Source organism: Thermus sp., from assembly GCF_056332225.1.
Map to the genome: position 1 here is coordinate 1 of NZ_JBWGQW010000005.1, position 54,716 is coordinate 54,716.

General features: G+C 68.9%; 53 protein-coding genes (1 of these 53 running past the window's edge). 36 read left to right on the top strand and 17 right to left on the bottom strand.

The genetic code is table 11. The features are described from left to right. Both AC01Y6_RS01895 and AC01Y6_RS01900 read right to left on the bottom strand, forming a co-directional pair. The coding region (locus tag AC01Y6_RS01895; protein WP_476669979.1) for an NADH-quinone oxidoreductase subunit 15 at positions 1–265 on the bottom strand (265 nt) is incomplete at its 3' end. A gap of 34 nt (positions 266–299) precedes the next feature. Then, positions 300–1,373, bottom strand: a complete 1,074-nt coding sequence (locus AC01Y6_RS01900; protein ID WP_428716668.1) for a radical SAM protein — start codon at positions 1,371–1,373, stop codon at positions 300–302. An 18-nt stretch (positions 1,374–1,391) separates the two neighbouring features. On the opposite strand from AC01Y6_RS01900, the gene AC01Y6_RS01905 reads away from it, so the two are divergent. The 4 genes from AC01Y6_RS01905 to wecB are packed head-to-tail and all read left to right on the top strand — an operon-like array spanning position 1,392 to position 5,065. Continuing rightward, positions 1,392–2,231: a phosphotransferase family protein gene (locus tag AC01Y6_RS01905; protein ID WP_347241952.1), complete on the top strand. Its 840-nt coding sequence runs from the start codon at positions 1,392–1,394 to the stop codon at positions 2,229–2,231. A gap of 10 nt (positions 2,232–2,241) precedes the next feature. After that, positions 2,242–2,868: a uracil phosphoribosyltransferase gene (gene upp / locus AC01Y6_RS01910; RefSeq protein WP_347241951.1), complete on the top strand. Its 627-nt coding sequence runs from the start codon at positions 2,242–2,244 to the stop codon at positions 2,866–2,868. After that, the gene (locus tag AC01Y6_RS01915; RefSeq protein WP_476669980.1) at positions 2,865–3,950 is read left to right on the top strand and encodes an MraY family glycosyltransferase; all 1,086 of its coding nucleotides are present in this window, start codon (positions 2,865–2,867) and stop codon (positions 3,948–3,950) included. Before upp ends, AC01Y6_RS01915 begins: the two co-directional genes overlap by 4 nt. Beyond that, positions 3,947–5,065, top strand: coding sequence for a non-hydrolyzing UDP-N-acetylglucosamine 2-epimerase (gene wecB / locus AC01Y6_RS01920; protein WP_476669981.1), 1,119 nt, complete (start codon positions 3,947–3,949; stop codon positions 5,063–5,065). The genes AC01Y6_RS01915 and wecB overlap by 4 nt, the downstream gene beginning before the upstream one ends. Here wecB and AC01Y6_RS01925 read toward each other — a convergent pair. Next, complete coding sequence (locus AC01Y6_RS01925) at positions 5,040–6,236, bottom strand: MFS transporter (RefSeq protein ID WP_476669982.1); 1,197 nt, start codon at positions 6,234–6,236, stop codon at positions 5,040–5,042. The two genes, wecB and AC01Y6_RS01925, sit on opposite strands and share 26 nt — an antisense overlap. 112 nt (positions 6,237–6,348) lie before the next feature. On the opposite strand from AC01Y6_RS01925, the gene AC01Y6_RS01930 reads away from it, so the two are divergent. The 4 genes from AC01Y6_RS01930 to AC01Y6_RS01945 are packed head-to-tail and all read left to right on the top strand — an operon-like array spanning position 6,349 to position 10,969. Further along, on the top strand, positions 6,349–7,338 hold the full coding sequence (locus tag AC01Y6_RS01930) for a TAXI family TRAP transporter solute-binding subunit (protein ID WP_476670033.1): 990 nt from the start codon (positions 6,349–6,351) through the stop codon (positions 7,336–7,338). A 60-nt stretch (positions 7,339–7,398) separates the two neighbouring features. Then, entirely contained in the window at positions 7,399–9,528 is a 2,130-nt protein-coding gene (locus AC01Y6_RS01935; protein ID WP_476669984.1) for a TRAP transporter permease, read from the top strand. A gap of 24 nt (positions 9,529–9,552) precedes the next feature. Then, complete coding sequence (locus tag AC01Y6_RS01940; RefSeq protein WP_476669985.1) at positions 9,553–10,530, top strand: TAXI family TRAP transporter solute-binding subunit; 978 nt, start codon at positions 9,553–9,555, stop codon at positions 10,528–10,530. Between the two features lie 34 nt (positions 10,531–10,564). Further along, complete coding sequence (locus tag AC01Y6_RS01945) at positions 10,565–10,969, top strand: hypothetical protein (protein WP_428721667.1); 405 nt, start codon at positions 10,565–10,567, stop codon at positions 10,967–10,969. On the opposite strand, the gene AC01Y6_RS01950 is transcribed toward AC01Y6_RS01945, so the two are convergent. Together AC01Y6_RS01950 and purU are read right to left on the bottom strand one after the other, a co-directional pair. Then, positions 10,966–12,183, bottom strand: a complete 1,218-nt coding sequence (locus AC01Y6_RS01950; protein WP_476669987.1) for a S1C family serine protease — start codon at positions 12,181–12,183, stop codon at positions 10,966–10,968. The genes AC01Y6_RS01945 and AC01Y6_RS01950 overlap by 4 nt on opposite strands. A gap of 46 nt (positions 12,184–12,229) precedes the next feature. Further along, positions 12,230–13,087, bottom strand: coding sequence for a formyltetrahydrofolate deformylase (gene purU / locus AC01Y6_RS01955; protein WP_476669989.1), 858 nt, complete (start codon positions 13,085–13,087; stop codon positions 12,230–12,232). An 18-nt stretch (positions 13,088–13,105) separates the two neighbouring features. Here purU and rraA point away from each other — a divergent pair, with 18 nt between their 5' ends. Continuing rightward, a complete protein-coding gene (gene rraA / locus AC01Y6_RS01960; RefSeq protein WP_476669991.1) occupies positions 13,106–13,600 on the top strand; it encodes a ribonuclease E activity regulator RraA in 495 nt (164 codons plus the stop codon). Here rraA and mutL read toward each other — a convergent pair. Both mutL and mutS read right to left on the bottom strand, forming a co-directional pair. Then, positions 13,494–15,128: a DNA mismatch repair endonuclease MutL gene (gene mutL / locus AC01Y6_RS01965; protein ID WP_476669992.1), complete on the bottom strand. Its 1,635-nt coding sequence runs from the start codon at positions 15,126–15,128 to the stop codon at positions 13,494–13,496. The two genes, rraA and mutL, sit on opposite strands and share 107 nt — an antisense overlap. Continuing rightward, entirely contained in the window at positions 15,125–17,560 is a 2,436-nt protein-coding gene (mutS, locus tag AC01Y6_RS01970) for a DNA mismatch repair protein MutS (protein ID WP_476669994.1), read from the bottom strand. Before mutS ends, mutL begins: the two co-directional genes overlap by 4 nt. A gap of 166 nt (positions 17,561–17,726) precedes the next feature. Between mutS and AC01Y6_RS01975 the strand changes: the two genes are divergently transcribed. From AC01Y6_RS01975 to AC01Y6_RS01985, 3 genes are read left to right on the top strand one after another with little or no spacing between them, the layout of a single operon-like run. Continuing rightward, on the top strand, positions 17,727–18,950 hold the full coding sequence (locus AC01Y6_RS01975) for a sulfite oxidase (protein ID WP_476669995.1): 1,224 nt from the start codon (positions 17,727–17,729) through the stop codon (positions 18,948–18,950). A gap of 40 nt (positions 18,951–18,990) precedes the next feature. Beyond that, entirely contained in the window at positions 18,991–19,695 is a 705-nt protein-coding gene (locus tag AC01Y6_RS01980; RefSeq protein WP_476669996.1) for a c-type cytochrome, read from the top strand. Next, complete coding sequence (locus tag AC01Y6_RS01985; RefSeq protein WP_476669998.1) at positions 19,692–20,135, top strand: MOSC domain-containing protein; 444 nt, start codon at positions 19,692–19,694, stop codon at positions 20,133–20,135. The genes AC01Y6_RS01980 and AC01Y6_RS01985 overlap by 4 nt, the downstream gene beginning before the upstream one ends. A 53-nt stretch (positions 20,136–20,188) precedes the next feature. Here the strand turns inward: AC01Y6_RS01985 and AC01Y6_RS01990 are convergent, their stop codons facing one another. Continuing rightward, on the bottom strand, positions 20,189–21,847 hold the full coding sequence (locus tag AC01Y6_RS01990; protein WP_476670000.1) for a bifunctional metallophosphatase/5'-nucleotidase: 1,659 nt from the start codon (positions 21,845–21,847) through the stop codon (positions 20,189–20,191). Between the two features lie 198 nt (positions 21,848–22,045). On the opposite strand from AC01Y6_RS01990, the gene glnA reads away from it, so the two are divergent. The 10 genes from glnA (at position 22,046) to AC01Y6_RS02040 (ending at position 33,263) form a co-directional block, all read left to right on the top strand. Beyond that, entirely contained in the window at positions 22,046–23,386 is a 1,341-nt protein-coding gene (gene glnA, locus AC01Y6_RS01995; protein ID WP_428720392.1) for a type I glutamate--ammonia ligase, read from the top strand. 144 nt (positions 23,387–23,530) lie between these two features. After that, positions 23,531–24,697 carry a branched-chain amino acid ABC transporter substrate-binding protein gene (locus AC01Y6_RS02000; protein ID WP_476670002.1) on the top strand — a complete coding sequence of 389 codons (1,167 nt, stop codon included), beginning with the start codon at positions 23,531–23,533 and terminating at the stop codon, positions 24,695–24,697. Positions 24,698–24,763: 66 nt separating this feature from the next. Continuing rightward, positions 24,764–25,732, top strand: a complete 969-nt coding sequence (locus AC01Y6_RS02005; RefSeq protein ID WP_476670004.1) for a branched-chain amino acid ABC transporter permease — start codon at positions 24,764–24,766, stop codon at positions 25,730–25,732. Beyond that, positions 25,729–27,057 (top strand): branched-chain amino acid ABC transporter permease, encoded by a 1,329-nt coding sequence (locus AC01Y6_RS02010; protein WP_476670006.1) that lies wholly within the window; start codon positions 25,729–25,731, stop codon positions 27,055–27,057. The genes AC01Y6_RS02005 and AC01Y6_RS02010 overlap by 4 nt, the downstream gene beginning before the upstream one ends. Beyond that, positions 27,054–27,833, top strand: a complete 780-nt coding sequence (locus tag AC01Y6_RS02015; protein WP_428715873.1) for an ABC transporter ATP-binding protein — start codon at positions 27,054–27,056, stop codon at positions 27,831–27,833. The genes AC01Y6_RS02010 and AC01Y6_RS02015 overlap by 4 nt, the downstream gene beginning before the upstream one ends. Next, the gene (locus AC01Y6_RS02020) at positions 27,830–28,543 is read left to right on the top strand and encodes an ABC transporter ATP-binding protein (protein ID WP_347241930.1); all 714 of its coding nucleotides are present in this window, start codon (positions 27,830–27,832) and stop codon (positions 28,541–28,543) included. Before AC01Y6_RS02015 ends, AC01Y6_RS02020 begins: the two co-directional genes overlap by 4 nt. Before the next feature lie 84 nt (positions 28,544–28,627). Beyond that, a complete protein-coding gene (locus AC01Y6_RS02025; RefSeq protein WP_428720389.1) occupies positions 28,628–30,208 on the top strand; it encodes an ABC transporter substrate-binding protein in 1,581 nt (526 codons plus the stop codon). A gap of 51 nt (positions 30,209–30,259) precedes the next feature. Next, positions 30,260–31,270: an ABC transporter permease gene (locus AC01Y6_RS02030; protein WP_476670007.1), complete on the top strand. Its 1,011-nt coding sequence runs from the start codon at positions 30,260–30,262 to the stop codon at positions 31,268–31,270. Between the two features lie 3 nt (positions 31,271–31,273). Beyond that, positions 31,274–32,122: an ABC transporter permease gene (locus tag AC01Y6_RS02035; protein ID WP_428715869.1), complete on the top strand. Its 849-nt coding sequence runs from the start codon at positions 31,274–31,276 to the stop codon at positions 32,120–32,122. Between the two features lie 94 nt (positions 32,123–32,216). Next, complete coding sequence (locus AC01Y6_RS02040) at positions 32,217–33,263, top strand: protease complex subunit PrcB family protein (RefSeq protein ID WP_476670009.1); 1,047 nt, start codon at positions 32,217–32,219, stop codon at positions 33,261–33,263. On the opposite strand, the gene AC01Y6_RS02045 is transcribed toward AC01Y6_RS02040, so the two are convergent. From AC01Y6_RS02045 to AC01Y6_RS02070, 6 genes are all read right to left on the bottom strand, one after another. After that, positions 33,195–34,391: a bifunctional folylpolyglutamate synthase/dihydrofolate synthase gene (locus AC01Y6_RS02045; RefSeq protein ID WP_476670010.1), complete on the bottom strand. Its 1,197-nt coding sequence runs from the start codon at positions 34,389–34,391 to the stop codon at positions 33,195–33,197. The genes AC01Y6_RS02040 and AC01Y6_RS02045 overlap by 69 nt on opposite strands. A 3-nt stretch (positions 34,392–34,394) precedes the next feature. Further along, the gene (locus tag AC01Y6_RS02050; protein WP_476670011.1) at positions 34,395–36,197 is read right to left on the bottom strand and encodes an ABC transporter ATP-binding protein; all 1,803 of its coding nucleotides are present in this window, start codon (positions 36,195–36,197) and stop codon (positions 34,395–34,397) included. Next, on the bottom strand, positions 36,194–37,930 hold the full coding sequence (locus AC01Y6_RS02055) for an ABC transporter ATP-binding protein (RefSeq protein ID WP_347241923.1): 1,737 nt from the start codon (positions 37,928–37,930) through the stop codon (positions 36,194–36,196). The genes AC01Y6_RS02050 and AC01Y6_RS02055 overlap by 4 nt, the downstream gene beginning before the upstream one ends. A gap of 133 nt (positions 37,931–38,063) precedes the next feature. Continuing rightward, a complete protein-coding gene (locus AC01Y6_RS02060) occupies positions 38,064–38,894 on the bottom strand; it encodes a hypothetical protein (RefSeq protein WP_428716840.1) in 831 nt (276 codons plus the stop codon). 5 nt (positions 38,895–38,899) lie between these two features. Beyond that, positions 38,900–39,889 (bottom strand): M20/M25/M40 family metallo-hydrolase, encoded by a 990-nt coding sequence (locus AC01Y6_RS02065; protein WP_476670012.1) that lies wholly within the window; start codon positions 39,887–39,889, stop codon positions 38,900–38,902. Then, positions 39,889–40,542 carry a response regulator transcription factor gene (locus tag AC01Y6_RS02070; RefSeq protein WP_347241920.1) on the bottom strand — a complete coding sequence of 218 codons (654 nt, stop codon included), beginning with the start codon at positions 40,540–40,542 and terminating at the stop codon, positions 39,889–39,891. The genes AC01Y6_RS02065 and AC01Y6_RS02070 overlap by 1 nt, the downstream gene beginning before the upstream one ends. A gap of 47 nt (positions 40,543–40,589) precedes the next feature. Between AC01Y6_RS02070 and AC01Y6_RS02075 the strand changes: the two genes are divergently transcribed. After that, positions 40,590–41,819, top strand: a complete 1,230-nt coding sequence (locus tag AC01Y6_RS02075) for a class I SAM-dependent RNA methyltransferase (RefSeq protein ID WP_476670014.1) — start codon at positions 40,590–40,592, stop codon at positions 41,817–41,819. Here the strand turns inward: AC01Y6_RS02075 and AC01Y6_RS02080 are convergent. Further along, positions 41,805–42,773, bottom strand: a complete 969-nt coding sequence (locus tag AC01Y6_RS02080; protein WP_476670016.1) for a LysM peptidoglycan-binding domain-containing M23 family metallopeptidase — start codon at positions 42,771–42,773, stop codon at positions 41,805–41,807. The two genes, AC01Y6_RS02075 and AC01Y6_RS02080, sit on opposite strands and share 15 nt — an antisense overlap. Positions 42,774–42,801: 28 nt before the next feature. Between AC01Y6_RS02080 and aroQ the strand changes: the two genes are divergently transcribed. The 13 genes from aroQ to AC01Y6_RS02145 all read left to right on the top strand — a co-directional run bounded on the left by aroQ (position 42,802) and on the right by AC01Y6_RS02145 (position 53,222). Next, positions 42,802–43,242, top strand: a complete 441-nt coding sequence (aroQ, locus tag AC01Y6_RS02085) for a type II 3-dehydroquinate dehydratase (RefSeq protein WP_428716508.1) — start codon at positions 42,802–42,804, stop codon at positions 43,240–43,242. Between the two features lie 99 nt (positions 43,243–43,341). Continuing rightward, on the top strand, positions 43,342–45,759 hold the full coding sequence (gene gyrA / locus AC01Y6_RS02090; RefSeq protein WP_476670017.1) for a DNA gyrase subunit A: 2,418 nt from the start codon (positions 43,342–43,344) through the stop codon (positions 45,757–45,759). Next, positions 45,760–46,071 carry a divalent-cation tolerance protein CutA gene (cutA, locus tag AC01Y6_RS02095; RefSeq protein ID WP_476670019.1) on the top strand — a complete coding sequence of 104 codons (312 nt, stop codon included), beginning with the start codon at positions 45,760–45,762 and terminating at the stop codon, positions 46,069–46,071. Next, entirely contained in the window at positions 46,068–46,493 is a 426-nt protein-coding gene (locus AC01Y6_RS02100) for a nucleotidyl transferase AbiEii/AbiGii toxin family protein (RefSeq protein WP_347241914.1), read from the top strand. The genes cutA and AC01Y6_RS02100 overlap by 4 nt, the downstream gene beginning before the upstream one ends. After that, positions 46,490–46,720, top strand: coding sequence for a hypothetical protein (locus tag AC01Y6_RS02105; RefSeq protein WP_347241913.1), 231 nt, complete (start codon positions 46,490–46,492; stop codon positions 46,718–46,720). Before AC01Y6_RS02100 ends, AC01Y6_RS02105 begins: the two co-directional genes overlap by 4 nt. Positions 46,721–46,796: 76 nt before the next feature. Further along, entirely contained in the window at positions 46,797–47,405 is a 609-nt protein-coding gene (locus tag AC01Y6_RS02110; protein WP_347241912.1) for a helix-turn-helix domain-containing protein, read from the top strand. A 121-nt stretch (positions 47,406–47,526) separates the two neighbouring features. Then, positions 47,527–48,174 carry a DUF502 domain-containing protein gene (locus AC01Y6_RS02115; RefSeq protein ID WP_347241911.1) on the top strand — a complete coding sequence of 216 codons (648 nt, stop codon included), beginning with the start codon at positions 47,527–47,529 and terminating at the stop codon, positions 48,172–48,174. A 12-nt stretch (positions 48,175–48,186) separates the two neighbouring features. Next, on the top strand, positions 48,187–48,549 hold the full coding sequence (locus tag AC01Y6_RS02120; protein ID WP_347241910.1) for a hypothetical protein: 363 nt from the start codon (positions 48,187–48,189) through the stop codon (positions 48,547–48,549). Beyond that, positions 48,546–49,226, top strand: a complete 681-nt coding sequence (locus AC01Y6_RS02125; protein ID WP_347241909.1) for a response regulator transcription factor — start codon at positions 48,546–48,548, stop codon at positions 49,224–49,226. Before AC01Y6_RS02120 ends, AC01Y6_RS02125 begins: the two co-directional genes overlap by 4 nt. A gap of 25 nt (positions 49,227–49,251) precedes the next feature. Next, complete coding sequence (locus AC01Y6_RS02130; protein ID WP_476670021.1) at positions 49,252–50,502, top strand: sensor histidine kinase; 1,251 nt, start codon at positions 49,252–49,254, stop codon at positions 50,500–50,502. 18 nt (positions 50,503–50,520) lie between these two features. Continuing rightward, positions 50,521–51,231, top strand: a complete 711-nt coding sequence (locus AC01Y6_RS02135) for a (Fe-S)-binding protein (protein WP_347241907.1) — start codon at positions 50,521–50,523, stop codon at positions 51,229–51,231. Beyond that, on the top strand, positions 51,221–52,618 hold the full coding sequence (locus tag AC01Y6_RS02140) for a LutB/LldF family L-lactate oxidation iron-sulfur protein (protein WP_476670022.1): 1,398 nt from the start codon (positions 51,221–51,223) through the stop codon (positions 52,616–52,618). Before AC01Y6_RS02135 ends, AC01Y6_RS02140 begins: the two co-directional genes overlap by 11 nt. Beyond that, positions 52,608–53,222: a LutC/YkgG family protein gene (locus AC01Y6_RS02145; protein WP_476670023.1), complete on the top strand. Its 615-nt coding sequence runs from the start codon at positions 52,608–52,610 to the stop codon at positions 53,220–53,222. Before AC01Y6_RS02140 ends, AC01Y6_RS02145 begins: the two co-directional genes overlap by 11 nt. Here the strand turns inward: AC01Y6_RS02145 and lepB are convergent. Next, a complete protein-coding gene (gene lepB, locus AC01Y6_RS02150) occupies positions 53,164–53,982 on the bottom strand; it encodes a signal peptidase I (RefSeq protein ID WP_347241904.1) in 819 nt (272 codons plus the stop codon). The genes AC01Y6_RS02145 and lepB overlap by 59 nt on opposite strands. Next, positions 53,979–54,716: the 3' portion of a patatin-like phospholipase family protein gene (locus AC01Y6_RS02155; protein ID WP_347241903.1), read on the bottom strand. It continues 15 nt past the right edge of the window; only the last 738 of its 753 coding nucleotides appear in the window; its start codon lies off the right edge, out of view; its stop codon occupies positions 53,979–53,981. The genes lepB and AC01Y6_RS02155 overlap by 4 nt, the downstream gene beginning before the upstream one ends.

A 54,716-nucleotide genomic window follows, 5' to 3' on the forward strand; every position in this document is an offset into this window, starting at 1 on the left:
CCCTAGGAAGGCGGAGGCCGATCCGCTTGAGCTTGGCGTGCCTCGGGGAGACGTCGGCGAGGAGGAAGGGCTCCCCGAGCCCGTCGGAGAGGGAGGCGGTCATGATGGTGGTGGGGAGGTCGTAGGGGCGCTCCATGCGGTAGATGAAGTCGGGGAAGTCCGCCTCCTTCTCAAAGCGCACGCCCTTCGCCTGGGCGTACTCCCGCATCCAGGAGAGGAGCTCCACCCAGGCCTCGTAGAGTTCGCGCTCGGAAGACGCGCTCATGGCCTGAGTATACCCCACTGGGGCGGCGAGGCGCTCAGTAAAGGAACTCCCGGATGTCGTACCGGCCCGCCTTCAGACCCAGGGCCCGGAGGGCCCGCACCCAGGCCTTAAGCTCCCCCTCGAGGTCCTCCAAGGGCGGAAGGCCCAGGCGGGCGTAAGGGGTGTGGGGGTCTTCCTGGAAGGGGGAAAGGTAGACCAGGTCCTCCGGCCCCAAGGGAAGCTCGGAGAGAAGGGCGAGGCTTTCCCGGAAGTGGGCCTCTCGGAAGGGCCTCCCCCCCACACCCACCATGAGGATCACCCCCACGGAAAGCCCGGCTCTCTTCAAGGTCCGCACCAAAGGAAGGGCCTCCTTGGGATGGCCGGGCTTCTGGAGGAGGGCGAGGAGGGGGGCGTGCCCCGTCTCCAGACCGAGGTAGACCCGCCTCAAGCCCAGATCCCCAAGCCTTTCCCACCAGGAAGGGGCTTTCTTCAGGCCGGTGAAGAGGTCCAAAAACCCCATCACGGGCTCCCCGGGGAAGTGGGCCCGCACGAGCTCCAGGAAGGGAAGAAGGGGCTCGGAGAGGGCGAGGGCGTTCCCGTCCGCGAGGAAGACCCCGCGCCGGAGAAGCCTGCCCCGCCCAAGCAGGGCCAAGACGGCCTGGATGTGCTCCCGGAAGGCCTCTGGGCCTCGCTTCTGGAAGGGGCGGTCCTGGTAGAAGCTGCAGAAGGCGCAACGGTTCCAGGTGCACCCCGTGGTGGCCTGGAGGACCACGGAGAGGTAGGCGTCGGGGGGAAGGATGCTTATGGGCCAGGCGTAGGCCCTGCGGTAGGGCGTGGGGTCCAGGAGGCCCTCCGGGGTCCAGCGGAGCACCTCCTCCCGCCTCCTTTCGTCCCGCAGATGGGCCTCGGCCAGGGCCAGGACCTCCCGGTAGACCCCAAGGGCCTCCTCGGGGGCAAGCCTTTTCCGCCTCCGCTCCCCTTCCCGGTAGCGGAGGTGGAGGCTCCCGTCCAGGGCGCGCTTGAAGGTCTCCCCCTCGCGGAAGTAGTGGTAGAGCCTCCCCTCCCGGTCAAAGGAAAGCACCCGGTCCCCCAGGGAGAGGACCGTGGCCTCGGGCCGGAGGAGCTCCATAGGGCTAGAATAAGCCCCGTGGCCGTGGCCGCCCTAAAGGGCCTCCTTCCCCCCGAAGGCTTCGCCCGCCTGACCCCTCTGGGAGGGTTTGAAGCCCGGGTCTACACCGACGGGGAACGGGTCTACAAGGTCTACGGGAAGGAGGAGGCCCACCTGGCGGGCCTCGAGGCCCGCCGTATGGCCCGGGCGGGCTTTGGGGGCCTGGTCCTGGCCGTGATCCAGGGAGAGGAGGGGGGCGTCCTCGTCACCCGCCGCTTCCCCGGGAGGCCCTTCGCCCCCGAGGCCTTCACCCCCAAAACCCTCGCCGCCCTCTCCCACCTCTTCCTCGCCCTCCACCGCCTGCCGGAGCCGGGACGCGTCTCCGAGGAAGAGCTCCTCGCCCGGCTGGAAACCTTCGCCGAAAGCCTGCGGGATGAGCCCGAGGCCCTGGGGCTGATCCAGGCCCTAAGGCGGGAGGTGGCCCTGGCCGTGGGGGCGGAACGCCGCTTCTGCCACCGGGACGCCTGGGCGGGCAACCTCCTGGTGAAGACCCCGGGGGAGGAAGGCCCGGAGGTGTTGCTGGTGGACTGGGTGCGCGCGGGAGGGGACGACCCGGCGAGGGACCTCGCCCTCCTGAAGACGGGAAGCCTGGACCTTCTGGGTGAGGAAAGGGCCCGGGAAGTCCTCTTCCGCCTGGCCCGCCTCTACCCCAGGGAGGTCCGGGAGCGCCTCGCCTTCTACGTCCCCCTCACCTACCTCCACGACCTCCACTGGTTCCGCACCAAGGAACCCCGGGGCTTTGCCCAGGCCCTGGAGGAAAAGCTCCCCAAGGCCCTCGCCTTCTTCCGGGACTTCTTCCCCCGAAGGGGAGCGTGGTAGGCTCTTGCCGATGAGGATCACCCTGGTGGACCACCCCCTGGTCCAGCACAAGCTGGCCCACCTCCGGGACAAGCGCACGGGCCCCAAGGACTTCCGGGAGCTCGCCGAGGAGATCGCCATGCTCATGGCCTACGAGGCCATGCGGGACCTGGAGCTCACCGAAACCACGGTGGAGACCCCCATCGCCCCCGCCCGGGTCAAGGTGCTCTCCGGGAAAAAGCTCGCCCTGGTGGCCATCCTCCGGGCGGGGCTCGTGATGGTGGAGGGCATCCTGAAGCTCGTCCCCCACGCCCGGGTGGGGCACATCGGCCTCTACCGGGACCCCGAGTCCCTAAGCCCCGTGCAGTACTACGCCAAACTCCCCCCGGACATCGCCGAGAGGAGGGTCTTCCTCCTGGACCCCATGCTGGCCACCGGGGGAAGCGCGAGCCGCGCCCTTTCCCTCCTCAAGGAGAAGGGAGCCACGGGCGTCAAGCTCATGGCCATCCTCGCCGCCCCCGAGGGCCTGGAGCGCATCGCCAAGGACCACCCGGACACCGAGGTGGTGGTGGCGGCCATAGACGAGCGCCTCAATGACCACGGCTACATCGTCCCCGGGCTTGGCGACGCCGGGGACCGGATCTACGGGACCAAATGATGGAGCTCCTCAAGCGCCTAGGCATCGCCGACCCTCTAGGGCCCGGATGGCTCACCGTGGCCTTCGCCTTCCTCCTGGCCCTCTTCTTCACCTGGCGCTTCCTTCCCCAGGTGCGCCGCTTCGCCCTGAAGGTGGGCTGGGCCGACCTGCCCAACGAACGGCGCCTCAACCGGGAGCCCCTCCCCAACGCCGGGGGGCTTGCCCTCTACGCCGGGGTGGTCTTGGCCCTGGTGGTGGCGGCCTTCCTAAGGCCCATCCTGGTGGAGAAGGTCCTCATCCAGATCCTGGCCATCCTCCTCGGGGGGGCCTGGCTCGTGCTGGTGGGCTTCATTGACGACCAGTTCGGCCTGCCGCCCCTCTTCCGCCTCTTCGTCCAGACCCTCTCCGCCCTCCTCCTCGTGGCCGTGGGGGTGCGCTTTGAGGCCGCCTTCGGCACCCCCTTGGACCCGGCCTTGGGGCTTTTCCTCACCTGGCTCTGGGTGGTGGGAATCACCAACGCCCTAAACCTCATGGACGGCCTGGACGGCCTCGCCGGGGGCATCGCCTTCATCAGCGCCATGAGCCTCCTCTTCGTCTCCGCCCAGTTCCCCTTTTGGGCGGCGGGCACCCTGGTGCTTTCCGCCCTGGCGGGGGCCTCCTTGGGCTTCCTGCGGCACAACCTCCACCCAAGCCGCATCATCCTGGGGGACGCCGGGGCCTACTTCCTGGGCTACACCCTGGCCGCCACCGCCCTCCTCGGCAACCTCAAGCTCACCACCTTCCTGGGCCTCCTCCCCCCGGCCCTCTTCCTCCTCCTCCCCATCCTGGACACCACCCAGGTGGTGGTGCGGAGGCTCCTTAGGGGCCAGAACCCCCTCGCCACCCCCGGCAAGGACCACATCCACCACCGCCTCCTGGCCCGGGGGCTTTCCCAGAGGCGGGTGGCCTTCCTCCTCTGGGGGGCGGCCCTCCTCTTCAACCTCCTCGCCATGGTCTACCTCAGGGTGCCCTGGGAGGCCGTCTTGGCGAGCCTTCTCGCCACCTTGTTTGGCCTTTCCTGGGTCACCTACCGGAGGCTTCGGGCCCTTTGGAGGGGCGAATGAAGCGCGTGGTCCTCGCCTTCGGCACCCGGCCCGAGGCCACCAAGATGGCCCCCGTGTACCTGGCCCTGAAGGCCATGCCCTACATCAAGCCCCTCGTCCTCCTCACGGGCCAGCACCGGGAGCAACTCCGGCAGGCCCTCTCCCTCTTCGGCATCCAGGAGGACCGGAACCTGGACGTGATGCAGGAGCGCCAGGCCCTTCCCGACCTCGCGGCCCGCATCCTCCCCCAGGCGGCCAGGGCCCTCAAGGAGATGGGGGCGGACTACGTCTTGGTCCACGGGGACACCCTCACCACCTTCGCCGTGGCCTGGGCCGCCTTCCTGGAAGGAATCCCGGTGGGCCACGTGGAGGCGGGCCTAAGGAGCGGCAACCTCAAGGAGCCCTTCCCCGAGGAGGCCAACCGCCGCCTCACCGACGTCCTCACCGACCTGGACTTCGCCCCCACCCCCCTCGCCAAGGAGAACCTCCTTAAGGAGGGGAAGCGGGAGGAGGGGATCCTGGTCACGGGCCAGACCGGGGTGGACGCCGTGCTCCTCGCCGCCAAGCTCGGGCGGCTTCCCGAGGGGCTTCCCGAAGGGCCCTACGTCACCGTGACCATGCACCGCCGGGAGAACTGGCCCCTCCTTTCCGGCCTCGCCCAAGCCCTAAAAAGGGTGGCCGAGGCCTTCCCCCACCTCACCTTCGTCTACCCCGTGCACCTGAACCCCGTGGTGCGGGAGGCGGTCTTCCCGGTGCTTAGGGGGGTGAGGAACTTCGTCCTTCTGGACCCCCTGGAGTACGGCCCCATGGCCGCCCTCATGCGGGAAAGCCTCCTCCTCGTCACCGACTCCGGGGGCCTCCAGGAGGAAGGGGCCGCCTTAGGGGTGCCCGTGGTGGTCCTGAGGAACGTCACGGAGAGGCCCGAGGGCCTAAAAGCCGGGATCCTCAAGCTGGCGGGCACGGACCCCGAAGGGGTCTACCGGGTGGTGAAGGGGCTTTTGGAAAACCCGGAGGAGCTTGAGCGCATGCGGCGGGCCAAGAACCCCTACGGGGACGGGAAGGCGGGGCAGAGGGTGGCGAGGGGGGTGGCCTGGCGGCTTGGGCTCGAGCCTAGGCCCGAAGACTGGACCCCCTAGGCCAAGAGCGGAGCTGGTAAAGGCCCACGAGGAGGACCATCCCCCCGAGGGCCAGGGCGGCGCGCCGCCCTCCCAAGAGCTCAAAGAGGAGCCCCGTGAGGTAGGCCCCCAAGGGCCCGGTGCCCAGCATCACCAGGCTGTAGACCGCCATGACCCGGCCCCGCAAACGGTCGGGCACGGAGAGCTGGACCAGGGTGTTGGCGTTGATGAGAACGGAGATCATCCCGAAGCCCCCCAGGGCCAGGAAAAGGGGCACGGCGGGGGCCGGGGCGAAGAAGAGGCCCAGGTGGGCCAGGGCCAGGGCGAAGACCCCGAGGAGGAGCCTTGGGGGCCTCGGCCTCCCGGTGAAGGCCATGATCAGGGCGGCGAGGATCGCCCCCACGCCCACGCTGGAGAGGAGGAAGCCATAGCCCGTGGCGGAAAGCTCGAGGACGAGCCGGGCGTAGGCGGGGACCAGGGTCTGGAAGTTCATGCCGAGGAGACTCGCGAAGAGGACGAGCCCCACCACCCGGCGCACCAGGGGGTGGCCCAGGACGAACCCCACCCCCTCCAGGGCCTCCCGCCACCAGCGCCCATCCCCCTCCTCCCCTCGAGGCCCCGGGGCGAGGCGGCGGAGGACGAGGAGGAGGGGAAGGAAGGAAAAGGCGTTGGCGAGGTAAGCGGCCCCCACGCCGTAGAAGGCGATGAGGAAGCCCGATAGGGCGGGTCCCAGAAGGCGGCTCGTGTTGAAGCCGAAGGAGTTCAGGGCGATGGCCCCGGGGTAGCGCTCCCGGCCCGCCAGTTCCACGGTGAAGCTTTGGCGCACGGGCTGGTCCATGGCGTTCAGGGCCCCGTAGAGGAAGGCGAAGAGGAGGACGTGCCCGTAGCGCACCCACCCCGTGAGGGTGAGGAGGGCCATGAGGAGGGCGAGGAGCATCATCCCCCCCTGGGTGAAGAGGAGAAGGTTCCGCTTGGGGTAGCGGTCCGCCAGAACCCCGGCGGGAAGCGAGAAAAGGAGGGAGGGGAGGAACTGGAGGGCCACCACCAGGCCGAGCCGCTCGGCGCTCCCCGTGAGGAGGAGGACCAACCACCCCTGGGCCGCGGACTGCATCCAGGTACCCATCTGGGAGGTGAAGAGGGCCAACCAGTAGGCGCGGTAGCGGGGGTCCCGAAGGAGGGCCAGGGCCAGCACCCTCCCATGGTACGACTGACCGCCCAGTCATGCCCCGGGCCACCCCCCGCCTTGACAGGCCCCCAGGACCAGGGTAGGGTATAAGCGCAAAAGTATGCGGGAGGTGAACGCGATGCGGAAAAGCCTTATCCTGCTGGCCTTGTCCCTCACGGCCCTGGCCCTAGGCCAGAAGCCCAAGGTGGTCATCGGCACCGGAAGCACCGGCGGGGTCTTCTTCTACTACGGCACCGCCATGGCCGACATCCTCAACAAGGCCGGGGCGGTGGAGGCCCAGCCCGTGCAGACCGGGGGCTCCTACGACAACCTGCAGCTTCTCCGCGACCGCACCAACCCCCAGGGGAACACCTTCTACTGCGCCCTCACCACCACGGACTCCGCCTACGTGGCCTACACCGGGGAAGACCCCCGCTTCAAGGAAAAGCCCGCCAAGAGCCAGCGGGTGCTCTTCTACATGTACCCCTCCTTCATCCACCTGGTGACCTCGGAGAAGACGGGCATCAAGCTGGTGCAGGACCTAAAGGGCAAACGGGTCTCCACGGGTCAGCCCGGCTCCAGCACCGAGAACCTGGCCCTCCTCGTCCTCCAGGGGGCCGGGGTGAAGCCCGAGTCCTTCGCCAAGCGGGAGCGCCTCCCGGTGGCCGAGGCGGCCAAGGCCCTGGCCGAGGGCACCCTGGACGCCTTCTTCTGGGTGGGGGGTCTACCCACCAGCTCCATCGTGGAGCTCTCCCAGACCCTGGCCCGCAAGGGGGACCGGATCTACCTGGTGCCCATAGACCCCAAGAGCACCACGGCCCAGGTGGTCCTGAAGCGCTTCCCCGGCCTGGTGGACACCTACAAGGTGCCCAAGAGCGTCTACAACACCCGGACCGACGTGCCCGGCCTGGCCACGGGCAACATCGTGGTCTGCCCGGAAAGCCTCCCCGAGGAGGCGGCCTACGCCATGGTGAAGGCGGTGTTTGACAACCTCCAGACCCTGAGGACCGCCGTGGCCGCGGCCAAGGACACGAGCCTCGAGGCCACCGCCCGCCTCTACGGCAAGCTCCCCATCCCCTTCCACCCCGGGGCGGAGCGCTACCTGAAGGAAAAGGGCCTTCTTAAGTAAAAAGCCGCACGAGCCCGGGGTCGGGAAACCCCCGGACCCCGGGCCTTCTTGGAGAACCCCATGGAACTGGAACGCCCGGCCTCACCCCCCACCCCCCTCGCCCGCCTCACCGACTGGGTCCTGGCGCTGGGGGCCCTCTTCAGCCTGTACCTGGTCCTCCACCCCTTCACCCCCCTTTCCCGGGCCGAGATCCCCATCCTGGACCAAGTACAGTTACAGCGAAGCACCCATGTTCTCTTCCTTCTCCTTGGCGCTTACTTGGTAAGTTTCTACTCGCCGAGGAAGCGCACCCCCGGGGCCTGGGTCTACTTCCTCTTCAGCCTCGTGCCCCTCTACAACTTCCTCTTCCCCAACATCCCCATGCCCCTCGCCCCCAAGCTCACCGGCCTCCTCTACTGGGGCGTGGCCGTCCTCCCCGCCCTCCTCCCAGGTCTCAAGCGCCCCGCCGACCTCCTGGCGGTCCTCCTTGCCCTTTTCCCCACCCTGTACCAGCTCCGCTACTTTGAGGAGCTGGTCTACCGGGCGGTCTTACCCGAGCCCTGGGACATGGCCATGTCCTTCGGCCTCATCATGCTGGTCCTGGGAGCGGTCTACCGCCTCTTGGGCCCGGTGATGCCCGTCTTGGTCCTCTTCTTCTTCAGCTACAACCTCTACGCCGACCTCTTCCCCGGGGCCTTTAGGGGAAGCCGCCAGGGCATTGACCTCCTCCTGGGCAAAACCTTCAACGAGACGGAAGCGGGCATCTACGGCCTCATCACCGGGGTCTCCGCCAAGTACCTGGTCTACTTCACCCTCCTTTCCGGCATGATCGCCGCCTTGGGCCTGGGCAAGGTGGTGGCCAACCTGGCCCTGGCCCTGGTGGGCAAAAGCCCCGCCACCCCGGGGCGGGTCACGGGCATCGCCAGCGTCTTCATGGGCATGTTCTCCGGAAGCGGGGCCGCCGACACCCAGTTCGTGGCCGCCCTGACCAAACCCCTCTACGAGCGGGCGGGCTACGACCGCCTCGTCGCCGCCGGGCTCGTGGCCACCGCCGGCACCATCGCCCTCATCACCCCGCCCGTTTTGGGCTCCATCGCCTTCATCATGGTGGAGATTCTGGAAATCCCCTTGCTGAAGGTGATCGTCATGACCATCGGCCCCGCCCTCCTCTACCTCACCACCGTGCTGGCCTTCAACGAGTTCTACGCCCGGAAGATGGGGCTCAAGCCCGTGGCCCCCGAGCTCGGCATGAGCCGCGGGGCCTACATCCTGCGCTACGGCTTCATCTTCCTGCCCATCCTGCTCATCGTGGCCATGCTCTACCTAGGCTACGAGGTGCGCACCGCCGCAAGCCTCGCCCTGGTCCTCTTCGTGGCCCTGGCCTACCTGGACCCCACCCTGAGGCCCAAGGGCCTCGGTCCCCTCTTCCAAGGGCTCGCCGATGGCTTCCGCACCCTGCTTCCCATCGGCACCGCCGTCACCGCCGCCAACCTCATCTTCGCCAACATGGTGATCTCCGGGCTGCCCTCCAAGTTCAGCCAGCTTTTGCAGCAGGTCTCCGGGGAAAGCCTTCTCCTCGCCACCCTCATCACCGCCCTCTTCAGCCTGGTGCTGGGAATGGGCGTTCCCCCCACGGCCACCTACGTCCTCACCTCCGCCCTCACCGCCCCCGCCATCATCGCCTTGGCGGTGAAGAACTTCACCGCGGAAGGCCTGAGCCCGGAGGCCGCCCAGAAGGCCGCCCTCCTCGCCACCCACATGTTCCTCTTCTACTACGCCGTCCTGGCCGACGTGACCCCGCCCGTGGCCCTCTCCGCGTACGCCGCCGCCAGCGTCTTCGGCACCAACCCCCTGCAGACCGGGGTCTACGCCGCCCGGGTAGCCCTTTCCAAGTACCTGGTGGGCTTTTTCTTCCTCCTGACCTACTCGGGCTCGGCCCTCCTCATCGCGCCCGTGCTGGAGACCGCCCCTCCTGAAGAGGCCTGGGCCCTCATCCTCTGGCGCTTCCTGGCGGTGGGCGCAGGAGTGATCTACCTCTCCGCCTCAGGCGCCGGGTACACGAGAAGACCCCTAGAGCGCTGGGAGGCCTGGGCCTTGGGGATCCTAGCCGTTCTCCTCTTCGTGCCCCAGCCCTACCTGAACCTGGCCGCCTTCCTCCTGGGCCTCCTCTTCTTCCGCAAGGGCTTGACGGGAAAGCCCAAAGGGGCTTAGGGTAGGGCCGAAAGGAGGAAAGGGATGAAGCGAGCCCTGCTGGCCCTTTTGGCCCTGAGCGGTCTGGCCCTGGCCCAGAAGCCCAAGGTGGTCATCGCCACCGGAGGGGTGGGCGGGGTCTACTTCTACTACGGCACCGCCCTGGCGGAGATCCTGACCAAGGCGGGGGTGGCCGAGGCCCAGGCCATCCAGACCGCCGCCTCCATTGACAACCTCCTCCTCCTGGAAAACCGCACCGGGGGCGGCACCTACTACTGCGCCACCGTCCTGCCCGACTCCGCCTACCTGGCCTACACGGGCGCCCACGAGCGCTTCCGGGAAAAGCCCGCCAAGAGCGTGCGCATCCTCTTCGCCATGTACCCCAACTACCTCCACCTCGTCACCCGGGAGGGAAGCGGTATCCGCGTGGTGCAGGACCTCAAGGGCAAACGGGTCTCCACCGGGGCCCCAGGCTCGGGCACCGAGGTGGAGGCCCTCCTCGTCCTCCAGGCGGCGGGGCTTTCCCCCAAGGACTTCGCCAAGCAGGAGCGCCTGGGGGCCCAGGAGAGCGCAAACGCCTTAGCCGAGGGCAACCTGGACGCCTTCTTCTGGTCGGGTGGCCTGCCTACCGGGGCCGTCACCGAGCTCTCCACCTCCCTGGCCCGCAAGGGGCAGCGGATCTACCTGGTGCCCATAGACCCCAAGAGCACCGTGGCCCAGACCTTCCAGAAGCGCTTCCCGGGGCTCGCCGGGCCCGGGGTCATCCCCAAAGCGGTCTACGGGGCCCGCGCCGACACCCCCACCCTCACCTTCTGGAACCTCTTCGTCTGCCCCGCGAGCCTCCCCGAGGAGGCCGCCTACGCCCTCACCAAGGCCACCTTTGAGAACGTCCAGGCCCTGCGCCAAGCGGTGGCCGCGGCCAAGGACACCACCCTGGAAAACGCCGTGCGCTTCGTGGGCGGCGCCATTCCCTACCACGAGGGGGCGCTCCGCTACTTCCGCGAGGCCGGGGCCCTGAAGTAGCCCCCGCCGGGATGGGGCCCCGCGGGGCCGAAGGATGCCGGAGGGAAAGGTGGCCACCCCGGGGAAGGCCCTTTGGCTCCTCCTCCTCGCCCTCTCCCTGGTGCGGGTGGTGGAGGTGGAGGGCGGAGGCCAGAGGGCCTACCTGGCTCTCTTCCCCTGGGAGGAGGCCCGGGTGGAGTTCCTGAACTCGGTGACGGGGAGGCCCGTCCTCCTGGAGTTCCGCCCCCTCTTCCGCTTCCAGGACTTCCGGGCCTATACCGATCCCGAGACCGAGGCCTACTACACCGGCGGGGTCTACCCCTGGAACCAGGCCCTGGCCCGGGAGCGGAGGCGGGAGCTCGTCTACTGTTCCGAGCTGGGCCTGGCCCTAAGGCTCGGAGGGCGCTGGTTCCGGGCCCAGGAGGGGTGCCTGCGCCTCCGCCTGCTCTTTCCCCCCTAGCGCAACACCTGGGGCACGACCCGAAGGGTGAGGGTCTTCCCCTGGCGCCAGACCTCGAGGGCCACCGCCTCTCCCGGCTTCTTGGCGTAGAGGACCTGCCGGAGCTGGGCGATGGAGGTGAGGGGAACCCCATCCGCCTCCAAGAGGACATCCCCGTCTACGCCCACCTGCAGGGTCTCCCCCGTGGGGAGCTGGAGGTAGGCAAAGCGGCTTGGGGCCTTGAGGCCCGCCCTTTGGGCAGGGCTATTGCCCTCCACCTCCTGGACCATGAGGCCAGCCTCGGGCAGGCCGTACTGCTTGCGGAGCCTTTCAGGGTAGAGGGAGAGGGGGATGAGGGAAACCCCGAGACGGGGGCGGCTTCTCACGATCGCCTCGGCGGTGAGGGTCTTCCCCGCCCTAAGCTCGGGCAGGTACTGCTTCACCAGGTTGATGGGGAGGGCGAACCCCACCCCGGCGAACTGGGCGGCCCCGAACTGGCCCGTGGGGGTGAAGATGGCGGTGTTGATGCCGATGACCTCGCCCCGGGAGTTGAGGAGGGGCCCCCCGGAGTTGCCGGGGTTGATGGCGGCGTCCGTCTGGATCACCTGGGGCACCAGGCCCGACTCGTCCCCGATGGCCCCGGGGTTTTCCCGGATGGCGGAGACGATCCCCTGGGTCACGGTGAACTCCAGGCCGAAGGGGTTCCCCATGGCGATGGCCTTCTGGCCCACGCGGATCCGGTCCGAGTCCCCCAGGACCAGGGGGACGAGCCGCTCCTTCGGGGCGTCCACCTTGAGGAGGGCCACGTCCAGGGGCGGGGCCGCCCCCACCAGGCGGGCCCGGTACTCCTTGGGGTCGTTGTGGAACTTTACCGTGATCTGGCTCGCCCCCTCCACCACGTGGTAGTTGGTGAGGATGTAGCCCTCCTTATCAATAACGAACCCGGAACCCGTCCCCTGCTGGGGAGGGGCCTGCAGGAAGGGGGCGAAGAACTCAAACCCTGGAGGGAGCGGGACGCTTTGCGGCCGGGTGACCACGGAGACGTAGACCACCCCGTCCCCGTAGCGCTCCACGATCTCCACGGTGTTCCGCTCGTACTCCAGAAGACCCCCGTCCGCCGGGGGCGGAGAGGTCTCGGAGCGAGGGGTCTGGCCCTGGGAGAGGCCCCACCAGAGCACCGCCCCGGCCATCACCGAGAGCACCAGAAACCCCACGAAGGAACGGCCCAGGTTCATGCGCCACCTCCTGGCCCTACCTTACCCCCGCTCCGTTAGGCGGCGATTAGACGAAGACCACGGTGCGGTTCTCGTGGACGAGGATGCGGTCCTCGAGGTGCCAGCGCACCGCCCGGGCTAGCACGGTGCGCTCAAGCTCCTGGCCCAGCCTCTTCATCTCCCGCACCGAGTGCCGGTGGGAGACCCGGACCACGTCCTGCTCAATGATGGGCCCCTGGTCCAGCTCCTCGGTCACGTAGTGGGCCGTGGCCCCGATGAGCTTCACCCCCCGCTCGTAGGCCTGGCGGTAGGGGTTCGCCCCGGCGAAGGCGGGGAGGAAGGAGTGGTGGATGTTGAGGATGCGCATGGGGTAGCGCTCCACGAAGCCGGGAGAGAGGACCTGCATGTAGCGGGCGAGGACCACGAGCTCCACTTGCTCCTCCTCCAAAAGGGCGAGGATCCTCTCCTCCGCCTCCTCTTTGCGCCCCTTCTCCACGGGCACGTGGTGGTAGGGGACGCCGAAGCGCTCCACCTCCTCCTCGTGGTCGGGGTGGTTGGAGACCACGAGGCGGAGCTCCATGGGAAGCTCCCCCACCCGGTAGCGCCAAAGGAGCTCCAAGAGGGCGTGGGCCGGCTTGGAGACCAGGATGGCGGTGCGCTTCCTCTCCGAGGCGAAGGCCAGGCGCCAGTCCATCCCGAAGCGGCCCGCCACCACCTCCTGGAAGGCCCTTTCCAGGGCGGGGCGGGCCAGGTCCAGGTGGGAGGCGGTGAAGGCCACCCGCATGAAGAAGGTCCCCCCCTCGGGGTCGGTGGAGTGCTGTTGGAGGTCGGTGATGTTGGCCCCGTGGGCGTAGAGGAAGCCGCTGACGGCGGCCACGATGCCGGGGCGGTCGGGGCAGGTGACGAGAAGCCGCGCCTCCTCCATGGGGGCTACTATATCCCCATGGAAACCAGGACCACGGACCTCTCGGACCTCTACCCGGAAGGGGAAGCCCTCCCCATGGTCTTCAAAAACTTTGGCGGCAGGGCCCGTTTCGCGGGGCGGGTCAGGACCCTCGAGGTCTTTGAGGACAACGCCTTGGTGCGCAAGGTCCTGGAGGAGAGAGGAGAAGGCCAGGTCCTCTTCGTGGACGGAAAAGGCTCTTTGCGCACGGCCCTCCTCGGGGGCAACCTGGCCCGCCTGGCCTGGGAAAAGGGGTGGGCCGGGGTGGTGGTCCACGGGGCGGTGCGGGACACGGAGGAACTCAGGGAGGTCCCCATCGGCATCCTGGCCCTGGCCGCCACCCCCAAAAAAAGCGCCAAGGAGGGCAAGGGAGAGGTGGACGCGCCCCTTACGGTTCTCGGGGCGCGGGTGCTTCCGGGAAGCTTTCTCCTAGCCGACGAGGACGGGATTCTTCTCCTCCCCGGGCCCCCGAGCGGCGCCCAAAGCGGCGGATGAGGTCCTCCTCGGTGAGGGCCAAGAGCACCGGCCTCCCATGGGGGCAGACCCAGGGGGTCTCGCAGGCGAGGAGGGCGTCCAGCAGGGCCTGGCCCTGGGCCTGCCCCAAGGGGTGGCCCGCCTTGAGGGCGGGCAGGCAGGCGAGCCGGGCGAGAAGCCCCCGAAGGCTCCCTCCCTCGCCCCGCAGGGCCTCCTTGAAGACCTCGGGGAGCAAAAGGGGGTAGGGGTGGAGAAAAGGAGGCGCCTCCAGAAGGCGGACCCTCAGGGGCCCGAAGGGCTCGTAGGCGAAGAGCCGCCCCTCCATCCCCTGGCCCAGGCGCTCCGCCTCTCCGGGAGAGAGCTCCACCAAAACCGGGTACGGGAGAGGGGCCAGGCCCTCGGCCTGAAGGCGCCGCCTGAGCTCCTCAAAGAGCACCCGCTCGTGGGCGGCGTGCTGGTCCACGATGTAGAGGGTGCCCTCCCCCTCCGCCAGGAGGTAGCTCTCCCGGAACTGGGCGAGGAAGCGGAGCCGGGGAAGGCCGGAAGGGGTGGGCGGGGGGAGGGGAAGAAGGGGCTTGGGGTCGGGGAGGAGGCGGGCCAGGTTTTTCCGGCCCAGGGCCTCCCTAAGGGCTTCCTCCACGAAGGCCTCCGCCTCGGGCTCCAGGGAAACCTCCTCCTTGCGGGCATCCAAGCGGAGGCGGAAGGCGGAAGGGGGAAGCCTGAGGTTTAGGACCCCCACGGGGAAATGCCCCTCGGGGAGGAGCTCCCGGTAGGCCCGGCGCACGGCCTTGAGAAGCCCTGGAGGAAAGGCCACGGGGCGGCCGTTCACCGAAAGGAAGAGGGCGTCTTCCCGGGCGCGGGAAACCTGGGGGCCGGAAAGGAGCCCCACCAGGGCCCACTCCCCCGCCTCGGCCTCCACGGGGAAAAGCCTCTCCGCCAAGACCCTACCGAAGGCAAGCCGGGCCGCCTCCACAAGCCCCGCCCCCGGGAAGAGGAGCCTCGCCTCCCCCTCCACGAAAAGGGCCAGGGAGAGGTGGGGGTGGTGGAGGAGGTAGCGCCTGAAGAGCTCCAAAACCCCCCGGACCTCCCCTTTGGGGTCCCGTCCCTCGCCCCCGAAGAGGCCCAGGACCTCCACCCGGGTACCTGGGGGGGCGGGGCCCTCCTTCACCTCCACCCGCTCCCCCTTCACCCAAAGGAGGCCGCCGCCAAGCTGCTTCCGGGGCCGGGAGCGGATCTTGAGCGTGGCCGCCTGCCTCAGGGCGTAGAGGGCCTGGCCGCGGAAGCCCAGGGTGCGGATCCTCCCGGGGTCCTGGAGCTTGCTGGTGGAGAAGGGCTCCACGGCGAGGGGGAGGTCTTCCAGGGGAATCCCTTCCCCGTCGTCCTCCACCACGAGCCTTTCCAGCCCCCCGCCCAAGAGCTCCACCCGCACCCTCCTGGCCCCCGCGTCCAGGGCGTTTTCCAAGAGCTCCCGCACGGCGTCCCGCACGGAAAGGAGGACCTCTCCCCGGGCGAGGAGGCCCCTAAGCTCCGGGGGCAGGGGGCGGATCACCCCTTCATGCTACCCAAGGGGGCGCCGAGGGCCAAGGCCCGTAGCTCGTGGAGGAGCCTCAGGGCCTCGAGGGGGGTGAGGCGGTCGGGGTCTAGGGCGAGGAGGCGCTCCAAGACCTCCTCCAGGGCGCCCTCCCGCCTCGCGGCCATGGCCTGGAGGAGGGCCTTGGCCCGGGCCACCACCCCCTCCGGCAGGCCCGCCAGGGCCGCCACCTCCACCCCGTAGCTCTTGGAGGCGGGCCCGGGAAGGACCTGGTGGTAGAAGACGAGCCCCCCCGCCTCCTCCTTGGCGGCCACGTGCAGGTTCTTGAGCCGGGGGAGGGCGAGGGCGGTGAGCTCAAAGTAGTGGGTGGCGAAGAGGGCGTAGCACCGCCGCTCGTGCAGGGCCTCGGCCAAGGCGGTGGCGATGGCCACCCCGTCCAGGCTGCTCGTGCCCCGGCCCACCTCGTCTAGGAGGACCAGGCTCCTCTCCGTGGCCTCCTTGAGGACGAGGGCCACCTCCTCCATCTCCACCATGAAGGTGCTCTTCCCCCCGGCGAGGTCGTCGGAGGCCCCGATCCTCGTGTAGATGCCGTCAAAGAGGGGAAGATGGGCCTCCTCCGCGGGCACGAAGCTCCCGATCTGGGCGAGGAGGGCGATGAGGGCGGTCTGGCGCAGGAAGGTGCTCTTCCCCGCCATGTTGGGCCCGGTGACGAGGACGAGCTCGTGGGCCATCTCCAGGTCGTTGGGGACGAACTCCGCGCGGCGCTCCACCACCGGGTGGCGCCCCGCCCTTATGCGAAGCCTCTCCCCGAAGCGGGGCCGGGTGTAGCCGTAGCGCACCGCCACCTCGGCGAGGGCGGCAAAGACGTCCAGCTCGGCGAGGATGCGGGCGGCCTCCCTCAAGGCCTCCGCCTCCTTCCTCGCCCTCTCCCTGAGGGCGAGGAAGACCTCCTCCTCCCGCCTCTTGATCAGGGCCTCGAGGCGGTAGAGCTCCCGCTCCCGCTCCTTCATCTCCGGCAGGGTGTAGCGCTGCCGGTCCTTGAGGGTCTGGACGGGGCGGTACTCCTTGGGCACCTCTTCGTAGTAGGGGCGGGTCACCTCCAGGTAGTAGCCGAAGACGGCGTTGTACCCCACCTTGAGGGTGGGGATGCCCGTCCTCTCCTTCTCCCGGGCCTCGAGGTCCAGAAAGTAGGCCACCCCCTCGGCGTGGGCCCGCCTCAGGGCGTCCAGGTCGGGGTCGTACCCCTCCCGGATGAGCCCCCCCTCGGAGACCTTGAGGGGCGGGTCCTCCACCAGAGCCACCCTGAGCTCCTCAAGCAGGGCCGAGAGGTCGGGAAGCCCCGCCTCCTCCCCCAAAAGGCCCCCAAGCTCGGGGAGGATCTCCAGGCTCCGGCGGAGGGCGGCGAGGTCTTTGGGGCTCGCCCGGCCGAGCTCAAGCCGGGTGGCCAGGCGCTCCAAATCCGCGAGGCGGAAGAGGAGCCGCCGCACCCCCTCCCTCAGGGCCCCCTCCCGCACGAAGCGCTCCACCCGGTCAAGCCTCGCCTCCAGGGGGCCCCTTTCCAGGAGGGGGTGGCGGAGCCAGGCCTGGAGGAGCCTGCGGCCGGGCGCGGTCCTGGTCTCGTCCAGCACGGAGAAGAGGGTGTCCTGCCCCCTTAGGGGTTCAAAGACCTCGAGGGCCTTCAGGCTCGCCTCGGGCAGGCGCACGAAGGCCCCGGGGTCGTAGAGGCGGAAGGGCCGCACGCTCAAGGCCCCCCCCTGGGTGGCCCGGGCGTAGGCGAGGAGCGCCCCCTGGGCCCGCCTCAGGGCCAAGGGCCCCTCCCCTTCCGGCGCGAAGGGGGCCTCGGAGAGCATCACGGGAAAGCGCTTGCGGAACTCCTCCAGGAAGGCCCCGTTTTCCCGAAGCTCCGGGGCGAGGAGGACCTCGGCGGGCCGGTGGCGGAAAAGCTCCTCGTATAGGGCGCTTTTGCTCTTGAGGAGCGTCCCCTTGAACTCCCCCGTGGAGACGTCCAAAAAGGCCAGCCCCCACCCGTCCCCCGTGGCGACGGCGGCCAGGTAGTTGGCCTCCCGGGGAAGGAGGGCCTCCTGGGTGAGGGTCCCCGGGGTGAGAAGCTGGGTCACCTCCCGCCGCACCAGGCCTTCCGCCTCCTCGGCGGGCTCCACCTGGTCCGCCACCGCCAGGCGGAAGCCCATCTTGAGGAGCCTCTCGGCGTAGGCGTCAAAGGCCCTTATGGGGATCCCCGCCATGGGGGTGGTGAAGTCCTTGCTGGTCTTGTGGGTGAGCACCAGGCCGAGGGCGCGGGCGAGGCGCTCCGCGTCCTCCCCGAAGCACTCGTAGAAGTCCCCCACCTGGAAGAGGAGAAGGTAGTCGGGGTAACGGTCCCTCAGCTCCACGTACTGCTGGAGGAGGGGGGGTAGGGGACCCGGGCCTTCGCCCTTCAGCACGCCTTCCATGTTACGCGCCCGCCCCCGGGCCCCGCCATACTTCCACCTGCCGCCCTCGAGGGGACCGCCTCTATTGGGGACAAAAGTCCCTATACCCCTGGCTTGACGGGCATAGCGCCTTGGGTTAACCTCCCTCTTAGAGGGGAAAAACTCCTCACCCAGCGGAGGTAGCCATATGGAGAAGATGGACCGGAGGCAAACGCTAAAGCTCATGGGCGTAGGGGCCGCCCTTCTGGCGGCGGGGGGCCGGGGTCTTGCGCAGCAGGCCCCAAGCGCCAACCAGCTGGTAAAGGGCAAAAACCCAAAGCTCCTCGTCCTCTCCCAGCGCCCCGTCGTCCTGGAAACGCCTTACGAGATTCTGGTCAGCGAGCCGGAGCGCACCTCCAAGGAGAACCTCTACATCCGCAACAACGTGGACCTCCCCGGCTACAACACCGTGGAAGGGGTAGGCCTCGAGGGCTGGCAAATAGAGTTCGCCGGTCTCCTGGACAAACCCTTCACCGTGGAGGCCAAGGAGCTCCTCGCCCTCCCCCAAAGCGAGGTGACCATGGTCCTCCAGTGCTCGGGCAACGGGCGGAGCCTCTTCCAGCCCAGGACCTCCGGCAATCCCTGGAAACGGGGAGGCGTGGGCAACGTTACCTTCCGGGGAGTGCGCCTCAAGGACCTCCTGCAGGCCAAGGGGGTGAAGCTGGGGGAAAAGGCCCTTTACATCACCGCCCACGCCAGCCGCCAGGGGAACGCTGCCGAGTTCGTCCGCTCCGTGCCCATCCACGCCCTGGAAAGCGCCCTTCTGGCCCTCTCCATGAACGGGGAACCCCTTCCCGCCGTCCACGGAGGGCCGGTGCGGCTCGTCTTCCCCGGGTACTTCGGGGTGAACAACGTGAAGTGGGTGGCCAGGGTGGAGTTCACCGAGGCCGAGAACACCACGGCGGAGCAGATGCCCCGCTACCGGGTGCCCACCATCCCCAACGCCAACCTCCCCTTCCTGCCGCAGGAGCCGGGCAAGCCTTACCCGTACTCCTTCACCAACTCCCGCCCCAACTGGCTCGTGACCATCAACAGCTTCATCTTCGCCCCCCTCGAGGGCCAGAGGGTGGAGGGGCCCTACGTGCGGGTGGAGGGCGTGGCCTTCAACGACGGCATCGCTCCCCTGACCAGCGTGGAGGTCTCCCCCAACGGGGGCCGCACCTGGTTCCAGGCCACCCTGGAGCGCACCGGGCGGACCTTCGGCTGGGTGCGCTGGCGGGCCGTGCTCTACCTACGCCCCGGGGAACACGAGGTCATGGCCCGGGCCTGGGACGCCTTGGGCCGCATCCAGCCCCTGGACGGGAACATCGCCTGGAACGAGCGGGGCTACGAGTACAACGGGGTGATGCGGGTCCGCTTCACCGTGGCCTAGGTGCCCCCGGACACACACTCCAAGGGGACCTTTACTTAGGATGAAACCCGTGAAGAAGACCCTTCTACCCACTTTGGCGGGTCTTTTAGTCCTGGGGCTTCTGGGCTACGGGGCCCTAAGCCAAGCCACCCTGCCCGAAGGCCCCGGCAAGGACCTGGTCCTGGCCAAGTGCCAAACCTGCCACGACATCGGCCTGGTGGACCGGGAGAGGCTTCCCCGGGAACGGTGGGACAAGGTGCTGGACGAGATGACCCTCCAGGGCCTGAAGCTCACCGCCGAGGAGCGGGAGGCCATCCTAAACTACCTGGCCACCTACCTGGGCACGGAACCCCCTCCCGTGGCCGCCTCCTCCCCTCCCGAAACCAAAACGGGAGCCCAGGTCTACGCCAACTGCCAGGGGTGCCACGGCCCCCAGGGGGAGGGCAACCCCCCCAACTTCCCTCCCCTCAAGGACCACGTGGGTGGCCTCCTCCAGGCCGAGGGCGGTCGGGAGTACCTGCTTCTCGCGGTGCTCTTCGGCCTCCAGGGGGAGATACGGGTAAAAGGCTTGGTCTACAACCAGGTCATGCCCGGCTTCGCCTGGCTTTCCGACGAGGAGCTGGCCCTGGTCCTGAACCACGTGGCCGGGTGGGACAAGCCCACAGGCTTCCGCTCCTACACCCCTGAGGAGGTCAAGGCCGCCCGGGCAAAGGCCCTGACCCCTGGGGAGGTGTACGGCCTCCGGCAGGGCCTCAAGCTGCCGTGAAGGGCCGCGTGATCTCCCTCCACCTGGGCCTGGGCACGGGGCTACCCAAGGCCCGGGTGGGGGAGCTCACCCTCGTGGCGGGCTTTGGGGCCCAAGGGGACCGGCACGCTGGGAAGGACCCCGACCGGGCGGTGTTGGTGGCGGGGCTTCCCGCCTACCAGAAGGCCCAGAAGGCGGGGATAGAGCTCCCCTTCGGGGCCCTGGGGGAGAACCTCCTCCTGGACCTGGACCCTCACGCCCTGCCCCCAGGGGCGAGGCTTCGGGTGGGGGAGGCCCTTCTTCAGCTTTCCCACGTCTGCACCGTGTGCAAGAGCCTCTCCCAGTTTGACCTCCGCCTGCCCAAGCTCCTCTACGGGGGGCGGGGGGTGTACGCCCGGGTCCTTCAGGGCGGGGCGGTGCGGGTGGGGGACCCGGTCCTCGTCCTCGCCCCAGCCGGATAAAGAAGAAGGGAAAACCTCCCCGGGGAGGCTTCCCCGGGGGGCGTCCTTTTGGGCTACACCCCCACGAGCCCCGGCACCCGGTAGGCAAAGTAGGCGGGGCGCTCCCCCTTGGGCTCGTTCAGGACCTCAATCCGCCCTTCCAGGCCCGCCTCCACCGCCTTGAGCTCCTTCAGGTAGTCCATGAAGCTCTCGGCGTCCGAGAAGCCCGTGTCCACCCGGTAGCCCTGGGCCTCCTTGAGGACGGCGAAGCCGTCCCCCCCGTTGGCGATGAAGTTGTTCACCACCACGCGGTAGGTGGCCTCGAGGTCCAAGGGCACGTACCCCTTCTCCGTCCTCACCTCCACCCGCACCACCCGGCTCCCCGCAGGGCGGGCGAGGTCAAAGGCGTAGCGCAGGCCCGAAACCTGAAGGAAGCGGCCCGCCTGGTTCTCCCACTGGGAGACCCCGTTCTCCAGGGCGGCCAGGACCTCCTTGCCCTTGAGGTCCATCACCACCAGGGTGTTCCCGAAGGGCAGGACCTCGTAGACCTTGCCCACGGTGATGGGGCCCTTGGGGATGGAGGCCCGGATGCCCCCGCCGTTTTGCAGGGCGATTTGGGTGCCGGCGCTCTTGGTCTTCCAGAGCATGCCGTCGGCGATGAGGTTCCCCAGGTTGCTCTCCCGCCTCCGCACCACGGCCCGCTCCCCCACCAGGTCCACCTTGGCCTCGGCGATCACCTGGCTCATGAGGGCCATCACCGGCTGGGCGTAGGCCAGGAGGGCCTCCTTGGCGAAGAAGTCCTCGGGAGCGGCCTCGGGGGTCATGAGGAGGGCCTCCCCCTTGTAGGCGAGAAGCTCCCCCTTGGCCCCGAAGGTGACCTCCAAAAGGCCCACCACCTTCCCCCACTCCCAGGCCTGCACCACCAGGACGTCCTTCCCCTCGGGGTTCTTGACCACCGTGGGGTAGGGCCCCATAGGGGAAAGCTCCTTGTGGGGGAAGCTCCCCAAGAGGGTGTGGGAGTGGCCCCCCACGATCACCTGGGCCCCCACGAGCCTCCGGGCGAGCTTCAGGTCCTCGCCGTAGCCCAGGTGGGAGAGGACCACGATCTTGTTCACCCCCTTGGCGAGGAGCTCGTAGACCGCCTTCTGGGCGCTCTCATAGGGGTCCAGGAAGGCCACGGTGGGCCCGGGGTTGGCGATCTCCTTGGTGTCCGGGGTGGTGAGGCCGATGACCCCGACCCGCTCCCCGCCCACCTCCACCACGGCGTAGGGGGCGAAGAGGCCCTTCAGGCGAGGCTCCTGGCTTGCGTCCACGTTGGCCGAAACCACCTTGAACCTCGCCCCCTTGAGGAAGTCCGCCAAAGGCCCAGGGCCCAGGTCAAACTCGTGGTTCCCCAGGGCCATGACCCGGTAGAGGGCCCGGTGCATGAAGTAGCGGTCCGCCAGGCCCCGGTACTGGTTGAAGTAGAGGGTGCCCTGGAAGACGTCCCCCGCGTCCAGGAAGAGGAGGTTCCGCCTCGAGGCCCTAAGCCGGTCAAAGAGGGCGATCCGGCGGGCCACCCCGCCCACCGGGGTCTTCTTGCCGGAGAGGGTGAGCTCCACGGGCTCCAGGTGGGCGTGGGTGTCGTTGGTGTGGACCAGGGTCAGGGTGAAGCCGCCTTGGGCCAGGGCCCGGCCGAGCCCGGCCAGACCCCCCAGGGCCATACCCGCCTTCAATACCTCCCGCCGTTTCATGTCCGCCTCACCTCCGGGACCAGTTTACCCTCAGACCTTCAGGGCGGCGTCAAGAGGACCGCATGACTATTCGTTCCGGCGTATTTGGCTTGGCGTGTGGCTATCCCTTGACACTAAGCACATTTTGCTTGTACACTCGGCGGCAAGATCCGGGCTAAAGCTCGGCTTTAGCCCGATCGGTTGCGCAAGGGGGCGAAAATGGGGCACACCAAGGCCGAGATCTTAAAGGCGCTCAAGGGGGAAAAGGTCAAGTTCTTGCGGCTCCAGATCACCGACATCCTGGGCGTGGTCAAGAACGTGGAGGTGCCGGAATCCCAGTTTGAGAAGGCCCTGGACGGGGAGATCATGTTTGACGGCTCCTCCATTGAGGGCTTCACCCGCATCGAGGAGTCGGACATGCTCCTAAGGCCGGACTACAACACCTTCGTCGTCCTCCCCGACCTGGTGGAGGATTCCGCCCGGGGGCGGGTGGCGCGGCTCATCTGCGACGTCCACTACCCCGACGGCCGCCCCTTTGAGGGGGACCCCCGCTACGTCCTCAAGCGGCAGATCGAAAGGCTAAAGAAGCTCGGGTTTGACAACCTGTACGCCGGTCCCGAACCCGAGTTCTTCCTCTTCCTCAGGACCCCGGAGGGCCTCCCCACCACCGAGACCCACGACCGGGCGGGCTACTTTGACCTGGCCCCCATCGATAAGGGCGAGGAGGCCCGCCGGGACATGGTGAACGCCCTGGTGGCCATGGGCTTTGAGATCGAGGCCGCCCACCACGAGGTGGCCCCAGGCCAGCACGAGATTGACTTCAAGTACGCCGACGCCCTCACCACCGCCGACAACATCGCCACCTTCAAGTGGGTGGTGAAGCGGATCGCCCTCAACCACGGCCTCCACGCCACCTTCCTGCCCAAGCCCATGCGCGGCATCAACGGAAGCGGCATGCACACCCACCTCTCCCTCTTCAAGGGCGGGGAGAACGCCTTCTATGACCCCAAGGCCGAGTACCAGCTCTCCCAGACGGCCCTCCACTTCATCGCCGGGCTCTTGGCGCACGCCGAGGGCATGGTGGCCATCACCAACCCCCTGGTGAACTCCTATAAGCGCCTCACCCCCGGCTACGAGGCCCCCACCAACATCGCCTGGTCCGCCTCCAACCGCTCCGCCATGATCCGCATCCCGGCGCGGCGGGGCGTGGGCACACGGGCCGAGCTCCGGATGCCCGACCCCTCGGCCAACCCCTACCTGGCCCTGGCGGTCATGGCCGCCGCGGGCCTGGACGGCATAGAGCGGAAGCTCCTCCCCCCGCCCCCCATCCAGCGGAACATCTACCAGATGAGCGTGCGGGAAAGGCGGAAGCACAAGATCCGGGAGCTTCCCGGGACCCTCCGGGAGGCCCTCGAGGCCCTCAAGAAAGACCCCGTGATCCGGGAAGCCCTGGGGGAGCACGTCTACACCCACTTCCTCCAGGCCAAGCAGATGGAGTGGGACGACTACCGGGTCACGGTCCACCAGTGGGAGCTGGACCAGTACCTGGCCACATACTGACCCCGGGTATCCGGCCCCCCGCCTTGCCCCGGGCGGGGGGTGACCCTTGGGTCAGGAATAAACTTACAGCGGGGCATTGACAAACCCACCTACCCCCCCCTTAGAATAGGGCCGCAACGCGAACGCGTGCTTAAGGAGGTCGGTATGAGGAAAATCGGGCTTCTGGTAGCAGGTGCGGTTGCCTTGGGCATGGCCTTGGGGCAGGCCAACGTGATCAAGATCGCCACCCAGTCCCCCCTCTCCGGCCCCCAGGCCGCCTTGGGCGAGCAGATCAAGCTGGGGGCGGAGCTGGCCATTGAGGAGGCCAAGGCCCGGTTCAAGGCCCTGGGCTTTGACCTGGTCCTGGTGCCCTACGACGACCAGGCCAACCCCGACGTGGGCGTGGCCAACGCCAACCGCATCATCAACGACCCCGACATCCTGGGCGTGGTGGGCCACCTGAACTCCGGCGTGGCCATCCCCTCCAGCGAGGTCTACGCCCGGGTGGGGCTGGTCATGGTCTCCCCCGCCAACACCAACCCCCGGGTCACGGACCGCGGGCTTCCCAACGTGAACCGCATCTGCGGGCGCGACGACGTGCAGGGACCCGTGGGGGCGGAGTACGCCTTCAACAACCTCAAGGTGCGGAACGTCTTCGTCATCCACGACAAGACCGCCTACGGCCAGGGGCTGGCGGAGGAGTTCAAGAAGCGCCTCGAGGCCCTGGGCGGTAAGGCGGTGGCCTTCGTGGGCACCGAGGAGCAGTCCAACTTCACCCCCATCATCAACCAGATCCGGGGGGCGAGGCCCGTTCCCGAGCTCGTCTACTTCGGGGGCATCTACAGCCAGATCGGGCCCTTCGTGAAGCAGCTCCGCGAGCGCGGCGTGAAGGTCCGCCTCATGGGCGGCGACGGCCTGGACGCCAGCGAGTTCGTGCGCCTGGCGGGCAAGGAGAACGCCGCCGGCACCTTCTACACCACGGTGGCGGGCCCTGTCTCCGCCTTCCCCAAGGCCAAGGCCGTGGCCGAGCGCTTCAAGCGGAAGTACGGCAAGGACATGGAGGGCTTCGGCATTTACGCCTACGACTCCGCCAACGTGATCTTGATGGCCCTGGAAAACGCCATCAAGGCCGCCGGGGGCAAGAAGCCCACCCGGGAGCAGGTGAGCCAGGAGGTCCGCAAGGTCAAGATGGAGGGCCTCACCGGCACCATCGAGTTTGACGACAAGGGGGACAACAAGAAGGCCAAGTACTTCGTCATGCAGGTGGCCGCGAGCGGCAACTGGGCCGACAACAAGCTCATCCGCGTGATTGAGATGGCGGCCCCCAAGTAAACTCGAGGGGACGCCTGGAGGGGGTGGCCTTCCGGCCACCCCCTTGGCCCGAAGAAAGGAGGTCCCTTGCTAGAGCAGATCCTCTCCATCCTGCCCCAGGTGATCTTCGACGGCCTGGTGCTGGGGTTCGTCTACGCCATGGTGGCCCTGGGGTACACCATGGTCTACGGGGTGCTGGAGCTCATCAACTTCGCCCACTCCGAGATCTTCATGATCGGGGCCGTGGTGGGGGTGGAGGTCTTCCGCTACCTGGCCCCCCAGGTGCCAAACGGCTTCCTCCTCCTCCTCATCGCCCTCCTCCTGGGCGGGGCCCTGGCCGGGGGAACGGCCATCCTGGTGGAGCGCTTCGCCTACCGCCCCTTGAGGAAGCGGGGTACCACCAACCGCCTGGTCCCCCTCATCACCGCCATCGGGGTCTCCTTCATCCTCCAGGACCTGGTGCGCCTCATCGAGGGCCTCTGGCACAACGAGTTCTTCCTGCGCATGCGCACCGTGGAGGACCTCGAGGGCTCCTTTGACCTCTTCGGTGGGGCCATCTTCATCCAGACCAAATCCCTCATCCTCATCGGGGTCTCCATGGCCATGCTGGTGGGCCTCACCTACCTGGTGAACCGCACCAAGCTCGGGGTGGCTATCCGCGCCGTGGCCCAGGACCTTTCCACCGCCAGCCTCATGGGCATTGACCCCGACCGCATCATCTCCCGCACCTTCCTCATCGGCGGGTCCCTGGGCGGGGTGGCCGGGGTGCTCTTCGCCCTGCAGTACACCACGGTGAACGCCTACGTGGGCTTCCTGCCGGGCATCAAGGCCTTCACCGCCGCGGTCTTGGGCGGTATCGGCAACATCCCCGGAGCCATGCTGGGGGGCTTGGTGCTCGGCCAGCTGGAAAACTTCTTCGGCACCTACCTGCCCATCCTGACGAACGGCAACTTCGGCACCGAGTACAAGGACGTGGTGGCCTTCCTCATCCTTATCTTCATCCTCCTCTTGCGGCCCCAGGGCCTCCTGGGGCAGGTGGTCAAGGAGAAGGTATGAACGCCCTCGCCCTCGCCCTAAGCCTGGGCTACCTGGCCCTCGCCTTCTTCACCCCAGGAGCCTTGAGCAACTTTTTCGGCCTAGGCGCCCTCCTCTACACCGCCTTCGCCCGCCTTACCCCGAACGCCCGCGCCCTAAACCTTGCCCTCCTCACCCTGGCCTTTACCCTGGGTCTCCAGCGCTCCGGCAACACCCTGGGCCTCATCGGCCTGGTGGGTGTCCTGGTGGCCCTGACCACCCTGCCCAGGATCCCCACCTGGATCCGGGTCCTGCTGGGCCTGGCCATCCTCCTTCTTTCTGTCCCCATCGCGGGTTTCGCCAACACCTTCGTCTTTGAGCTGGGCATCCAGATCGGCATCTACGCCGCCATGGCCCTGGGCCTCAACGTGGTGGTGGGGATGGCGGGGCTTCTGGACCTGGGCTACGCCGCCTTCTTCGCCGTGGGGGCCTACACCTGGGCCATCTTCGGCTCGGAGCAGGCCAGGAACTTCATGAGGGGCAACTTCCCCCTGCCCGGGGAGTACATGTACCTCTTCATGGGGATCGCCATCGTCACCACCGCCCTCACCGGCCTTCTCATCGGCCTGCCCGCCCTGCGCTTAAGGGGGGACTACCTGGCCATCGTCACCCTGGGCCTTGGGGAAGTGGTGCGCATCCTGGCCAACAACCTGGACCACCCCATCAACTTCACCAACGGACCCCAAGGCATCACCCCCGTCGTGCGCCCCCCTATAGACTGGTTCCGCAGCCTCATGGCCCATCTGGGCGTGCGCCTGGATCAGACCACGGACTACCAGCTCTTCTTCTACCTCCTGGTCCTCCTCATGATCGGCCTGGTGGTCCTGGTAAACGTCAACCTGGCCAACTCCCGCTTCGGCCGCGCCTGGGTGGCCATCCGGGAGGACGAAACCGCCGCCCGCTCCATGGGGATTCCCCTCCTCCCCACCAAGCTCCTGGCCTTCATGACCGGGGCGGCCTTCTCGGGGGTCATGGGGGTGATCTACGCCGCCCAGCGCACCTTCGTCTCCCCCGAGTCCTTCACCCTCTTGGCCTCCATCACCATCCTGGCCATGGTCATCCTGGGGGGGATGGGCTCCATCCCCGGAGCCATCCTGGGGGCGGCGGCCCTCACCATCCTCAACCTGGACGTCCTCAAGACCTTCAGCGAGTTCGTGCGCACCAGCTTCCCCCAGATCCCAAGCCAAGTGGACCCCGCCAAGTACGAGAGGCTGGTCTTCGGGCTTATCCTGGTGCTCATGATGATCTTCCGCCCGGAAGGGCTTATCCCTGAGAGGCGCCATCGGGCGGAGATGGAGGAAGCATGAAGGCCCTCGAGGTCCATGGCGCCACCAAGCGCTTCGGCGGCCTGGTGGCCGTGAATCAGGTGAGCCTTTCCGTGAACCAGGGGGAGATCTTCTCGGTCATCGGCCCCAACGGGGCGGGCAAGACCACCTTCTTCAACCTCCTTACCGGGATCTACGCCCCCGACGAAGGCCGGATCCTCTTTTTCGGCAAGGACATCACCGGCTTCTCCCCCGACCGCGTGGCCAAGGAGGGGGTGGGACGCACCTTCCAGAACATCCGCCTCTTCGGGGCCATGACCGCCCTGGAAAACCTCCTGGTGGGGATGCACGTTCACATCCGCGTGCCCTACTTCCACGCGGTCTTCCGCACCGCCCTCGCCCGGAGGGAGGAGAGGCGGGCACGGGAGGAGGCGGAAAGGCTCCTCGCCTACGTGGGGCTTCTCCACCGGAAGGACGAGCTGGCCAAGAACCTCCCCTACGGGGAGCAGCGCAAGCTGGAGATCGCCCGGGCCCTGGCGCTCAGGCCCAAGCTCCTTCTCCTGGACGAACCCGCCGCCGGGATGAACCCAAAGGAGACGGAAGCGCTCCAGGAGTTTATCCAGAAGCTCCGGGAAGAGCTTGGCATCACCATCGTCCTCATTGAGCACGACATGCGCCTCGTGATGCGCATCTCCGACCGCATCGCCGTCTTGGAGTACGGGTCCAAGATCGCCGAGGGCACCCCCGAGGAGGTGCGGAGAAACCCCCGGGTCATCGAGGCCTACCTGGGCAAGGGGGCGGCGGGGGGTGCGGCATGAGCCTTTTGGAGCTCAGGGACGTCCACACCTACTACGGGCACATCCACGCCCTAAAGGGCATCTCCCTCCGGGTGGAGGAGGGGGAGATCGTCACCCTCATCGGTTCCAACGGAGCGGGCAAAAGCACCACCTTGCGCACCATCAGCGGCCTGGTGAGGCCAAGACAAGGCGAGGTCCTCTTCCAGGGTAAGCCCATCCACCGCCTCCCCGCCCACGAGATCGTGGCCTTAGGGGTGGGGCACGTGCCCGAGGGGCGGAAGATCTTCCCCCGCCTCACCGTGGAGGAGAACCTGGAGATCGGGGCCTACCTGGAGAAGGACCGCAAGGTGGTGGAGGCGCGCAAGGAAGAGGTCTATAGCCTCTTCCCCCGCCTCTACGAGCGCCGCCAGCAGAAGGGGGGTACCCTCTCGGGAGGCGAGCAGCAGATGCTGGCCATCGGCCGGACCCTGATGCAAAACCCCCGCATCCTCCTCATGGACGAGCCCTCCATGGGCCTCGCCCCGGTGCTGGTGGACTTCATCTTTGAGATCATCCAAAAGCTCAACCGGGAAGGGCGCACCATCCTCCTGGTGGAGCAAAACGCCCGCCTGGCCCTCCAGATCGCCCACCGGGGCTACGTCCTCGCCACGGGGGAGATCACCCTCTCGGGCCCCGCCAAGGAGCTGGCCCAGAACCCCGAGGTGCAGAAGGCCTACCTGGGGGAAGGCTAGACCCCACCTCCGCTTGCGCCCCCTGCCGGGGGCGCCTTATACTTCGCCTGTACCCAAAGGGGCACGCCCCGGAAAGGAGCGGGTATGAAGAAACTCCTCATAGGCGCCCTGGTTGCGATGAGCCTCGGAGCGGCCCAGAAGACCCTGGTCTTCGGGGCCAACGGGGAGCCGGTGAGCCTCGAGCCCGGCAACATCACCGACGGCATCTCCATCTACGTCCAGCGCCAGATCTACGACACCCTGGTGGACTTCAAGCCGGGGAGCACCGAGGTCACGGCCGGCCTAGCCACCAGCTGGTTCAGCAGCCAAGACGGCAAGGTCTGGACCTTCCGCCTGCGCCAGGGGGTGAAGTTCCAAGACGGCACCGAGCTCACCGCCGAGGCGGTGAAGTTCAACGTGGAGCGCTGGTGGGACCCCAAGAACCCCACCCGCATTGACGCCGCCGCCCGCTACGAGATCTGGCCCGAGCTTTTCGGCGGTTTCAAGGGCGAGGAGGGCTCCTTACTGAAGGAAATCCAGGTGGTAGACAAGTACACCATCCGCTTTGTCCTCACCCAGCCCTTCCCCGCCTTCCCCGCCGCCATCGGCTCGGGCTACTTCGGCATCGCAAGCCCAAGCGCCATAAGGAAGGACGGGGCCAAGTACGGCTCTCCCACGGGGAGCGCCGTGGGCACCGGGCCCTTCCGGCTGGTAGAGTGGCGGCCTGGGGAGCAGATCGTCCTGGAGAGAAACCCCACCTACTGGAAGGCGGGCCTCCCCAAGATGGACCGGGTGGTCATCAAGGTCATCAAGGACCCCGCCGCCCGCCTGGCGGCCCTCAAGGCCGGGACCATTGACTTCACCACCGACATCCCCCCCGCCAACCTCAAGGACCTCGAGGCCGACCCGAACCTCCAGGCGGTCTTCCGCCCCTCCTTCAACGTGGGCTACCTGGCCCTGAACCCCGCCTACAAGCCCCTCTCCGACCCCAGGGTGCGCCAGGCCATCGCCATGGCGGTCAACAAGAAGGCCATCGTCCAGGCCTTCTGGGGGAAGCTGGGCCTGACGGACGGCCACTTCACCCCCCCTTCCATGAAAGCCTTCCAGTCGCCCAAGGTGACGGACTACGAGTACAACCCCCAGAAGGCCAAGGCCCTCCTGGCGGAGGCGGGGTACCCGAACGGGTTTGACCTGGAGCTCTGGTACATGCCCGTCTCCCGGCCCTACTTCCCCACCCCCAAGGAGATCGCCGAGGCCATGGCCGCCGACCTCTCCGCCCTCGGCATCCGGGTGAAGCTCCAGACCAAGGACTGGGCCAGCTACCTGGCGGACCGCAAGAAGGCCCCCGGCTTCCAGGCCTACATGCTGGGCTGGACCGGGGACTACGGCGACCCGCAGAACTTCTACGACCCCCACTTCGCCTGCCCCATCGCCGACCTCTTTGACGGCGCCGGCAAGCCCCTTTGCGTGAAGGAGCTCGGGGACCTCCTCACCAAGGCGGCCACCACGCCGGGCCTCGAGGAGCGCAAGCGGCTTTACCAGCAGGCCGACGAGCTCACCTTCAACCTCGCCCTCCGCATCCCCATCGTCCACTCCCAGCCCCTCCTCGCCAAGCGGAAGAACGTGACCGGCTGGACCCCGAGCCCCCTGGGCTCCGAGTCCTTTGAGACGGTGGAGAAGCGCTAGGCCCTTTGGTCCCGGACCCCCCTAGGGGGGGTCCGGGCTTCTTGCGGAAACATGGGAAGCTACGTTTTGAGACGGCTTTTGGGACTGGTCCCGGTCCTCTTCGGGATCAGCCTCCTGGTCTTCCTTTTTCTCAAGCTCATTCCCGGGGACCCCGCCCAGGCCATCCTGGGCGAGCGGGGCAGCCCGGAACAGCTCCAGGCGCTACGGGAAAAGCTCGGGCTAAACCGCCCCCTCCACGTGCAGTACCTCACCTTCCTCAGGAACGTGCTGACCGGGGACCTAGGGGTGAGCGCCGTCTCCACCATCCCCGTGGGCGAGGAGCTGAAGCGCCGCTGGCCTGCCACCTTCGAGCTGGCCCTGGCCGCCACCGCCCTCGCCGTCCTCCTGGGGATCCCCATCGGCATCCTCGCCGCCGTGCGGCGGAACACCCTATGGGACACCCTCTCCATGTCCTTCTCCCTGGTGGGGGTGTCCATGCCCGTCTTCTGGCTCGGCCTCCTCCTCGTCTACCTCTTCGCCGTGAACCTCCACTGGCTGCCCACGGGGGGAAGGCTCTCCACCGACCTCTCCCTGGACTTCCGCCCCCTCACGGGCTTCCTCCTCCTGGACGGCCTTCTCGCGGGGAAGCCCCACGTGACCTGGGACGCCCTGCGGCACCTCGTCCTCCCCGCCGTCACCCTGGGCACCATCCCCCTGGCCATCATCACCCGCATCACCCGGAGCGCCATGCTGGAGGTCCTCTCCCAGGACTACGTGCGCACCGCCCGGGCCAAGGGCCTCTCCGAGCGCCAGGTGATCCTCAAGCACGCCCTGAAGAACGCCCTCCTGCCGGTGGTGACCATCGTGGGCCTCCAGTTCGGCACCCTCCTCGGCGGGGCCATCCTGACCGAGACCATCTTCTCCTGGCCCGGCATCGGCTCCTACATCTACGAGGGGATCCTGAACCGGGACTACCCCGTGGTCCAGGCCGGGGTACTGGTGGTGGCCACGAGTTTCGTCCTCATCAACCTCCTGGTGGACCTCTCCTACGCCCTTCTGGACCCCCGCATCCAGTACAGGTAAGCCATGGAAAGCCCTACCCGTCAAGCTCTCAAGCGGTTCCTCAAGTCGCCCTCGGGCAAGGTGGGCCTGGCCCTCACCCTGGCCCTGGTCCTCCTCGCCCTCTTCATCCCGGTGCTCAAGCCCTACGACCCCACCACGGACCGCGACTACCTCAACCGCCTCAAGCCCCCCTCCCTGGAACACCCCTTTGGCACGGACCACCTGGGGCGGGACATCTTCACCCGGGTCCTTCATGGAAGCCGCATCTCCCTCCAGGTGGGGGTCCTCTCCGTGGGGATCGGCCTCGTGGCGGGCACCCTCTTGGGCCTCATCGCCGGCTTCTTCCGAGGGCGGACGGAGGTGGCCATCGGCTGGCTCGCCGACCTTCTCCTCGCCTTTCCCGGAACCCTCCTCGCCATCGCCATCGTGGCCGTGGCCGGGCCGAGCCTGCAAAACGCCATGATCGCCATCGGCGTGGTGCAGATCCCTGTCTACATCCGCCTCGCCCGGTCCATGGTTCTCTCCTTGAGGGAGCAGGACTTCGTCCAGGCGGCCGTGGCCCTGGGGGCGGGGAACGGCCGGATCCTCTTCAAGCACATCCTCCCGGGCACCCTCCCTCCCCTCGTGGTCCAGGCCACCCTGTCCATCGGGACGGCCACCCTCGAGGCCGCCGCCTTGGGCTTCCTCGGCCTCGGCGCCCAGCCCCCCGCCCCCGAGTGGGGGGCCATGATCGCCGACAGCTTCAAGGGGGGCTACGCCATGAACGCCCCCTGGACCATGATCTTCCCGGGGCTTTTCATCATGATCACCGTGCTGGCCTTCAACCTCCTGGGGGACGGCCTCCGGGACGCCTTGGACCCGAGGAGCCGCTAAGTTACGCCGGGCCTCCCCACGACCTCCGTCCGGCCAGCGCACACTTAAAGGGAACCTCAACGGAAGGCGGGGGGCGAAGGGGTATCATGGGGCCATGAGGAAAGGCCTTCTCGCGGCACTCCTCCTTCTTCTTTCTGCCTGCCAGGTACTGGAAGGCTCGGGCTACCGGGTGGCCGAGGCCCAGCTCCTCTTCCCCGAGGCCACGGAGCGCTGGACCTACTTCTACGGGGAGCCCAGGGAGGTGCGGCTCTCCGAGAGGACCCTCCGGCTGGAAAGGCCCCAGGGGGAGAGCCTCTGGGCCGTGCCCGGGGCCCTCTGGGTAGGGGATAGCCCGGTGCTCCGGGAGGTGGGCCCCGCCCTCCGCCCCCCGGCCGAGGCGGTGCGGGGAATCTCGGGAAGCCTCCTGGAGGTGCGTACCCAGGCCGCCCTCCGCTCCACCTGGCTCTTTGACGGGGCGGGCTGGGTGCGGCTCACCGGGGGCATGAAGGAGGGGGAAAGGCGTGTGGTCTCCCAGCCCGCCGAGTACCGCACCCCCGAGCTCTACGCCTTCACCGAGGCCGAAACCCGGGTCCTCCTGCGGGAGGTGCTGGCCCGGCGGGGGGGCAGGCAGGTGGTGCTCTTTGAGCTCGCCGAACCGGTCCTGCGGCCCCTCAGCCTGGACCCCGCCCCCGACGCCTACCGGGCGGGGGCCCTCCTCGTGCAGTACGGCCTTAAAGTGGAGCTGGTGAGCCCGCCTGCTCCCCTCTACCGGGTCCTGGACCGGGGCGTGAACGCCGCCTACCAGGAGGAGGCCCCCAGGGCCTTCCTGGCCAACGACCCCAGCCGCTTCGCCGAGGTCTGGGGGCTCGTGGCGGGCAACCGCCTCCCCCGCCCCCCCGCCCCCGCGGTGGACTTCCGCACCCGGAGCGTGGCCGCCTTCTTCTGGGGCCTGAAGCCCACGGGGGGGTACGGCCTCGAGGTGGCCGGGGTCACCTACGCCGGGGAGGCCGCCCGGGTGGTCCTCTCCCTCACCTCTCCCAGGCCTGGGGCCATCGTCACCCAGGCCCTCACCAGCCCCTACGTGGTGCTGGAGCTACAGAAGGTCCGCCGGGTGGTCTTCGCCGACCCCTCGGGCCGGGTCCTGGCCGAGGACCGCGAGTAGCCGCCCCACCAGGTACAAGGAGCCCGCGGCGAGCACCGGGGCCCCGTCCTCTCGGGCCCGCGCCAGGGCCTCCTCCAGGGCCTCCCGGGGGTCCTCAAAGAAGGGGGTCCCAAGCTCCGGCCCCAAGGCCCCCTCCCCCGCCCGGGTGTAGCGGACGCTCCTCGCCTTGGGAAGGAGGTGGGCGAGAATGCCTTCCACGTCCTTCCGGGGAAAGGCGCCAAAGAGGAGGTGGTAGGCGGAAAACTCCCGGGCCAGGGCCTCGGCCGCCGGGGGGTTGTGGGCCCCGTCCAGGTAGACCTCCACCCCCTCCACCAAAAAGCGCTCCATCCGCCCCGGGTGCCGCGCCTCCAAAAGCCCCCGGGCGATGGCCTCCTCGGGGAAGCCGAGAAGCCGCAGGGCGGCGGCGGCGAGGCGGGCGTTTTCCTCCTGGTAGGCCCCCTTGAGGCCGGGCGGGGCGGGGAGGGCGAAGAGGGGGTCCTCGGGGTCCAGGACGAAAAGGGGCGCCCCCCGCTCCTCCGCCACCCTTCGGGCCACCTTTAGGCCCACCCCCCTCGCCCCCGTGACCACCGGGACCCCTTCCCGGAAGGCCCCGGCCTTCTCCCGGGCCACGGCCTCGAGGCTCCCCCCCAGGGCCTCCAGGTGGTCCTCCCCCACGTTGGTGAGCACGGTGAGGACCACGCGGGGAAGGGCGTTGGTGGCGTCCTTCTCCCCCCCCACCCCGGCCTCCACCGCGGCCAGGGCCACCCCCCTCTCCCGGAAGTGGAGGAAGGCAAGGGCAGTGGCCAGGTCAAAGAAACCCGGGGGCTCCTCCCAGGCCTCCCCCCTGGCCCACGCCACGAAGGCCACCACCCTTTCCTCGGGCACCAGGCCCAGGTGGGTGCGGATCCTCTCCCGGAAGTCCACGAGGTGAGGGCTGGTGTAGGCCCCGTAGGCGAGGCCCCGGGCGCGGAAGGCGGCCTCGAGGTAGGCCACCACGCTCCCCTTGCCGTTGGTGCCGAGGACGTGCACCGCCGGGAAGGCCCCCTCGGGGTGGCCCAGGCGGGCGAGGAGGGCCCGCACCCGGCCCGTGCCCCGCTCCCCCGTGCGCCTTTGGGCGAAGAGCCACTCCAGGGCCTCCCGGTAGGTCATGGCCTACTCCGCGTACTGCAGGCGGTAGAGGGTGGCGTAGTACCCTCCCTTCGCCAAGAGGGCCTCGTGGGTCCCCTCCTCCAAAAGCCTCCCCTTGCGGAAGACCAGGATGCGGTCCACCCGGCGGATGGTGGAGAGGCGGTGGGCGATGAGGATGGAGGTCCTGCCCTCCATGGCCCGGTAGAGGGCCTGTTGCAGCCGGGCCTCGGTCTCGGAGTCCACGTTGGCCGTGGCCTCGTCCAGGATGAGGAGGATGTCGGGGCTCATGAGGAGGGCCCGCACCAGGGCGAGAAGCTGCTTCTCCCCCGTGGAAAGCCCCGCCCCCCTCTCCCCAAGGAGGGTGCGGTACCCCTGGGGCAGGCGCAGGATGGCCTCGTGCACCCCGAGGAAGCGCGCCACCTCCACCACCTTCTCCTCGGGGATGGAGGGGTCAAAAAGGCGCAGGTTGTCCAAGACGGTGCCGGAGAAGAGGAAGGGGTCCTGGAGGACGATGCCGATGTGGCGGCGAAGGTCCTCCTGGCGGTAGTTCCGCACGTCCTCCCCGTCTATGCGCACCTCGCCCCGCTGGGGGTCGTAGAAGCGGGCGATGAGGCTCACCACGCTGGTCTTCCCCGCCCCCGTGGCCCCCACCAGGGCCACCTTCTCCCCCGGGCGGATGCGGAAGGAAACCCCCCTTAGGACCCAGTCCTTCTCCGTGGGCTCCACCCCCTTGGGGGTGTAGGCCAGCCAGACGTCCCGGAACTCCACCTCCCCAAGGAAGCGCAGGATGGGCTTGGGGTTCTCCGGGTCCTTGAGCTCCTCCTCCGTGTCCAAGACGCCGAAGATGCGCTCGGCGCTGGCCATGGCCCCCTGGAAGAGGTTGAACTTGTCCGAGAGGTCCTGGAGGGGCTGGAAGAGCTGGCGGGTGTAGTCCACGAAGGCCACCAGAAGCCCCAAGGAGGCCGCCCCCCGCACCGCCTCTCCCCCGCCAAAGAAAAGGAGGCCCGCCACCGCCAAATCCCCCAGAAAGCCCACCACGGGGAAGAAGAGGGCGAACCAGCGCACGATCTCCACCCAGGCCCAAAGGAGGTCCCGGCTCAGGCGGTCAAACCGCTCCTCCCGCTCCTTCTCCTTCACGAAGAGCTTTATGGTCTCCACCCCGGAGAGGTTTTCCTGGAGGGCGGCGTTCAGGCGGGCAAGCCTAAGGCGCATCTCCCGGTAGGCGGCGCGCATCCCCTGCCGCACCCAGGCGGTGACCCAGAGGAGGACGGGGACCACCAGGAGGACCACCAGGGTGAGCCTGGGGCTAAGGAAAAGCATGAAGGCGAGGAGGCCAAAGAGGGTGAAGAGGTCGGCGACGACCCCCACGAGCCCTCCCGTAATGAACTGGTTGATGGCGTCCACGTCGGAGGTGATGCGGGTCATGAGGCGGCCCACGGGGTTTTTGTCGTAGAAGCCCGGGTGGAGGCGCATGAACTTGGCGAAGAGGGCGCTCCTCAGGTCAAAGAGGACCCGCTGCCCCACCCACTGGATGAGGTAGGTCTGGCCGTAGGTGGCGGCGAAGTTCACCCCCCGCACCAGGAGGAACCCCAGGCTCACCCAAAGGAGGAGCTGGAAGCGCTCGGGGAGGGGCTTGGGCTCCTTTGGCACCAAGGCCCCGTCTATGGCCCACTTGAAGAAGAGGGGGGTGGCCGCGGCGGTGAGGGTGGTGAGGAGGAGGAAGAGGAGGGCGAGGCCCACCTGGAAGCGGTAGGGCCTCACGTACTGGAGAATCCGGGCGAAGAGCGCCCGGTCAAAGGCCTTGGTGTAGGCGGTCTCCTCGTTCACCCCTCCACCTCCTCCATGCGCTGGATGCGGTCCAGCTCGGCGTAGAGCCCCCCGGCCTCGAGGAGGCTCTCGTGGGTCCCCTCCTCCACGATCCTCCCCCCGTCCAAGACCACGATCCAGTCGGCGTGGCGCAGGGTGGCGGTGCGGTGGGAGATGAGGAAGGTGGTCTGCCGCCCCAAGACCGTTTTTAGGCCTTGGAGGATCCTGGCCTCGGTCTCGGTGTCCACGGCGCTTAGGGCGTCGTCCAGGATGAGGATCTTGGGCCCCTTGGCCAGGGCCCGGGCCAGGGCCACCCGCTGGCGCTGGCCCCCGGAGAGGGTGATGCCCCGCTCCCCGAGGACGGTCTCGTACCCCTTGGGGAAGGCGAGGATCTCCTCGTGGACCCCGGCGAGCCGCGCCGCCCACTCCACCCGCTCAGGGTCCGGCCGCTCCAGGCCGAAGGCGATGTTTTCCAGGATGGTCTCGCTGAACAAGAAGGGCTCCTGGGGGGCCACCCCCACCGCCTGGCGCAGGACCTTGAGGGGCAGGCGCCGCGCCTCGTACCCCCCCACCCAAACCCGCCCCTCCGTGGGGTCCAGAAGGCGGGGGATGAGGGCGGCGAGGAGGCTCTTGCCCGAACCCGTGCGCCCGGTGATGCCCAGGGTCATGCCCTCGGGAACGGTGAGGGTGAGGTCCTTGAGGACCCAGCGCCCCCCGAGCTCGAGCCCCACCCCCTCCAGGCGCACCTCCCCCGAGAGGTCCTTTAGGCCCACGGGCAAGGGGTCCTCGTCCCGGATGCGGGGCTTTTGGTCCAGGATCTCCAGGAGGCGCTTCAGGCTGGTGAGCCCCCGCTGGTACATGGCCATGACCCAGCCCAGGCCCAGGATGGGCCAGGTGAGCTGGGCCAGGTAGGCGTTGAACTGCACCAGCTGGCCCACGGTCATCTCCCCCCGGACCACCATCCCTCCCCCCACCCAAAGAACGGCGAGAAAGGCGAACCCCATGAGGAAGCCCAAGAGGGCCTGCATGGGGCCCTCCACCCGGGCCAGGGCCAGGCTCTTCTCCACGTAGACCCGGTTGAGGTCTTGGAAGCGGGAAAGCATCCGGCCCTCCAGGGCGTACCCCTTCACCACCCGGATGCCGCTGAAGGCCTCCTGGGCCAGGGTGCTGATCTGGTCAAAGGCCTCCTGGGCCTCGCGGTAGCGGCGGTCCACCAGCCTGAGCAGGTAGAAGACGAAGAGGGCGATGACGGGCAGGATCAGGGTGAGGTAAAAGGCCAGGCGGGCGTTCACCGCGTACATGGAGCCGAAGGCCAGGAGGACCAGGAAGGAAAGGCGGCTTCCCATCATGATCCCCGGGCCCACCATCTCCCGCACCGCGGAGAGGTCGGTATTCAGGCGGTTCATCAGGTTCCCCACCCGGGTACCCTGGTAGAAGCTCCGGTCCAGGCGGAGGAGGTGGTGGAAGAGGTCCCGCCTGAGGTCGTACTCCACCAGGCGGCTCGCCACCACCGAAAGGCGCCGCATGGCGTAGGAAAGCAGGGCCGAGGCCGAGGCGGCAAGGAGGAGGTAAAGGGCGTACCGCCCGTAGGGTCCTCCGCGGCCCACCGCGTCCACGGCGAGGCGCAGGAAGTAGGGCCCCAGGACGAAGAAGAAGATGGAGGCCAAGCCCGCCAAGACCCCCAGGAGATACCGCCCCCGGTAGGGGGAGAGGTACGGGAGGAGGCGGTAGAGGAGGGCTGACCGCTCGGTCATGTCCTGAGTCTAAGCCAGAAGGCCCCAGCCTCAAGGGGCCAGGCCACAGGCTTGTACCCTTTTGGCGTGAACCCTTCGCCTAAGCGCTGTGGGCCTTCTTTCCCGGGGCCCTCATGCTGGCGCAAGGTGGTATTTACCCCCCCATCTCCCGCTTGAGGGCCTTAAGCTCGCCTTCCCAGTCCTCCCCCAGGGTGAGGAGCCGGTGGGGTTTGGTGAGCCTCCGGGCCGCCTTCCTGAGCAGGCCGGGGATGGGCGGGCAGGCGTAGGAGACCACGAGGAGGAGGGCCTTGACCCGGCCCAGGCGGTGGAGGTAGTGGACCATGCCGAGGAGCTCCCGGTCCGTGGGCAGGTCCATGGGAAGGAGCCTTCCCCCCTCCTCCCGGAGGCGTTCTGGGGGCTGGTCGGGAAAGTAGGGGAGGAGGTCCACCCGGGCCAGGGCCTCCGCCACCTCCCTCCGGAAGGCCTCGTCCTCCAGGAGGTAAGGCTGGGCCACCACCCCCACGCTTCCCGGCGGGGTCTTGAGGGGTGGGGCGGGCTTGAGGAGGCTTTTGGTCTGGTCCAGGGCCCGGCCTACCCGCATGGGGTTGCGGGTGAGGATCTGGCCGATCTCCCCCGCCCGGCCCAAGACCCGCTCGGAAAGCTCGGCGGGCACCTTGAGCACCGGGGGAAGCCCGGGGTAGTAGCGGTGGAGGGTGGCCTCGAGGTCCAAAAGCCAGGGGCACTGCCCTCCCCCCCGCTCGGATTCCACCCCCCCCTGCAGATCGGGAAGGAGGAGGTAGTCCACCCCCTTCGCCTTCAAGGCCTCCACCTGGGAAAGAAGCCCTTGCACGGGCAGGCAGTAAGGCAGGCGGGAATCGGGGTCCACCGAGGCCCGCACCACCTCCACCCCCAAGGCGCGAAGGTAGGCCTCCCAGAAGCCCAGGTACCGCCTTGAGAGGAAGCCCTGAAGGACGCCCACGCGCATACGCCCTATCCTACGCCAAGAGCCCAAAGAAAGGAAAGGAGCGCTTTCCGCCCCTCCCAAAGGCTCTGGGGAAGGACCCACTCCTCCTCGGTGTGGGCCCCGCCCCCCCGGTAGACCCCGAGGGCGAGGGCGGGCACGCCCCGCTCCAGGGCGGCGCTGGCGTCGGTGGAGCCCGCCTGGAAGAGGGGCTTTTCCCCCACGGCGGCGAGGGCCCGCCTGGCCGCCTCCCGCAGGGCTTCGCTCGCCGTGAGGCCCGCGGGCCTCTCCCCCAGGACCTCGAGGTCCAGCTCTACCCGGTGCTCCTGGGCCGCCGCCTCGAGGACCTCCCGGGCCCGGGCGAAGAGGGAGGCGAGGCGCGAGGCCTCCAGGGCCCGGATCTCCAGGAGGGCCGAGGCCTCCTTGGGGATGGCGTTCACCGCCTGGCCCCCCTGGAGGGCGCTGGCGTTGAGGCTCGCTCCCCCTTCCTGGCGAAAGAGGGCGTGGAGGGCGGAAAGCCCCCGGGCCAGGGCGAAGACGGGGTTGGGGCTTCCCCGGTCCCCCCAGGCGTGCCCCCCAGGGCCCAGGAAGCGGACCCGGAAGCGCACCGAGCCCACCGCCCGGTCCACCACCCCCGGGAGGTAGCCGTCCACGGCCACCACCACCTGGGGAGAGAGGGCGGCCACCAGGGCCCTCGCCCCCTTGAGGTTCCCCAGGCCCTCCTCCCCCACGGTAAAGCCCCGCACCACCCCGGGGATTTCCGGCAAGGAGAGGAGGACCGCCACCCCGCCCGTGTTGTCCCCCACTCCGGGGCCGTAGAGCCTCTCCCCCACCCGCCGGGGTGGGGCCGGGGGAAGGACGGTGTCCAGGTGGGCGAGGAGGAGCACCCTCCCCTCCCCGGCCCACACGTTTCCCAGGCCGTCGCGACGAGCCCCAGGGAGCCTCGAGGCCACGTAGTCCCCCCTCGCCTCCTCCCCCGCGAGGGGGGCGAGCTCCAGGAGGAAGCGCACCGGGTCCACTACTCTTCCGGCTCGGGCTGGGCCAGCCCCTCGCGGATGGCGTAGAGGGCGGCCTGGGTGCGGTTGTTGAGGTGGAGCTTCTGGAAGATCTCGGAAAGGCGGTTGCGCACCGTCTTTTCCGAGAGGCCGAGCTCGGCGGCGATCTCCAGGTTGGTGTAGCCCTGGGCCACCAGCTTCAGGATCTGCACCTCCCGCTCGGAAAGCTCGGCGTGCAAGGGAACCTGGGCCTCCCGCTTGGCCCGGAAGTCCTGGATGATCCGCCCGGCGAGCTCGGCGTCCAGGAGGACCTCCCCAGCGTGGACCCGGCGGATGGCCTCGGTGAGCTCCCGGGCGTCGGCGTCCTTGAGGAGGTACCCCCTCGCCCCCGCCTTCACCGCCTCAAAGACGTAGGCGTCCTGGCGGTACATGGTGAGGATGATGACCTTGGCCTGGGGCCACTCCTTGAGGATGGCCTGGGTGGCCTGCACCCCGTCTAGGCCCGGCATCTGGATGTCCATGAGGACCACGTCGGGCTTGGCCTCGAGGGCGTGCCTTAGGGCCTCCCAGCCGTCCTTGGCCTCTCCCACCACTCGGAAGTCCCCCTCCGCCTCCAAAAGGCTTTTGAGCCCCTGGCGGAAGAGGGCGTGGTCGTCTGCCAAAAGCACCCGGATCACCCCCTTATTGTAGCCCTCCCCCGAAGGCCCGGTGGTAGGGTGGAGGGGTGAAGGTCTTCGCCGTGGAAAAGCTGGTGCCCGGGGGCTACGGCCTGGCCCGGGGGGAAGAGGGGGCAGTCCTGGTGAAGGGAGCCTTCCCGGGGGAGGTGGTGCGGGGAAGGCCCGTGCGCCGCCGGGGAGCCCTCTTCCTGGAGGAGGTGGAGGTGCTCTCCCCCCGCCCCGACCGCTACCCCCACCCCCTCCCCCCCTCTGCCGACCTGCCCCTCGCCTATGAGGCCCAGCTTCCCCTCAAGGAAGGCCTGGTGCGGGAGGCCCTGGAGCGCATCGCCGGGCTCTCCTTCCCCCTAAGCCCCATCCGGCCCTCCCCAAGGCCCCTCGCCTACCGCACCGCCGCCCAGTACGCCCGCCACCCCTTGGGGGGCCTGGCCTACCGCCTCCCGCAAAGCCGCGCCCTTTTCCCCGTGGCCGAGGACCCCCTGGTGGCCGAGCCCCTGGCCTGGGCCCTGGAGGTCCTGAGGCTCTGGCCCCTCCCCGTGGAGGAGGTGGCCCTAAGGGGAAGCCTCAAGGAGGGAAAGGTCCTCCTGGGGCTCATCGGGGGAAACCCCGAGGCCCTGAAGCGGCCCGCCCGGGCCCTGGTAAAGGAGGGCTTCGCCGGGGTGGTCTGGGCCGAGCCCTCCCCCAAGGGGCGCTTCCGGGGGCAGGTGCGCCCCCTCCACGGGGAAAGGACCCTCCTGGAAGCCTTCGGTCCCCTCACCGCCACGGTGAGCGTGGAGAGCTTCGCCCAGGTGAACCCCGAGGCCATGGGCCTCCTCCTGGAGGAGGCCCGGGGGCTGGTCCTCGGGGGGAAGAGGGCGCTAGAGCTCTACGCGGGCTCGGGCCTCCTCTCCCTCCTCCTCGCCCCCCGCTACGGGGAGGTGGTGGCGGTGGAGATCAGCAAGGAGGCGGTGCGCCGGGGGGAGGCCGACCGGAAGCGGCTTGGAGTGGAGAACCTCCGCTTCCACCGGGGAGACGCCCGGGAGGCCCGGGCCCTGGGCGCCTTTGACCTTGTGGTCCTGGACCCCCCGCGGGCGGGCCTCGCCCCGGAGGTCCGGGCGTACCTCAAGGAAACCCGGCCCAAGGAGATCCTCTACGTGGCCTGCGACCCCGCCACCTGGGCCCGGGACGTGGGGGAGCTGGTCCGGGGGGGCTACCGCCTGGCCTTCGCCCGGCCCTACGATTTCTTCCCCTTCACCCACCACGTGGAGGTCCTCTCCCTCCTCCGCCTAGGGGAGGGGTAGGCCGGCGAAGAAGGGGGCGGGGTCCACCGGCACCCCGAAGAGGCGCGCCTCCAGGTGCAGGTGGGGGCCGGTGGAAAGCCCGGTGCTTCCCAAAAGCCCCACCACCTGCCCGGCCTGCACCCTTTCCCCAAGGCGCACCCTCCGCTCCTTGAGGTGCCAGTACCCCGTGCAAAGCCCCGCCCCGTGGGCCACCACCACGGCCTCGCCCCGCACCTTGAGCCTCTCGGAGAGGACCACCACCCCATCCGCCACCGCCCGCACCGGGGTGCCCTCGAGGGCGGCGTAGTCCAGGCCCTCGTGGTAGGAGGTGAAGAGGTCGCCGTAGCGCCGCCGGACCCCGAAGGGGCTGGTGATCCGCCCCGAGAGGGGGAGGCGAAAAGCGAGGCCCGAGGGCAAAGCCCCCTCCTTGGGGCAGGCGGCCACCACCTTCTCCCGCTCCGCCTTGAGCCCTGGGTCCTTGAGGAGGGCCTCGAGGGCCGGGGAGAGGCGGAGGGTCTCCTGGGGGTAGCCCCCCGGGGCCACGCGCAGGGGCACCTCCACCCTTTCCCCGTCCAAGAGGAGCCGCAAGGGGTGCACCCCGGGCTCCGCCAGGGCCCCCACCGGGAGGAGGCCGAGGAGCCTGGCCCCTTGGGGGAAGAGGGGGTAGGTGGCCCCGAGAAACTCGGCCTGGCCCTCCCGGTAGCCCTCCACCACCAGGCCGAAGGCCCGCCCCTGCACCGGGGCAAGGTAGAGGGCCCGCCCCCGGGGGAGGGCCACCTCCACCGCCCGGCGCACCCGGAGGACCTGCCCGGGCCGGATGCGGCCAGGGTCCTTAAGCCCGTTGAGGCGGGCGAGCTCCTCCACCGTGGTGCCGTAGCGCCGGGCGATGGCGAAGAGGGTCTCCCCGGGGGCCACCACGTGGGTCTGGGCCCAGGCCAGGGCCAGGAGGAGGCCGAAGGCGAGGAGGCGGCGCATGGCCTTATGCTAAGGCAGAGGAGCCCCCATGGTGCTGATCCTGAACGGCCCCAACCTGAACCTCCTGGGCAGGCGGGAACCCGAGGTCTACGGCCGCACCACCCTGGAGGAGCTGGAGGCCCTCTGCGAGGCCTGGGGGGCGGAGCTTGGGCTTGGGGTGGCCTTCCGGCAGACCAACTACGAGGGCCAGCTCATTGAGTGGGTGCAGCAGGCCCACCAGGAAGGGTTTTTGGCCATCGTCCTGAACCCCGGGGCCCTCACCCACTACTCCTACGCCCTCCTGGACGCCATAAGGGCCCAGCCCCTTCCCGTGGTGGAGGTCCACCTCACCAACCTCCACGCCCGCGAGCCCTTCCGCCGCCACTCCGTGACCGCCCCCGCTTGCCGGGGCATCATTTCCGGCTTCGGGCCCCTCTCCTACAAGCTCGCCCTCCTCTACCTGGCGGAGACCCTGGAGGTGGGAGGCTGAGCCTCGAGGCCCCTCTTTGGACCCTTTCCCGCTTAGAGCGGTGGGGGAAAGCCCCGTGCTATAATGAAAGCTGGCGTCTAAACGCCTCTTAGGAGCGCTATGTCCCAGATACTGCCCGTAGAGATCACCGAGGAACTCAAGCAGAGCTTCATCAACTACGCCATGTCCGTCATCGTGGACCGGGCCCTGCCCGACGTGCGGGACGGGCTCAAGCCGGTCCAGCGGCGCATCCTCTTCGGGGCCTACCAGGAGGGGGTGCTCCCCAACCGCAAGCACGTGAAGAGCGCCAAGATCGTGGGCGAGGTCATGGGCAAGTACCACCCCCACGGGGACGCCGCCATCTACGACGCCCTGGCCCGCCTCGCCCAGCCCTGGAACCTGCGCTACCCCCTCATTGACGGCCAGGGGAACTTCGGCTCCATAGACGGCGACCCGCCCGCCGCCCAGCGCTACACCGAGGCGAGGCTTTCCCCCATCGGGGCGGAAATGCTCCTGGACATAGACAAGGAGACGGTGGACTTCCGCCCCAACTACGACGGCTCCCTCAAGGAGCCCGAGGTCCTCCCCGCCGCCATCCCCAACCTCCTGGTGAACGGGGCGAGCGGCATCGCCGTGGGCATGGCCACGAGCCTCCCGCCCCACAACCTCTCCGAGGTGGTGGACGCCCTGGTGGCCATGATCGAGAACCCAGGGATCCCCCTCGAGGAGGTCATGCGCCACCTCCCGGGGCCCGACTTCCCCACCGGGGGGAAGCTCTCCCGGAAGGGCATCCGGGAGGCCTACGCCACGGGCCGGGGAAGCCTCAAGGTGCGGGCCAAGGTGCGCGTGGAGGAGAAGGGCCAGAGGCCCGTCCTGGTGGTCACGGAGATCCCCTACCAGGTGAACAAGGCGGGCCTCATCGCCCAGATCGCCGCCCTGGTGAAGGCCAAGAAGCTTGAGGACATCGTGGCCCTCCGGGACGAGTCCGACCGCCAGGGCCTCCGCATCGCCATTGAGCTCAAGCGGGGGGCGAACCCCCAGGTGGTCCTGAACCAGCTCTACAAGCACACCGCCCTCCAGACCTCCTTCACGGTGAACCTCCTCGCCATCGTGAACGGGGAGCCCAAGGTCCTCTCCCTCCTGGACCTCATGCGCCACTACCTGGACCACCGCAAGGAGGTCCTAAAGCGCAAGAGCCTCTTTGACCTCAAGAAGGCGGAGGAGAGGGCCCACATCCTGGAAGGGCTCCTCATCGCCCTGGACCACATTGACGAGGTCATCGCCCTGATCCGGGCCTCGGAGGACGCGGGGGAAGCGCGGAGGGGCCTCATGGAGCGCTTCGGCCTCTCCGAGGCCCAGGCCCAGGCCATCCTGGACATGCGTCTCCAGCGCCTGGTGGCCCTGGAGCGGGAGAAGCTTTTGGAGGAGTACCGGGAGCTCATGGAGGAGATCGCGCGGCTCAAGGCCATCCTCGAGGACGAAACCCGCCTCTGGGGGGAGGTGAAGCGGGACCTCCTCCGGGTCAAGGAGCGGTACGGGGACGCGCGTCGCACCCTCATCGCCGAGTTTGAGGAGAGCTTCAGCCCCGAGGACCTCATTGAGGACGAGCCCATGGTCATCACTCTCACCGCCCAGGGCTTCCTCAAGCGCCTCCCCTTGGAGAGCTACCGGGCCCAAGGGCGGGGGGGGAAGGGCCTTTTGGCGGGCAAGACCAAGGAGGAGGACGAGGCCACCCAGGTCTTCGTGGCCGACGCCCACGACGACCTCCTCTTCTTCACGAACCGCGGCCGGGTCTACCGCCTCAAGGTCTACGAGCTCCCCGAGATGGGCCGCCAGGCCCGGGGGGTGCACGTGAAAAGCCTCCTTCCCCTCTCCGAGGAGGAGGAGGTGGCCGCCCTCCTCTCCGTGCGGGGCCTCGAGGGCGAGGGCTACCTGGTCTTCGCCACCGAGCGGGGCCTCGTCAAGCGCACCGCCCTCAAGGAGTACCAGAACCTGGGCCAGGCGGGCCTCATCGCCATAAGGCTCCAGGAGGGGGACCGCCTGGTGGGGGTGGCCCTCTCCGACCCCGAGGACGAGGCCATCCTGGCCACCGCCGAGGGCCAGGCCATCCGCTTCCCCCTGGAGGAGGTGCGGGCCACGGGCCGGGACACCCAAGGGGTGACCGGGATCCGCTTCAAGAAACCCGCCGACCGGGTAGTCTCCTTGGTCACGGTGAAGCCCGGGGAGATGGTGGACCTCCTCTCCGTGAGCACCCGGGGCTACGGCAAGCGCACCCCCCTCTCCGAGTACCCCCTGCAGGGGCGGGGCGGGATGGGGGTCATCACCTACGCCGTCTCGGCCAGGGTGGGAAGGCTCGCCGCCCTCCTCAAGGTGCGGGGGGCGGAGGACCTCCTGGTGCTCTCCAAGAAAGGCCTCGCCCTCCGCACCCCCGTGGCGGAGATCCGCCAGTACTCCCGGGCCACCGCCGGGGTAAAGGTGATGAACCTCCCGGAGGAGGACGAGGTGGCGAGCGCCTTCGTGGTGGAGGAGGAGAGGTAGATGGAGGAAGTGGTCTTCATCACCGTGCCCAGCGAGGAGGTGGCGAGGACCCTCGCCAGAACCCTGGTGGAAGAGCGCCTGGCGGCCTGCGTGAACATCGTCCCTGGCCTCACCTCCATTTACCGCTGGCAGGGGGAGGTGGTGGAGGACCGGGAGCTCCTCCTCATCGCCAAGACCACCACCCACGCCTTCCCCAAGCTCAAGGAACGGGTCAAGGCCCTCCACCCCTACACCGTGCCCGAGATCCTGGCCCTGCCCGTGGCCGAGGGGAACCGGGAGTACCTGGAGTGGCTTAGGGAGAACACCGGATGACCCCGGATATGCTGGACTTCCTCCGGGCGCTCCACGAGGCGGGGGCCCGGTTTTTGGTGATCGGCGGGTACGCCCTGGCCTTCCTGGGGAGGCCCCGCTTCACCAAGGATCTGGACCTGTGGGTGGACGCCCAGGAGGCAGAAAGGGTCCTCGCCGCCATCCGCGCTTTCTTCGGCGGGGACGACCTGGGCCTTGCCGTGGAAGACCTGGCAAGCCCAGGCGTGGTCCAGCTGGGCTACGCCCCCAACCGCATTGACCTGGTCATCCTGGACGCCCCCCCCTTTGACGCGGCCTTCGCCCGGGCCCTGGAGCGGGAGGTGGCGGGCGTCAGGGTCTACGTGGTGCACCCCGAGGACTTCAAGGCCCTGAAGCGGGCCTTCGGCCGACCCGTGGACCTCAGGGACCTGGAGGAGCTGGAATGAGAACCATCCGGTCCGTGGCCCGCCGCTTCCCCCTGGAAGCCCCGCCCGACGACCGGGCGGAGTGGCGGGAGGTACCCCTGGAGGAGCGCCTGAAGGCGGTGTGGGAGATGGCCCTCTTCTGGGCGAGGCTGGAGCTTGCCCAGGCGGAAAGGGAGGGGAGGAGGGCGGAGATCGCCGTGGAGCGGCTCCTCCCCGTGGCCCGGAGGCGCCCCTTGGGGAAAGGGTAGCCGGAACCAAATTTTTACAACCCGAAGGTTTACAAAATCCCCAGCGGCGTGCTACCCTGGGGGCAAGGAGGGAACCATGACCCAGGCCCGCGAAACCGCAAGCTTCAAGCCCGGAGAGGTCATCCTCTACCCCGGGGTGCCGGGGCCCAGGGAACGGGCCTTCCGGGTGCTCAAGGGGGTGGTGCGCCTCGAGGCGGTGGACGAGGAGGGCAACGCCCTCACCCTCCGCCTGGTGCGCCCCGGGGGGTTCTTCGGCGAGGAGGTCCTCTTCGGCCAGGAACGGGGCTACTTCGCCGAGGCGGTGACGGAGGTGGTCCTGGAGCCCCTACCCAAGGAGCCCCCTCCTGAGGTGCTGAGGGAACTCACCCAGCACCTGTCCCAGGCCCTCTCCGAGTCTTACCGCAGGATTGAGCGCCTGGCCACCCAGCGCCTCAAGAACCGCATGGCCGCGGCCCTCTTGGAGCTGGCGGAAACCCCCTTAGCCCAGGAAGAGGGAGGTGGAATCGTCCTCCACGCCACCCACGACGAGCTGGCCGCCGCCGTGGGGAGCGTGCGGGAGACGGTGACCAAGGTCATCGGGGAGCTCTCGCGGGAGGGCTACATCCGCTCGGGTTACGGCAAGATCTTCCTCAAGGACGTCCGGGGCCTCAAGGAGCTGGCCCAGGCCCGGGGGGACGGCCGGTAGCCGCGCCAGGATGAGGGCCCCGGTGCAAACCCTCCTCGCTTGGGAGCAAGCGCGGGGTCCACAATAGGCCCACCCCGTAAGCCCCGCCCCACCCGGGGGGCGTTGGCATAAACTGAAGGCCATGCGCCTCCGGCAACGCCTCCTCACCGGCCTGGTCACCCTTCTTCCCCTGCTGGTCACCCTCTACTTCCTGGGCTGGGTCTACACCTACTCCGGGAGCTACATCCAGGGTTTTCTCCGCCTCCTGAACCTCGAGGTGCCCCCCACCTACCTACCCCTCCTCCCCTTCGTCGGCCTCCTCTTGGCGGCGGTCCTCATCTACCTGGTGGGCGCCCTGGCCGAGAACTACCTGGGCAGGAGGCTTATCCTCTCCCTGGAGCGCTCCCTTCTCCTCCTGCCCATCGTGCGGGACATCTACAAGGCGGTGCAGCAGATCGCCCACACCCTCTTCGGGCAAAAGGAGGTGAAGTTCAGCCGAGCGGCGGTGATCGAGTACCCGAGGCGGGGGCTTTACACCCTCTGCTTCGTGGTCCAGCCCGTGGGGCACCGCCTTCCCCCTCTACCCGAGGGGTACACCGCGGTCCTCGTGCCCACGAGCCCCGTGCCCGCCAGCGGCATGGTGATCCTGGTCCCCTCGGAGGAGGTCATCCCCCTGGAGATCAGCGTGGAGGACGCCCTCAAGTACGTGGTCTCGGCGGGCTTCCTCCTCCCGGAAAAACCCCAAGGCCCCTTAACCTCCCTCCCACAAAAGGCGGAAAGGCCCTCCTAGAATGGGGGAAGGATGCGGTGCCTCCTCGTCCTCCCCCTCCTCCTGGCCGCGGCCCTGGCGGCCGTTCCCCCCCTCCTCGGCCCCACCCTGCCCCCGGGCACGGAGCTCAGGCTCCTCTCCGCCGACCTCAGGACCCTTCACGGGGCCTGGCGAGTGGAGGGCAGGCGCCTCCTTCCCCTCTCCCCACCCCTTGCGCCCAAGGCGGGGCAGGAGGTGCAGCTTCTCCTGGTCCTCCCGGGGGAGAAGCCCCGGGCCTTCCCCGGGATGGCCGAGCGGGGGGACGTCTTCCTCCCCTGGGAAAAGGAGCAGGTGAGCCTCCTCAGGCTCCTCAAGGAGGTCTACGGCCTCGCCCCTCCGGAAAGGCTTTGGCCATGAAGCGCATCCTCCTCATCGAGGACGACCCCGGGGTGGCCCAGCTGGTGGAGCTGGAGCTCAAGGAAGCGGGCTTCGCCGTGGACTGGGCGGCAAGCGGCATGGAGGGCCTGGTGAAGCACCGGGAGAAAAAGCCTGACCTGGTGGTGCTGGACCTGGGCCTTCCCGACCTGGACGGGGCCGAGGTGGCCCGGAGGATCCGCGCCACCGACGACACCCCCATCCTGGTCCTCACCGCCCAAGACGCCGTGGACCGCAAGGTCTCCCTGCTCTCCGAGGGGGCGGACGACTACCTGGTGAAGCCCTTCCACCCCGCCGAGCTTCTGGCCCGCATCCAGGTGCAGCTCCGCCGCAAAGGAGAGGGGGAGGTCTTCTCCGTGGGGCGGCTGGAGCTTTACCCCAGGAGGCGGCAGGTCTTCTTCGGGGAGCGGGAGGTGCGGCTTTCCCCCAAGGAGTTTGACCTCCTCTCCCTCCTCATGAGCCGCCCGGGACGGGTCTTCTCCCGCCAGGAGATCGAGGAGCGCATCTGGGGGAGACCCCTGGGCAAAGACTCCAACGTGCTGGACGTCCACGTGGCCAACCTCAGGGCCAAACTCCGGGAGGCCGGGGCCTACGGCTACCTGCGCACGGTGCGGGGGCTGGGCTACGCCGTGCGCCAGGGCAAGGGCGAGGAAGGCTAGGACCGGGCGGCCAGGGGGGTTTTCGGTGCTCTCCTTCCGCACCCGCCTCTTCTTGGCCTTCAGCCTCCTCTGGTTCCTCTTCCTGGGGGGAGCCTTGTACCTGGCGGGGCGGGGGGTGGAAGGGGCCCTCAAGGGCCACCTCGAGGCCACCCTCCTAAAGGACGCCCGCACGGTGGCCGAGGCCTACCAGAAGGGTCGGTCCGGAGCCCTCCTCACTACCGGGGGGGTGTACCTCCACCTCTACGCCGAGGACGGGGAGCCCCTGGTCCTCACCCGCCCCGACCACCGCCTGCCCCGGGAGGCCCTCCGGCAGGCGGGGCCCGAGCCCAGGGCCTTCTGGGCTCGGGGTTTTCTGGCGGCGGTGGTGCGCACCCCCTTGGGCCTCCTGGTCCTCACCGCCGAGGCGGCCCCCATTGAGGCCACCCTGGCCGCCCTGAGGCGGGCCCTTCTGGAGGCCTTCTTCCTCCTCTTCCCCCTGGGGGTGATCCTGGTCTACCTCACCGCCCGCCTGGCCACGCGGCCCCTGGAGGTGGCGGCCCGCGAGATCGCCACCCGGAGCCCCGAGCGGCTGGAACCCGTGCCCCTCACCCTCCCAAAGGACGAGTTCGGCCGCATGGTGGAGACGGTGAACGCCCTCCTCTCCGCCCTCAAGGAGGCCAAGGAGCGGGAGCGGGCTTTCCTCGCCGAGGCCAGCCACGAGCTCCGCACCCCCCTCACCGTCCTCCTCGGCCACCTGGACCGCCTGGGGCGGAACCCCATGGACCTCGAGGCCCTCCGCACCGCCCGGGCCACCGCCGAGAGGATGCGCCGCCTGGTGGAGGACCTCTTGGCCTTGGCCCAAGGCGAGGCGGGCTTCCGCTTCAGCCCCCACATCGTGGACCTGAAGGCCCTGGCGGAGGAGGCCGCCCGGGAGCACGGGGTGGCCTTCCGGGGAGAGGAAGCCGAGGTCCTGGGCGACCCCGACCGCCTCTTGCAGATGCTTCGCAACCTCGTCGCCAACGGGGTGCGGGCCGCGGGGAAGGAGGGGGTGCAGGTAAGGGTGCGCCGGGAGGAAGGCCACGCCCTCCTGGAGGTGGAGGACTCGGGGCCCGGGATCCCCCAAGACCTCCTCCCCCACCTTTTCCAGCGCTTCGCCCGGGGGCCCGGGGGCGGGACGGGGCTCGGCCTCGCCATCGCCCGGGCCATCGCCAAGGCCCACGGCGGGGATATCTCCGTGGAAAGCCGCCCCAGGCGCACGGTCTTTAGGGTGCGGCTACCCCTTTTGGAGGAGGAGTAGGGCTTATGCTAGGGCCAAATGCGCGTGGCCCTCTTCATCACCTGCCTGGCCGACCAGTTCTACGCCGAGGCCGGGGTGGCGGCGGTGCGGCTCCTTAGGGCCCTGGGGGTGGAGGTGGACTTCCCCGAGGGCCAGACCTGCTGCGGCCAGCCCGCCTTCAACGCCGGGTACTGGGAGGAGGCGAGGCCCCTGGCGAAGCGCACCCTAAGGGTCTTCGCCGAGGCGGAGTACGTGGTCCTGCCCTCGGGAAGCTGCGCCAGCATGGTGAAGAACCACTACCCCGAGCTCCTTCCCGGAAACCGGGAGGCCTTGGCGATGGCCGAGAAGACCTACGAGCTCTCCCAGTTCCTGGTGCGGGTCCTCGGGGTGGAGAGGCTCGGGGAGGGGCTTAAGGGGAGGAAGGTGGCCTACCACCACGGCTGCCACGCCCTGAGGGAGCTTGGGGTGCGGGAAGAGCCCCTTCTCCTCCTCCAAAACGCCGGGGCGGAGCTTCTTCCCTGGGAGGCCGGAGAGGAGTGCTGCGGCTTCGGGGGGCTTTTCTCGGTGAAGCTCCCCGAGGTCTCCTTGGCCATGGCGGACCGGAAGCTCGCCACCTTACCCGAGGCCGAGGTCCTCACCTCCACGGACGCGGGCTGCCTCCTCCACCTCGCGGGGCGCCTGGGCAAAAAGGGCAAAAACCTCAGGGTGGCCCCCCTCGCCACCCTGCTCTGGGAGGCGTATGCGGGCTAAGGCCAGGCTCTACCCCAAGGAGGCGGCAAGGCTCCTCCGGGAAAAGCCCGGGGTGCGGGAGGCGGTCACCGGGGCCACCCTCCACTTTGAGAGGAACCGCCTTAAGGCCTACGCCGAGGTCCCCATCGGGGAGTGGCGGGAGAGGGCCAAGGCGGTGAAGGACCACGTCCTAAGCCACCTGGACCACTACCTGGAGCTCGCGGAAAGGCGGCTTAGGGAAAACGGCGTCCAGGTGCATTGGGCCGAGACCCCCGAGGACGCCCACCGGGTCCTCAGGGAGATCGTCCAAAGGCACGGGGTCAAGCGGGCGGTGAAGGCCAAGAGCATGCTCACCGAGGAGCTCGGGGTGAACCCCCTCCTCGAGGCCCTGGGGGTGGAGGTCTACGAGACCGACCTCGGGGAGTACCTGATCCAGCTCTTGGGCGAGCCCCCAAGCCACATCGTGGGCCCCGCCATCCACCTCTCCCTGGAGGAGATCCAGAAGCTTTTCCACCAGCGCTTCGGCACCCCCCCGGACGCCCCCCCCGAGGCCCTGGCCCAGGTGGCGCGGCGGGTGCTTAGGGAGGCCTTCCTCTCGGCCGAGCTCGGCCTGAGCGGGGCCAACTTCCTGGTGGCGGAGACCGGGACCCTGGCCCTCATGGAAAACGAGGGGAACATCAGGCTCTCCACGAGCCTCCCCAGGGTGCACGTGGCCTTCGTGGGGCTGGAGAAGCTCCTTCCCCGCTCCGCCGACCTCGCCCTCTTCCTCCCCCTCACCGCCCGGGCGGCCACGGGGCAGCGCCTTTCCACCTACGTTTCCCTCCTCCAGGGCCCGGCCAGGGCGGGGGAGGAGGGCCCCGAGGAAGTGCACGTGGTCCTGGTGGACCACGGGCGCACCGCCCTCCTTCAGGATCCCGAGGCCTGGGAGACCCTGCGGTGCCTCCGCTGCGGGGCCTGCCTCAACGCCTGCCCGGTTTACCGCCAGACCGGGGGGCACCCCTACGGCTATGTTTACTCGGGGCCCATCGGGGCGGTTTTGGACCCCGGGCTCCTCGGCCTGGAGGAGGCCTACCCCCTGCCCTACGCCTCCACCCTCTGCGGGGCCTGCTATGAGGCCTGCCCGGTGAAGATCCCCATCCCCAAGCTCCTCCTCGCCTGGCGGCACCGGGCGGTGGCCGAGGGCCTCACCCCCGCCTGGGAGGGGGCGGCCATGCGGGCCTTCCGCAAGGTCATGGAAAGCCCCGCCCTCTACCGCCTCTTCTCCAAGGGCCTGAGGGGGCTTCCCCTGCCCCAGGACCTCCTCCCCCTCCTCAAGGCCTGGACCGAGGGCAGGGGCCCCCTGAAGCCCAGCCCCAGGCCCTTCCACGAGCTCTGGAAGGAGGTGGAGGAGGCCGAGGATGGACCCTAGGACCCGCATCCTCGCCCGCGTGCGGCGCGCCCTGGGGGGAAGGCCCAAGGCCCTCCTCCCCGAGCACCCCCACACCCCCCTCCCCCTGGACCCCGTGGACCTCCTCCTTAGGCGCCTAAAGGAGAACGGGGCCGAGGCCGAAAGGCTTCCCCGGGAGGAGGCCCGCTCCTTCGCCCTAAGCCTCGCCCAGGGGCTTCCCGGGGCCGCCTTCGGCAAGACCCTTCCCGAAGACCTCAGGCCCCCCCTTCCCGAGCTTCCCCCCGAGGAGGCCCCCCTGGGCCTCTCCTACGCCCTCTTCGCCGTGGCGGAGACGGGGAGCGTGGCCCTTTCCAGCGAGGAGGGCCGAAGGGTCCAGCTCCTCCCCCCCATCCACCTGGTCTTCGTGGAGGCGGGGAGGGTGTACGGGACCCTCCTCGAGGCCCTGGAGGACCTCAAAGCCCTCCCCGCCGCCCTCGGCCTCCACTCCGGCCCCTCCAAGAGCGCGGACATCGGCCAGGTGATGGTCAAGGGGGTCCACGGACCCGGGAGGCTCGTGGTGGTCGTGCTCACCGGCCCGGAGGGACCTCCAGATAGGCCGGAGGGGGAGAAAGAGGGCGGAGGTTGAGGCGGAACCCCCCCTCGCCCCGCACGAAGAGGGGCCACCACACGAAGTTCGCCCGCCCGGCGATAGCCTCCTGGGGCACGGGGCCGAAGGTGCGGGAATCCTCGGAACCCCCGAGGGTGCGGTTGTCCCCCATGACGAAGTAGTAGCCCTTCCTCAGCTTGATGCGGCCCACCTCGCAGGACTCCTCCAGTCGGCTCCGGTCCAGCACCTCCTTGGAGGGAGGGAGGAGCATCTCCTTGAGGGGCCTGAGGTAGGCGGGGAGGAGCTCCACGGGGAAGTCCCCCTGCTGGGTGATGATCCGGGTCATCCGCCCCTCCTTGTAGCACACCCCGGGGAAGGAGTCGGGCCAGGGGGAAAGGCGATCGGTGATGTGGGTTTCCGCCAGGGGCTTCCCGTTCACGTACACCACCCCCCGCTCCACGTAGACCTCGTCCCCGGGGACCGCCACGATGCGCTTGATGAAGAAGGCCCGGAAGGAGAAGCCTAAGACGGGAAAGCGGGCGGTGGCGAAGGGGGTGCCCTCCGGGGGCTTCAGGATGGCGATCTCTCCCCGGCGCCACTCCGTTAGGCCGAAGCGCACCAGCCAGGTCTCCCACTTGGGCACCAGGACCCTCTCCCCGTTTATCAAGGTGGGGAACATGCTCTGGCCCACCACCCCCACGGTGGTGAAGACGAAGGTGGTGACCAAAAAGGCCACCAGGAGGGCCTCCCCCACCTGGCGGAACCACTCCTTGAACAGGTACTCCCAAAAAGCCTTCATACCCCTCCCACTTTAGCAAGGGCCGCCCGCGCCGCCTGGCGGCCGGCCTCCACGATCTCCTCGAGGCGGCGGAAGTCCTCTATGCCCACCCCCTGGAGGCTCGGTCGGACGTAGACCTCCGGGGCGTAGAGGGTGAGGCGCACCGAGGTGAGGTGGACCTGCATCAGGTCCACCGCCCGCCGGGCCAGGGCGAGAAGGCCCCGGGGCACCTCCTCCACCGCCCTTTCCGGGGTCACGTCCACGGCGTAGACCTCCCCCGCCCCCAGGAGGCGGGCGGCGTCCACGGGCAGGTTGTCCAGCACCCCCCCGTCAAAAAGAAACCTCCCCTCCCGCTCCACCGGGGCCAGAAGGCCGGGGTAGGCGGCCGAGGCCAGCACGGCGCTCGGCAGCTCCCCCTGGGTCAGGAAGACCAGCCTCCCCGAGACCGCGTCCACGGCGGTCACCACCAAGGACCGCTTGAGCCCAGAAAAGGTTTCGGGCAGGTGCTCGGCCAGAAAATCCTTGAGCTTTCTGCGGGAGAAAACCCCCTCCCTGGGGGAAAGGCCGAGAAGGCCCAGCCAGGGGGTTTTCCGGGCCAAGGCCAGCATCTCCTCCGGGCTTTTCCCCGCGGCGAAGAGGGCCCCCACGATGGCCCCCATGCTGGTGCCCGCCACCACCTGGAAGTCCAGGCCAGCTTCTAAAAAAACCTCCAGGGCCCCGATGTGGGCGAGGCCCCGGGCCCCGCCTCCGGAAAA

Coding starts and splice junctions, on each gene's coding strand:
- AC01Y6_RS01900 (WP_428716668.1), bottom strand. CDS start 1,373: ATGGAGCTCCTCCGGCCCGAGGCCACGGTCCTCTCCCTGGGGGACCGG.
- upp (WP_347241951.1), top strand. CDS start 2,242: ATGAGGATCACCCTGGTGGACCACCCCCTGGTCCAGCACAAGCTGGCC.
- AC01Y6_RS01915 (WP_476669980.1), top strand. CDS start 2,865: ATGATGGAGCTCCTCAAGCGCCTAGGCATCGCCGACCCTCTAGGGCCC.
- wecB (WP_476669981.1), top strand. CDS start 3,947: ATGAAGCGCGTGGTCCTCGCCTTCGGCACCCGGCCCGAGGCCACCAAG.
- AC01Y6_RS01930 (WP_476670033.1), top strand. CDS start 6,349: ATGCGGAAAAGCCTTATCCTGCTGGCCTTGTCCCTCACGGCCCTGGCC.
- AC01Y6_RS01935 (WP_476669984.1), top strand. CDS start 7,399: ATGGAACTGGAACGCCCGGCCTCACCCCCCACCCCCCTCGCCCGCCTC.
- AC01Y6_RS01940 (WP_476669985.1), top strand. CDS start 9,553: ATGAAGCGAGCCCTGCTGGCCCTTTTGGCCCTGAGCGGTCTGGCCCTG.
- AC01Y6_RS01945 (WP_428721667.1), top strand. CDS start 10,565: ATGCCGGAGGGAAAGGTGGCCACCCCGGGGAAGGCCCTTTGGCTCCTC.
- AC01Y6_RS01950 (WP_476669987.1), bottom strand. CDS start 12,183: ATGAACCTGGGCCGTTCCTTCGTGGGGTTTCTGGTGCTCTCGGTGATG.
- purU (WP_476669989.1), bottom strand. CDS start 13,087: ATGGAGGAGGCGCGGCTTCTCGTCACCTGCCCCGACCGCCCCGGCATC.
- rraA (WP_476669991.1), top strand. CDS start 13,106: ATGGAAACCAGGACCACGGACCTCTCGGACCTCTACCCGGAAGGGGAA.
- mutS (WP_476669994.1), bottom strand. CDS start 17,560: ATGGAAGGCGTGCTGAAGGGCGAAGGCCCGGGTCCCCTACCCCCCCTC.
- AC01Y6_RS01975 (WP_476669995.1), top strand. CDS start 17,727: ATGGAGAAGATGGACCGGAGGCAAACGCTAAAGCTCATGGGCGTAGGG.
- AC01Y6_RS01980 (WP_476669996.1), top strand. CDS start 18,991: ATGAAACCCGTGAAGAAGACCCTTCTACCCACTTTGGCGGGTCTTTTA.
- AC01Y6_RS01990 (WP_476670000.1), bottom strand. CDS start 21,847: ATGAAACGGCGGGAGGTATTGAAGGCGGGTATGGCCCTGGGGGGTCTG.
- glnA (WP_428720392.1), top strand. CDS start 22,046: ATGGGGCACACCAAGGCCGAGATCTTAAAGGCGCTCAAGGGGGAAAAG.
- AC01Y6_RS02000 (WP_476670002.1), top strand. CDS start 23,531: ATGAGGAAAATCGGGCTTCTGGTAGCAGGTGCGGTTGCCTTGGGCATG.
- AC01Y6_RS02010 (WP_476670006.1), top strand. CDS start 25,729: ATGAACGCCCTCGCCCTCGCCCTAAGCCTGGGCTACCTGGCCCTCGCC.
- AC01Y6_RS02015 (WP_428715873.1), top strand. CDS start 27,054: ATGAAGGCCCTCGAGGTCCATGGCGCCACCAAGCGCTTCGGCGGCCTG.
- AC01Y6_RS02020 (WP_347241930.1), top strand. CDS start 27,830: ATGAGCCTTTTGGAGCTCAGGGACGTCCACACCTACTACGGGCACATC.
- AC01Y6_RS02025 (WP_428720389.1), top strand. CDS start 28,628: ATGAAGAAACTCCTCATAGGCGCCCTGGTTGCGATGAGCCTCGGAGCG.
- AC01Y6_RS02030 (WP_476670007.1), top strand. CDS start 30,260: ATGGGAAGCTACGTTTTGAGACGGCTTTTGGGACTGGTCCCGGTCCTC.
- AC01Y6_RS02035 (WP_428715869.1), top strand. CDS start 31,274: ATGGAAAGCCCTACCCGTCAAGCTCTCAAGCGGTTCCTCAAGTCGCCC.
- AC01Y6_RS02040 (WP_476670009.1), top strand. CDS start 32,217: ATGAGGAAAGGCCTTCTCGCGGCACTCCTCCTTCTTCTTTCTGCCTGC.
- AC01Y6_RS02045 (WP_476670010.1), bottom strand. CDS start 34,391: ATGACCTACCGGGAGGCCCTGGAGTGGCTCTTCGCCCAAAGGCGCACG.
- AC01Y6_RS02055 (WP_347241923.1), bottom strand. CDS start 37,930: ATGACCGAGCGGTCAGCCCTCCTCTACCGCCTCCTCCCGTACCTCTCC.
- AC01Y6_RS02060 (WP_428716840.1), bottom strand. CDS start 38,894: ATGCGCGTGGGCGTCCTTCAGGGCTTCCTCTCAAGGCGGTACCTGGGC.
- AC01Y6_RS02080 (WP_476670016.1), bottom strand. CDS start 42,773: ATGCGCCGCCTCCTCGCCTTCGGCCTCCTCCTGGCCCTGGCCTGGGCC.
- aroQ (WP_428716508.1), top strand. CDS start 42,802: ATGGTGCTGATCCTGAACGGCCCCAACCTGAACCTCCTGGGCAGGCGG.
- gyrA (WP_476670017.1), top strand. CDS start 43,342: ATGTCCCAGATACTGCCCGTAGAGATCACCGAGGAACTCAAGCAGAGC.
- cutA (WP_476670019.1), top strand. CDS start 45,760: ATGGAGGAAGTGGTCTTCATCACCGTGCCCAGCGAGGAGGTGGCGAGG.
- AC01Y6_RS02100 (WP_347241914.1), top strand. CDS start 46,068: ATGACCCCGGATATGCTGGACTTCCTCCGGGCGCTCCACGAGGCGGGG.
- AC01Y6_RS02105 (WP_347241913.1), top strand. CDS start 46,490: ATGAGAACCATCCGGTCCGTGGCCCGCCGCTTCCCCCTGGAAGCCCCG.
- AC01Y6_RS02110 (WP_347241912.1), top strand. CDS start 46,797: ATGACCCAGGCCCGCGAAACCGCAAGCTTCAAGCCCGGAGAGGTCATC.
- AC01Y6_RS02115 (WP_347241911.1), top strand. CDS start 47,527: ATGCGCCTCCGGCAACGCCTCCTCACCGGCCTGGTCACCCTTCTTCCC.
- AC01Y6_RS02120 (WP_347241910.1), top strand. CDS start 48,187: ATGCGGTGCCTCCTCGTCCTCCCCCTCCTCCTGGCCGCGGCCCTGGCG.
- AC01Y6_RS02125 (WP_347241909.1), top strand. CDS start 48,546: ATGAAGCGCATCCTCCTCATCGAGGACGACCCCGGGGTGGCCCAGCTG.
- AC01Y6_RS02135 (WP_347241907.1), top strand. CDS start 50,521: ATGCGCGTGGCCCTCTTCATCACCTGCCTGGCCGACCAGTTCTACGCC.
- AC01Y6_RS02140 (WP_476670022.1), top strand. CDS start 51,221: ATGCGGGCTAAGGCCAGGCTCTACCCCAAGGAGGCGGCAAGGCTCCTC.
- AC01Y6_RS02145 (WP_476670023.1), top strand. CDS start 52,608: ATGGACCCTAGGACCCGCATCCTCGCCCGCGTGCGGCGCGCCCTGGGG.
- lepB (WP_347241904.1), bottom strand. CDS start 53,982: ATGAAGGCTTTTTGGGAGTACCTGTTCAAGGAGTGGTTCCGCCAGGTG.